Annotated in this window: 44 protein-coding genes; 16 read left to right on the top strand and 28 right to left on the bottom strand. The window is 65.4% G+C overall.

Features of this window, described 5'->3' with window-relative positions:
* The 3 genes from kdpA to VH499_RS10795 all read right to left on the bottom strand — a co-directional run.
* A partial coding sequence (gene kdpA, locus VH499_RS10805; protein WP_332052735.1) for a potassium-transporting ATPase subunit KdpA occupies window positions 1–1148 on the bottom strand: 1148 nt, incomplete at its 3' end.
* Between the two features lie 12 nt (window positions 1149–1160).
* Window positions 1161–1250 carry a K(+)-transporting ATPase subunit F gene (locus VH499_RS10800; RefSeq protein WP_332052734.1) on the bottom strand — a complete coding sequence of 30 codons (90 nt, stop codon included), beginning with the start codon at window positions 1248–1250 and terminating at the stop codon, window positions 1161–1163.
* A 246-nt stretch (window positions 1251–1496) separates the two neighbouring features.
* The gene (locus VH499_RS10795; RefSeq protein ID WP_332052733.1) at window positions 1497–1700 is read right to left on the bottom strand and encodes a hypothetical protein; all 204 of its coding nucleotides are present in this window, start codon (window positions 1698–1700) and stop codon (window positions 1497–1499) included.
* A 227-nt stretch (window positions 1701–1927) separates the two neighbouring features.
* Between VH499_RS10795 and VH499_RS10790 the strand changes: the two genes are divergently transcribed.
* The 7 genes from VH499_RS10790 to VH499_RS10760 all read left to right on the top strand — a co-directional run bounded on the left by VH499_RS10790 (window position 1928) and on the right by VH499_RS10760 (window position 14894).
* Window positions 1928–3199: an outer membrane beta-barrel protein gene (locus VH499_RS10790; protein ID WP_332052732.1), complete on the top strand. Its 1272-nt coding sequence runs from the start codon at window positions 1928–1930 to the stop codon at window positions 3197–3199.
* A 165-nt stretch (window positions 3200–3364) separates the two neighbouring features.
* On the top strand, window positions 3365–5257 hold the full coding sequence (locus tag VH499_RS10785; protein ID WP_414709773.1) for a potassium transporter Kup: 1893 nt from the start codon (window positions 3365–3367) through the stop codon (window positions 5255–5257).
* A gap of 157 nt (window positions 5258–5414) precedes the next feature.
* Window positions 5415–6650, top strand: coding sequence for a hypothetical protein (locus VH499_RS10780; protein ID WP_332052730.1), 1236 nt, complete (start codon window positions 5415–5417; stop codon window positions 6648–6650).
* 12 nt (window positions 6651–6662) lie between these two features.
* Window positions 6663–8081, top strand: coding sequence for an SrfA family protein (locus VH499_RS10775; RefSeq protein WP_332052729.1), 1419 nt, complete (start codon window positions 6663–6665; stop codon window positions 8079–8081).
* Between the two features lie 52 nt (window positions 8082–8133).
* Window positions 8134–11100 carry a virulence factor SrfB gene (locus VH499_RS10770; protein ID WP_332052728.1) on the top strand — a complete coding sequence of 989 codons (2967 nt, stop codon included), beginning with the start codon at window positions 8134–8136 and terminating at the stop codon, window positions 11098–11100.
* A gap of 4 nt (window positions 11101–11104) precedes the next feature.
* Window positions 11105–13771 carry a virulence factor SrfC family protein gene (locus VH499_RS10765; protein ID WP_332052727.1) on the top strand — a complete coding sequence of 889 codons (2667 nt, stop codon included), beginning with the start codon at window positions 11105–11107 and terminating at the stop codon, window positions 13769–13771.
* Window positions 13772–13778: 7 nt separating this feature from the next.
* Window positions 13779–14894 (top strand): tetratricopeptide repeat protein, encoded by a 1116-nt coding sequence (locus VH499_RS10760; RefSeq protein WP_332052726.1) that lies wholly within the window; start codon window positions 13779–13781, stop codon window positions 14892–14894.
* 104 nt (window positions 14895–14998) lie between these two features.
* Here the strand turns inward: VH499_RS10760 and VH499_RS10755 are convergent, their stop codons facing one another.
* Window positions 14999–15391, bottom strand: a complete 393-nt coding sequence (locus tag VH499_RS10755) for a hypothetical protein (protein WP_332052725.1) — start codon at window positions 15389–15391, stop codon at window positions 14999–15001.
* 176 nt (window positions 15392–15567) lie between these two features.
* Between VH499_RS10755 and VH499_RS10750 the strand changes: the two genes are divergently transcribed.
* Both VH499_RS10750 and VH499_RS10745 read left to right on the top strand, forming a co-directional pair.
* Window positions 15568–16737, top strand: coding sequence for an acetyl-CoA acetyltransferase (locus VH499_RS10750; protein ID WP_332052724.1), 1170 nt, complete (start codon window positions 15568–15570; stop codon window positions 16735–16737).
* Window positions 16738–17118: 381 nt separating this feature from the next.
* A complete protein-coding gene (locus VH499_RS10745) occupies window positions 17119–18117 on the top strand; it encodes a tetratricopeptide repeat protein (RefSeq protein WP_332052723.1) in 999 nt (332 codons plus the stop codon).
* A 433-nt stretch (window positions 18118–18550) separates the two neighbouring features.
* Here VH499_RS10745 and VH499_RS10740 read toward each other — a convergent pair whose 3' ends face one another.
* The 3 genes from VH499_RS10740 to VH499_RS10730 all read right to left on the bottom strand — a co-directional run bounded on the left by VH499_RS10740 (window position 18551) and on the right by VH499_RS10730 (window position 21453).
* On the bottom strand, window positions 18551–18934 hold the full coding sequence (locus VH499_RS10740) for a DUF4168 domain-containing protein (protein ID WP_332052722.1): 384 nt from the start codon (window positions 18932–18934) through the stop codon (window positions 18551–18553).
* 194 nt (window positions 18935–19128) lie between these two features.
* Window positions 19129–19425, bottom strand: a complete 297-nt coding sequence (locus VH499_RS10735) for a hypothetical protein (RefSeq protein WP_332052721.1) — start codon at window positions 19423–19425, stop codon at window positions 19129–19131.
* A 186-nt stretch (window positions 19426–19611) separates the two neighbouring features.
* Complete coding sequence (locus tag VH499_RS10730; RefSeq protein ID WP_332052720.1) at window positions 19612–21453, bottom strand: NAD(P)/FAD-dependent oxidoreductase; 1842 nt, start codon at window positions 21451–21453, stop codon at window positions 19612–19614.
* 106 nt (window positions 21454–21559) lie between these two features.
* On the opposite strand from VH499_RS10730, the gene VH499_RS10725 reads away from it, so the two are divergent.
* The gene (locus VH499_RS10725) at window positions 21560–22504 is read left to right on the top strand and encodes a hypothetical protein (protein ID WP_332052719.1); all 945 of its coding nucleotides are present in this window, start codon (window positions 21560–21562) and stop codon (window positions 22502–22504) included.
* 9 nt (window positions 22505–22513) lie between these two features.
* Here the strand turns inward: VH499_RS10725 and VH499_RS10720 are convergent, their stop codons facing one another.
* Genes VH499_RS10720 through xdhA form a run of 3 tightly spaced genes read right to left on the bottom strand, consistent with a single transcriptional unit; the run spans window position 22514 to window position 26994 of the window.
* A complete protein-coding gene (locus tag VH499_RS10720) occupies window positions 22514–23311 on the bottom strand; it encodes an SDR family oxidoreductase (RefSeq protein ID WP_332052718.1) in 798 nt (265 codons plus the stop codon).
* Window positions 23312–23323: 12 nt separating this feature from the next.
* Entirely contained in the window at window positions 23324–25615 is a 2292-nt protein-coding gene (gene xdhB, locus VH499_RS10715) for a xanthine dehydrogenase molybdopterin binding subunit (RefSeq protein ID WP_332052717.1), read from the bottom strand.
* Window positions 25612–26994 (bottom strand): xanthine dehydrogenase small subunit, encoded by a 1383-nt coding sequence (xdhA, locus tag VH499_RS10710; protein WP_332052716.1) that lies wholly within the window; start codon window positions 26992–26994, stop codon window positions 25612–25614. The genes xdhB and xdhA overlap by 4 nt, the downstream gene beginning before the upstream one ends.
* 119 nt (window positions 26995–27113) lie before the next feature.
* On the opposite strand from xdhA, the gene VH499_RS10705 reads away from it, so the two are divergent.
* Both VH499_RS10705 and VH499_RS10700 read left to right on the top strand, forming a co-directional pair.
* Window positions 27114–28013, top strand: a complete 900-nt coding sequence (locus tag VH499_RS10705) for a polysaccharide deacetylase family protein (RefSeq protein WP_332052715.1) — start codon at window positions 27114–27116, stop codon at window positions 28011–28013.
* Between the two features lies 1 nt (window position 28014).
* Window positions 28015–28938 carry a polysaccharide deacetylase family protein gene (locus VH499_RS10700; protein WP_332052714.1) on the top strand — a complete coding sequence of 308 codons (924 nt, stop codon included), beginning with the start codon at window positions 28015–28017 and terminating at the stop codon, window positions 28936–28938.
* Between the two features lie 6 nt (window positions 28939–28944).
* Here the strand turns inward: VH499_RS10700 and VH499_RS10695 are convergent, their stop codons facing one another.
* The 5 genes from VH499_RS10695 to VH499_RS10675 form a co-directional block, all read right to left on the bottom strand.
* Window positions 28945–30564, bottom strand: coding sequence for a M14 family metallocarboxypeptidase (locus VH499_RS10695; protein WP_332052713.1), 1620 nt, complete (start codon window positions 30562–30564; stop codon window positions 28945–28947).
* Window positions 30565–30583: 19 nt separating this feature from the next.
* The gene (locus VH499_RS10690) at window positions 30584–31735 is read right to left on the bottom strand and encodes an NAD(P)/FAD-dependent oxidoreductase (protein ID WP_332052712.1); all 1152 of its coding nucleotides are present in this window, start codon (window positions 31733–31735) and stop codon (window positions 30584–30586) included.
* Window positions 31736–31790: 55 nt separating this feature from the next.
* The gene (locus VH499_RS10685; protein WP_332052711.1) at window positions 31791–32543 is read right to left on the bottom strand and encodes an SDR family NAD(P)-dependent oxidoreductase; all 753 of its coding nucleotides are present in this window, start codon (window positions 32541–32543) and stop codon (window positions 31791–31793) included.
* A gap of 62 nt (window positions 32544–32605) precedes the next feature.
* Window positions 32606–33469, bottom strand: coding sequence for a YihY/virulence factor BrkB family protein (locus VH499_RS10680; protein ID WP_332052710.1), 864 nt, complete (start codon window positions 33467–33469; stop codon window positions 32606–32608).
* 149 nt (window positions 33470–33618) lie between these two features.
* The gene (locus VH499_RS10675) at window positions 33619–34047 is read right to left on the bottom strand and encodes a CBS domain-containing protein (RefSeq protein WP_332052709.1); all 429 of its coding nucleotides are present in this window, start codon (window positions 34045–34047) and stop codon (window positions 33619–33621) included.
* Between the two features lie 80 nt (window positions 34048–34127).
* On the opposite strand from VH499_RS10675, the gene queC reads away from it, so the two are divergent.
* Window positions 34128–34835, top strand: coding sequence for a 7-cyano-7-deazaguanine synthase QueC (gene queC / locus VH499_RS10670; protein WP_332052708.1), 708 nt, complete (start codon window positions 34128–34130; stop codon window positions 34833–34835).
* Between the two features lie 143 nt (window positions 34836–34978).
* Window positions 34979–35809, top strand: coding sequence for a universal stress protein (locus VH499_RS10665; RefSeq protein WP_332052707.1), 831 nt, complete (start codon window positions 34979–34981; stop codon window positions 35807–35809).
* Window positions 35810–35882: 73 nt separating this feature from the next.
* Here the strand turns inward: VH499_RS10665 and VH499_RS10660 are convergent, their stop codons facing one another.
* From VH499_RS10660 to VH499_RS10650, 3 genes are all read right to left on the bottom strand, one after another.
* Window positions 35883–37208: a hypothetical protein gene (locus VH499_RS10660; protein ID WP_332052706.1), complete on the bottom strand. Its 1326-nt coding sequence runs from the start codon at window positions 37206–37208 to the stop codon at window positions 35883–35885.
* Window positions 37209–37519: 311 nt separating this feature from the next.
* On the bottom strand, window positions 37520–38059 hold the full coding sequence (locus VH499_RS10655) for a VOC family protein (protein WP_332052705.1): 540 nt from the start codon (window positions 38057–38059) through the stop codon (window positions 37520–37522).
* Window positions 38056–38664: a 2-hydroxychromene-2-carboxylate isomerase gene (locus tag VH499_RS10650; RefSeq protein WP_332052704.1), complete on the bottom strand. Its 609-nt coding sequence runs from the start codon at window positions 38662–38664 to the stop codon at window positions 38056–38058. The genes VH499_RS10655 and VH499_RS10650 overlap by 4 nt, the downstream gene beginning before the upstream one ends.
* A 111-nt stretch (window positions 38665–38775) precedes the next feature.
* On the opposite strand from VH499_RS10650, the gene VH499_RS10645 reads away from it, so the two are divergent.
* Both VH499_RS10645 and VH499_RS10640 read left to right on the top strand, forming a co-directional pair.
* Window positions 38776–40002, top strand: coding sequence for an amidase (locus tag VH499_RS10645; protein WP_332052703.1), 1227 nt, complete (start codon window positions 38776–38778; stop codon window positions 40000–40002).
* On the top strand, window positions 39999–40775 hold the full coding sequence (locus VH499_RS10640; protein ID WP_332052702.1) for an aspartate dehydrogenase: 777 nt from the start codon (window positions 39999–40001) through the stop codon (window positions 40773–40775). Before VH499_RS10645 ends, VH499_RS10640 begins: the two co-directional genes overlap by 4 nt.
* Before the next feature lie 11 nt (window positions 40776–40786).
* Here VH499_RS10640 and VH499_RS10635 read toward each other — a convergent pair whose 3' ends face one another.
* From VH499_RS10635 to VH499_RS10590, 10 genes are all read right to left on the bottom strand, one after another.
* Window positions 40787–42832 (bottom strand): hydantoinase/oxoprolinase family protein, encoded by a 2046-nt coding sequence (locus VH499_RS10635; RefSeq protein WP_332052701.1) that lies wholly within the window; start codon window positions 42830–42832, stop codon window positions 40787–40789.
* 5 nt (window positions 42833–42837) lie between these two features.
* Complete coding sequence (locus VH499_RS10630) at window positions 42838–43542, bottom strand: ABC transporter ATP-binding protein (RefSeq protein WP_332052700.1); 705 nt, start codon at window positions 43540–43542, stop codon at window positions 42838–42840.
* Window positions 43539–44288, bottom strand: coding sequence for an ABC transporter ATP-binding protein (locus VH499_RS10625; RefSeq protein WP_332052699.1), 750 nt, complete (start codon window positions 44286–44288; stop codon window positions 43539–43541). Before VH499_RS10625 ends, VH499_RS10630 begins: the two co-directional genes overlap by 4 nt.
* Entirely contained in the window at window positions 44285–46162 is a 1878-nt protein-coding gene (locus VH499_RS10620) for an ABC transporter permease (protein WP_332052698.1), read from the bottom strand. Before VH499_RS10620 ends, VH499_RS10625 begins: the two co-directional genes overlap by 4 nt.
* Window positions 46163–46238: 76 nt before the next feature.
* Window positions 46239–47444 carry an ABC transporter substrate-binding protein gene (locus tag VH499_RS10615; RefSeq protein WP_332052697.1) on the bottom strand — a complete coding sequence of 402 codons (1206 nt, stop codon included), beginning with the start codon at window positions 47442–47444 and terminating at the stop codon, window positions 46239–46241.
* Between the two features lie 126 nt (window positions 47445–47570).
* Window positions 47571–48416 (bottom strand): UPF0280 family protein, encoded by an 846-nt coding sequence (locus VH499_RS10610; protein ID WP_332052696.1) that lies wholly within the window; start codon window positions 48414–48416, stop codon window positions 47571–47573.
* Window positions 48413–49867: a 6-hydroxynicotinate reductase gene (locus tag VH499_RS10605; RefSeq protein ID WP_332052695.1), complete on the bottom strand. Its 1455-nt coding sequence runs from the start codon at window positions 49865–49867 to the stop codon at window positions 48413–48415. The genes VH499_RS10610 and VH499_RS10605 overlap by 4 nt, the downstream gene beginning before the upstream one ends.
* Window positions 49864–52572: a molybdopterin-dependent oxidoreductase gene (locus VH499_RS10600; protein WP_332052694.1), complete on the bottom strand. Its 2709-nt coding sequence runs from the start codon at window positions 52570–52572 to the stop codon at window positions 49864–49866. The genes VH499_RS10605 and VH499_RS10600 overlap by 4 nt, the downstream gene beginning before the upstream one ends.
* On the bottom strand, window positions 52569–53399 hold the full coding sequence (locus tag VH499_RS10595) for a xanthine dehydrogenase family protein subunit M (RefSeq protein WP_332052693.1): 831 nt from the start codon (window positions 53397–53399) through the stop codon (window positions 52569–52571). Before VH499_RS10595 ends, VH499_RS10600 begins: the two co-directional genes overlap by 4 nt.
* Window positions 53400–53457: 58 nt before the next feature.
* Window positions 53458–53907: MarR family winged helix-turn-helix transcriptional regulator (locus VH499_RS10590; RefSeq protein WP_332052692.1), on the bottom strand; the 450-nt coding region annotated here is incomplete at its 5' end.

Here is a 53907-nt window from a genome sequence, read left to right as displayed (position 1 = left end):
ATGATCTCGCCAAGCTGCATGTTGAACATCGGCACCAGACCGCCGAGCGGCGTGAAGCTGTCGTGCATGGCGTTGACGGCGCCGCACGAGGCGTCGGTCGTCACCGCGGTGAACAGGGCGGAGTTGGCAATGCCGAACCGGGTCTCCTTGCCCTCCATGTTGCCGCCTGCCTGCATCGGCGAGGCATGCGTATCGACACCCAGCGCGGCAATCTCGGGATTACCGGCAGATTCCGCGCAGTAGGCCATGACCACGCCGCCGAGGAACAGAAGGCCCATGACGGCGAAGACCGCCCAGCCCTGGCGCTGATCGCCCACCATGCGACCGAAGACGTTGGTAAGGCCCGCCCCGATCGAGAAGATCAGGATCATCTCGATGAAGTTGGTGATCGCGTTCGGGTTCTCGAATGGATGGGCGGAGTTGGCATTGAAGAAGCCGCCGCCGTTTGTGCCCAGCATCTTGATGACTTCCTGCGACGCCACCGGGCCCTGGGCGATCACCTGCCTGGCGCCTTCGAGCGTTGTCGCCTCGGTATAGGCCGAGAGGTTCTGCGGCATGCCCTGCCAGACGAAGAACAGCCCGACGACGATCGAGATCGGCAGCAGGATGTAGAGGGTGCAGCGCGTGAGATCGATCCAGAAGTTGCCGATACCTGCGGCCGAGCGGCGCGCGAAGCCGCGGATGAGCGCAACTGCCAGCGCCATGCCGGTCGCGGCCGACACGAAATTGTGGACCGTGAGCCCGGCCATCTGAACCAGGTAGCTCATGGTCGTCTCGGGCACGTAGGACTGCCAGTTGGTGTTGGTGTCGAAGCTCATCGCCGTGTTGAAGGCGAGCCCCTCCTCGACCGCCGACTGACCAACCGGATTGAACGGCAACAGCGCCTGGAAGCGCTGCAGCGCATAGAGCGTCAGGAATCCCGCGAGGCTGAACAGCAACATCGCCACCGCATAGGTGACCCAGTTCTGGTCAGCGCGCTCCTCGACCCCGCTCAGCCGATAGAAGGCACGCTCGACCGGACCCAGCACCGGCGACAGGAACGTGCGCTGGCCGGCGAAGACACGGGTCATGTAGCCGCCGAACGGCTTCACGAGCAGAATGACGACCACACTGAAGAGCGCGATCTGGAACCAGCCGTTGAAGGTCATGGAAGTATGTCCTCAGAAGCGCTCGGGGCGCAGCAGGGCGTAGGTCAAGTAGACGAGCAGCCCGAGCGTCACGGCACCGCCGAGGACATAATCGATCGGCATAGTGGCCTCCTTACAGCCGGTCGCAGGCGTAGGCGTAGGCGATGCCCAGGAAGAACAGGCCGCAGCCGACAGCGATCAGGATGACGTCCAACATGGCTTGCTCTCAGTCGCAAGGCGGGGTTGTCGCGCCTGAAGGCATAGGGAATCGAGAGGACAGCGGACACCTGCCCATAGGATTTTCATAAAGAAGTGCTGTTAGACCCTAGGGCATGGTGGAAAGATCAGTTGATCCGCATCAGCCCACCGTCAGCGAATACCCCACCGATCCAGAACGAAGGCGATGATCGTCACCACGGTCATGTGGGCGGCGAGCATCAGGGCGATCTCCAGCAGCAGTTCACCCGCGCGCGGCGTCTCTTCCTCGCAAAACCAACTGTCTTGCATGCGCGACGACGCGGCGGCGGGCGCGCCGCGGCAGGCTTCCTTGGTTGCGATGGCGCCACTGCTCATGGCTTCTCCTCGAAGCGATCGCACCCCTTGCGATCGACATCGGATGTGGGCGCACAAGCTATAGGAAATCGAGAGCACTTCGCCCGCTGGCGCATATAGATCGCGCGTTATTTCGCATGGATTTCCGTACGGATTTCCTAGGGAAATCCTATGAGGCTACGTGATCTAGACCATGGATTTCTTAAGCAGAAGGCGTGTCCTTTCCCCGCGTTTCCGAGGGGCCACGAATGAAGAGAACCGCGCTCCGCGCCGTTGCCGGTATCGTCGCTTTCACTGCTCTCGCGTCTGCGGGACATGCTCAGGACAAGCCAACTGCCAAACCTTCGTCGTGGTGGGATGCGTTCTCGATCAGCGGCCATGTCGAAGGTGGCGCCACCTACAACACCTATCCCCAGCCCAACGGTCTCAACTTCGGCCAACTCCTCACCGACAAGACCAACACGCCCCTGCTCAACCAGGCGCTGGTCACCCTGCAACGGCCGCTCGACCCCAAGGCTACCGGCTACGACTTCGGCTTCAAGTTTCAGGCGTACTATGGCACCGACGCCCGCTACACCCACTTCCTCGGCGAGTTCGATGAATCGATGGATGGCATCGGCCAGCTCGACATCGTCGAGGCCAACCTCCAGTTCCACCTGCCCTGGCTGACCAAGGGCGGCATCGACGTCAAGATCGGCGAGTATGTGACGCTCGAAGGCATCGAGGTCATCTCCGCTCCCGACAACCCGCTTTATTCCCACTCCTACATCTTCAACTTCGGCACGCCCTTCAAGCATACCGGCGTGCTCACCACGGCCCACGTCGACGACTGGCTGGATATCTATGCCGGCTTCGATACTGGCTTGAGCACCACTTTCGGCTGCTGCGGCCTCTACACCGGCGATAACAATTATGGCGTCGCCTTGCAGGGCGGCTTCGGCTTCAACCTGCTCGACGGCGCCCTTACCATCCTCGCCACCACACACATCGGTGCCGAGAACGCCAACACGCCAGCCATCCAGGCCGCCTGCAACTGCGACCCCAACACGGCCCTGCGCTATCTCAACGACATCGCCATCACGTGGAAAGCGAGCGACAAGCTCACCTTCATGGCCGACCTCAACTACATCCGCGACGACGGCTTCAAGGCCGACGGGTACGGCACCGCCCTCTACGGCATGTACCAGATCAACGATCTCTTCAAAGTCGTCGGTCGCGCCGAGATCTGGCGCGACAACTCCGGCTTCTTCGTCGCCGCCTTCCCCGGCAACCTCGACTTCGTCAAGGCCGAGCACGGCGATCCCAGCGCCACGATCATTGCCGGCACGCCGACCACCTATGCCGCGTTCACGCTCGGCCTCAACGTCACACCCGGGATCCCGGCCAATCCGGTCGTCAAGGCGCTGATCTTCCGCCCCGAAATCCGCTTCGATACCTCGCTGAACGGAACCACGCCCTTCGCCGGCGGTACCAACTCTTCCCAGTTCACCATCGCCTCCGATGTCATCATCAAGTTCTGAGCGAGGTTCTCCTGCTGTTCCCGGCTCCTTGCAGGCCGGCAGATTCAAGCTGACATGGGACGGGCATAAGAATCCGATTGACCGGCCCGCGTAGCGGAGCAATACCCGCCCGCCGTGCCCGGCGCCTTTTCTGCCGGACGGCAAAGGAAGGCCCCTCCCAGTCAGATGCCCAGGAATGGAACGTCCGCTTCGGTGAGTCGCAGGCGCCTGGCGGGCCTCAGCCTCGCCGCGCTCGGCGTCGTGTTCGGGGATATCGGCACCAGTCCTCTTTACACGATGAAGGAATGCTTCAGCGAATTCACCGGGCTGAAGCCGACGCACGAGGACGTGCTGGGCATCCTGTCGCTGATCACCTGGACGCTCATTATCGTGGTCACGCTGAAATACGTGACCGTCGTCATGCGTGCCGACAACCGGGGCGAAGGCGGCGTTCTGGCCCTGATGGCACTGATTGCGCGCCGTGCCGGACTTCCAGCCGGCCGCCGAAATTTCTACGTCATGCTGGGGATGGCTGGCGCCGCCTTGTTCTACGGCGACAGTCTGCTGACACCGGCGGTCACCGTGCTGAGTTCGATCGAAGGGCTCAACGTTGCCACCCCTGCCTTCCAGCCCTTGGTCGTGCCGATCGCACTCGGCGTGTTGGTTGCTCTTTTTTCCGTCCAGCGGTTCGGAACCGGCGGTGTCGGTCGCCTGTTCGGCCCGATAACCCTGCTGTGGTTCTCGACCCTCCTGCTCCTCGGGCTCTGGCAAATCGTCCAGACGCCTCAGGTCCTGGCGGCGCTCTGGCCGCTGTACGCCGTCGACTTCGCGATCCGTCACCGATTCGTCGCCTTCGTCGCTCTCGGCGCCGTAACGCTGGCCGTGACCGGAGCGGAGGCGCTCTATACGGACATGGGTCATTTCGGCCGCAAGCCCATCCGGCTTGCATGGTTCGGCGTCGTCCTGCCCGCACTACTCGCCAACTACTACGGACAAGGCGGGCTGTTGCTGGCGGATGCAACGGCGCTCGAAAATCCATTCTTCAGGCTGGCGCCGCAATGGGCGCTCTATCCCATGGTGGTATTGGCGACCGCCGCCGCCGTGATCGCCTCGCAGGCCACCATTTCAGGCGCGTTCTCGATGGCCCAGCAGGCGGCCTTGCTGGGCCTCAGCCCCCGCGTCCGCATCCAGCACACCTCGGCCAGCGAATTCGGCCAGATCTACGTGCCGGCGATCAACTGGATACAAATGTTCGGCGTCGCCATCCTCGTTCTGTCGTTCAAGTCGTCGTCCAATCTTGCCGCTGCCTATGGCATCGCCGTCACCGGCACCATGCTGGTGGATTCCATCCTCGTCTCCGCGCTGGCACTGCGTGTCTGGAAGTGGGGATGGCCGCTGACGATCCTGGTCTTCGGCGGCTTCATGACCGTCGATGCAACCCTGATGTCGGCGAACATGCTGAAATTCCTCGAAGGCGGCTGGGTGCCGCTGGCGATGGCGATCACGATCTTCGCTGCCATGTGGACCTGGATGAAGGGTCGGATGGCGGTTGCCGCTCGCGAGCAGGAAGGCTCGCTACCGATGGAGACGCTGCTCAGCAGCATCAATCCCAGCCGGGTGCATCGTCCTCAGGGCACCGCGGTCTATCTCACCGCCTTCTCCGGCAACGCGCCCAACTGTCTTCTGCACAACCTCAAGCACAACGAGGTCCTGCATGAACAGGTTGTCCTGCTGACGGTCGAGGTGCCCGACGAACCCTACGTTCCGCCCAATGCTCGCGCCCACGTCGCGCATCTCGGCAAGGGCGTGCATCACGTAGTACTGCGCTACGGCTTCATGGAGCAGCCCGACGTGCCGCGTGACCTCGCGCCCTTGGCTGAGCGTGGCGTGCCGGTCGATCCCATGCGCACGTCCTACTTCGTCGGCCGCAACAGCTTCGTGCCGGCCACCAAGCCGCTTCTGCCGCGATGGCAGGAAAAGCTGTTCCTGGTGCTCGCCCGCCTAGCCTCGAGCGCCGGCGACTTCTTCGGCCTGCCGGCAAATCGCGTGGTCGAGCTCGGCAGTCGCATCGAAATCTAGAATCTCTGGTCGCGATTGCGACGCATTTTCAACAAGATTTTCGGACGCGCCGTCAGGAGGTTCGACGCTCCGAGCTCCCCGGGTGCCAAAGCGCACCATAAACAAGTCCGATTCGCCGCTGATATGCTGGCGCTCTACTGAACGGCGTATGGGAAGAATGGGCGAAGGCCCGACTCTTATCCTCACGACACGACTGGGCGTTCGACCGTTGGGCGTGCGCGGCGAGCCGTTGCATGCCGCGGCCGGCCAGCTGCTGTCGGTTGTCCGACGCCGTCTGGGCGATGGGCCGGCCGATCTGCTCGCCGAACCGCAATTGCGCGAGTCGGGTGATGGCATCGACTGGTATGCCGCGCGGTCAGGCACTGTCCGCCGATTTGCGGCACTCACCGAGGGCGAGCGCCGCGATGCGTTGCGCACCGTCGACGGGCATCTCGAGGCCATTCGCGCACTTGGTTCGCAGCTCTCGGCCTCCGACTCGAGCGACGAGGCGCGTCTCGTCGGGCGGTCGCTGCACCTCGCCACGACCCGGCCGTCCAACGACTTCATCTTTTTGGTCGACGGGCAGCCCGTCATCGCGGCCTGGGGTTACGAGGCCGACGCTGCCGCGAGCCTGCAAGGAATCTCACCGCCATCGCTGCCTCCGGTCGCCATGCCATCAGCCACGCTGGCCAGTGCGCCGGCACTGCCCCGGGAGGCACGATGGGGCATGGCGCCGTGGCTCGGGGCGCTGCTGTTCGGGCTGCTGCTGCTGCTTGCGCTGCTGATCGCTTCGTGGCTGCTGCGCGCCTGTGCGCCGGTCGATCCGGCGACGAACGTCGCTACCCTGGAGACTCCGCCGCCACCTGCGCCACCACCGCCGCCCGACCCTACGCCGGTACTGAAAGCCTCGCTGAATGACGCGCAGACCGACGAGAAGAGCCTGAGAGCGCAGCTTGCCGCCCTCGAGACCGACCTCAAGCACAAGGTCGAGCAATGCAAGCCGGTCGAGCCGCCCAAGCCTCCGCCGCCGCCGGTTGCCAAGGCGCCACCGCCGGCGCCGCCGCAGCAGCACGCCACGGCGCCGCCCGTCACCCAGCCGCCGCCGGGCATGCTGCCCTGCAACTGGTCCGGCGATTCCGGTGGCGAAGGCGTCACGCGCAATCGGCACTACCTTGGCGACAAACCCGGATTCGTAGCGATCAACTACAACCTCTATGTGAAGCCGGACGACATCAAGGTGATCTATCGCGGCCAGGTGCTCGCCGGCACCGGCGGCCCGCGCAGCGGCCGCGGCGGCTTCGGCTTCGACTGGAATCCCGTTGCAGGGGATTATTCGGTGGACGTCATCGTAACAGGAGAGATGTGGGGCACGCGATGGACGTACGCCATGTCCTGTCCGCGCGGCGGACGCTAAGGGGAGGCTGATATGGCCGGACCTCTTCTCAGCAGTGAGCCGCTTCAGCGCTATCGCGCGCTCGGGCTCGCCGGCGATCCGGTATGGCGCGCGGCCGGCCAGTTGCGCGCCGCCATCGCGCAGCGACTGTCCCGCGAGCATGCCGATTTGCTGGCTGTTCCCGAGGTCGATCCCTCGGGCCGTCGCATCGACTGGTATGCGCCGTTCGATGGCGACGCGCGGCAACTCGCCGACCTTGGCGAAGCCGAGCGCAGCGCGGTTCTCGACAAGGTTCGCCGCCTGCATGCCGATCTCGCCCGCCTCGCCGAACGGATGGAAGCGCCTGAACGGTCTGGCGCCGAGCGCAATTTTGCCAAGCTTCTACGTCACGCGCTGACTGCGCCGGGCGAGGAAACGCTGCACGTGGTGAGCGGCAAGCCGGTCATGACCTTCTGGGGTTTCTCGGCCGACGCAGCGCTGCCCGGCGTCTTCCTCGCCAGCCCGCCGAAACCGCCGATGCCGGCCAGCTCGGTGCCCGATGCGGTCGTTGCTTCCGCTCCCGCCGCGGTACTCAGTCCGGCAATGCGCTCCTCGTGGTGGCAGTGGTTGGTCCTGGCTGCCGTCCTGTTGCTGCTGCTCGCCCTACTCGCCTGGATCGTGCGGCCCTATCTGCCGCACATCGAGCCGCAACTCGAGGCGGAGGCGCGCGATCGCGCTCTCGCCATGTCGGTGCGCCAGCCGCTGGAGCTGCAACAGGCGCGGATCGGGACGCTGATCAAGGACAACGAGAACCTGCGGCTGGAGCTGGCGCGTCTTACGGACGAAGTGGCGCAGCGCGGCGGCAATTGTTCGACCGGCGTGATCGGCCCGGGCGGCGTGATCGTCGGCAGCATGAACGACTCACCGATCGAGCGCCGGGCGGAAGCCGATGCCAGGAACGGCCCCGACGCAAACGTTGCCGACAAGAACAAGGCCAAGGGTCCCGACGACAAGGGCATCGGCGACAAGGGTGCTCCCGACAAGACGACGAACGGGGCCGACAAGGACAAGCAGTCGGCAGGCAGGAAGGATGAACCCAAGCCGATGGTGGTGCCGCCGGACGCCAAGCAGAAGCACGATCTCGCCTTCCTGAAAGGCGACTGGCGGTCGCGCACCAGCCTGGCCACTCCCCAAGGGGAGAAGAATCTCCATCCGTCCTACACGCTTGACGACAAGGGCAAGGGCAAGGTGAGCTTCGTGCAGCAGGACGGATCGACCTGCGAGGCGCCGGCGGAAGCGCGTTGGGACAGTGGCAAGCTGGTGATCGAGGAGAAATCCAATCCCAAATGCACCGATGGCCGGACCTACGCCCGAAACATCGTCAATTGCGAGATCGGGCAGGATGGCGTGGCCCAATGCAATGGCAGCCAGCCCGGCGACAAGCGCAGCTACAGCGTGCAGATCGGCCGTTGATTTCCTACACTTCACACCCCAGTTGCACAGGCTTCCCCGCATATAGGCATCTATGAGCGACCTTGCCCGCCTGCCGAGCTATCCCAGCCCGACGACGCTGATCGCCCGTTCCGGCATTCAGTTTCTCGACTTCGGTTTCGACCCGGTGCGCCTGCGCGTGCGCGAATGGGGCTTCCACGACAGCGCTGCGGCCAAGGCGATCGACGATCTGGTGCAACTCGACTTCGACGAGGTCCGCGGCCAGTACGAGGTGGTGGAGGCGGGACGCCGACGGCCGGCCGAACCCAACCTTGTGGTGACCGCCAAGGACGCCCTTGCACCTTTTCTCGATAAATGGGTGCCCGTACCGTTCCTGCAGGTGCGGCCCAACAACCAGTTCCGCGAAGGTCCCGCCGACTGGGCGCGTATCCGCGTGATCGACCTCGAGGCGCGCTTCGGCGCAGGGTTTCGCGACGAGCAAGGCCATCGCTACCGTGCCGTGCTCGCCCTCGACACCGGCCTGATCGCCGAGACCGAGGGTCGCGCCTATCTCGCTCCCTCGTCCAAGGACGTGACGTCAGGCGCCTTGTTCGCGCTCGCCCCCCAGCAGCGCGCCAACCATTGGCTCTTGCGCCAGAGCTGGCTGAACCAGTGGCTCGAGGAGCTGTTCCGCGAGCTTCATCCGCGGGCGACCCTCGAGGAGATCGAGGGCGACATCAAGCAGAAGCGGCAGGAAGCCAGCGCACGTTATCTCGCCTTTCTCGGCCTGCTGGCCGAAGCGATTCCGTTTCCGCCGATCAAGCTCGTGGGCGACGCCGAGCGCCCCGGCCGCGGCGCGATCGAGGTCGACCTCGTGCTCGATGTCGGGAACTCGCGGACCTGCGGCCTCCTGATCGAGGCGGCGGGCGAACTTGGCGTCAATCTCAACGATTCCTACGAACTTGCGCTGCGCGACCTCTCGCACCCCGAGAGCGTGCATATGAAACCGTTCGAATCGCGCGTGGAATTCGCCCAGGCCTGGTTTGGCAAGAACCATCTGTCACGGCAGGGTGGCAGGGCGGACGCCTTCGTATGGCCGACGATGACCCGTGTCGGCCCGGAAGCGACGCGGCTCGCCGCCCGTCGACGCGGCACCGAGGGCAATACCGGCATGTCCAGTCCCAAGCGCTACCTGTGGGACGAGGATCCGCAGGCGCGCGAATGGCGTTTCAACATCGCCTACGCGCAGGACCAGACCGCAATGCCAGCGGCCGCCGGTCCCATGGCGCAGCTCATCAACCAGAAGGGTGAGTCGCTGCATCTCGTCGAACCGGAGGCGGACAGCGCCGATCAGCTGCCGGTGTTCGAGCCGCTCTATTCGCGCTCCTCGATCATGACCTTCGCGCTGTCGGAGATCCTCTTGCAGGCGCTGACGCTGATGAACTCGCCACAGCAGCGCGGCCGGCGCGCCCATGCCGAGACACCGCGACGGCTGCGCCGCATCGTGCTGACGCTGCCTACCGGCATGCCGCTCGCCGAACGGTTGATCTTCCGCAAGCGTGCGGAGGCCGCCCGCGACCTCGTCTGGATGATGATGGGCTGGAAGCTCGACGACGCCGACGCGCCGCCTCCGCGTGTGCTCACCGACTGGGACGAGGCAAGCTGCACGCAACTCGTCTATCTCTATACCGAAGTGGCACGCAATTTCGGCGGCGACGCCCGGCGCTTCTTCGAGATCGCAGGCAAGCCGCGCGGCAAGCCGGCGGACGGCACGCTCAGCATCGCCAGCATCGATGTCGGCGGCGGCACGACCGATCTCATCGTGAACAACTATCGTCTCGAGGGCGCAGGCACCTCGGTTACGCTGTTTCCCGAGCAGAAGTTCCGCGAGGGGTTCAATGTCGCCGGCGACGACATACTGCTGCGCGTCGTACAGAGCCATGTGCTGCCGCCCGTCGAGTCGGCCATGCGCGCTGCCGGCATCGCCAATCCGGCCGATCTGTTGGCGGAGCTGGTGGGCGGCGATCGCGGCGGCGAGGATGTCATTCAGCGAAACCTTCGCCAGCAGTTCGCGCTTCAGATCGCCCATCCAATTGCGCTCGAGCTCCTGAACGCTGCAGAGACCTACAACCCGACGTCGGGCGTGCTGGCCGCCGAGCCGCGGCCGTACGACTCGTTCTTTCCCGGAGGCGCCAAGCCATCCGAGGAGGTCGTCGGCTTCGTCAACGAGGCCGCGCGCAAGCGCGGGGCCAAGGACTTCGATCTCAGGGCGACCGTGTTTCCGGTCGATCTGCCCGGTCTCGACAAGACGGTGCGGGCCGAGATGGCGCGTGTGCTCGCGCCGCTCGCCGAGATCGTCCATGCCTACGATTGCGACATCCTGCTGCTGTCGGGTCGGCCGTCACGCCTTCCCGGCATCCGCGCGCTCCTGATGGAACTCCTGCCGTTGCCACCTGAGCGGGTGATCGCACTGCACGAGTATCGGGTCGGCGCCTGGTATCCGTTCCGTGACGCGCGGCTCCGGGTCGAGGACCCCAAGACCACAGTGGCGGTCGGCGCGATGATCGCCGCGCTCGCTCAGTCGCAGCTCCCGGACTTTTCCTTCCGCTCCGACCTGCTGCGATCGAAGAGCATCGCGCGCTTCATCGGCAAGCTCGATGGCGGCGGGCGGCTGCAAAAGGAGGATCTCGTCTATCGCGACGTCGACCTCGACAATCGCGAGTACGAACTGCCCGAGGTCACCTTCGACTTCCGCGGGCCGATGTGGCTCGGTGCCCGCCAGCTCGACCTCGCGCGTTGGCCGGCGGCGCGACTCTATGCCCTCGAGTTCGCCAGGCCCGAGTACGCGGAGCGCCATGCGCGCGAGACCCCGTTCAAGATCGCGCTCGCACGGGTCAAGCCCAGGGACAAGGACTCGACCGATGTGGAGCGTTTCCGTCTCCGTCAGGTCGTCAATCGCGACGGCCGCGCCGTGGCGCTCGACCGTCTGACGCTGCGCCTGCAAACGCTGCCGCGTCGTGAGGGCTACTGGCTCGACACGGGCATGCTCAAGACCGGGTAAAGGTATGGATACTGTCGATCTCAAGCTGGCCCAGGACTGCGAGGCGCTGGCCGTCGCCGCCAGCGAGGGCGTGGCCTGGCTGAAAGGCGCCGCCGTCCAATCGCCGACGGTGGCCCAGCAGGCGCCATCGCTGATCAGCGAACTGCAGAAGGTTCGCAACCAGAGCCGCAAGCTCGCGCGCGCCGCGCGCCGGCGGATGTGCGTCGGTGTGTTCGGGCCGAGCCAGGCCGGCAAGTCCTATCTCGTGTCGATCCTGGCCAGCCGTGACGGCCATCCGCTGCAGGCGCGCTTCGCCGACAAGACCTACGACTTTCTGCGCGCCATCAATCCGCCCGGCAATCGCGAGTCGACAGGACTGGTCACGCGCTTCGGCCTGGGACTGAGCGACGGCGCGTCCGACTTTCCGGTGCGTGTGCGGCTTCTGACCCAGACCGACATCGTCAAGATCCTGGGCAATTCCTTTCTACTCGACTTCGATCATCAGAAGGCCGCTTTCGAACGACCCGACGGCGGCGCGATCCGCAAACGGCTCACCGAGTTGCGTTCCAAGGTGATGCCGACGATGCCGGGCGATCTCGACTCCGACGATGTTCTCGACCTGATCGAGTACTTCGACACGTTCTTCGCCGGCGTCACGGCGGAACTGCGCACCGAGTACTGGCGCGAGGCGATCGATCTGGCGCCGCGTCTCTCGGGCCGCGACCGCGCCAAGCTCTGGTCGGTGTTGTGGTACGACTTCCAGCCCTTCACCGATCTCTATCTCACCCTCTACGAGGGACTGGAGAAGCTTGCCTTCGCGCCGGAAGCCCTGCTTGGCATGGATGCGCTGATCCCCCGCGAGAAGAGCATCATCGATGTGCTGACCCTCGATCGCCTCGGTGCGGATGCGGGCGACACCCTGCTGGTCCGGCCCAAGCAAGCAGACCGCATGGCCTCGGCGGACGCCCGCCTGCCGCGCTCGCTCGTCTGCGCGCTGACCGCCGAGCTCAACGTCGCAATCAACGAGAAACCGTGGGATTTCTTCGATCACACCGACCTGCTCGATTTCCCCGGCGCGCGATCGCGGCTGAAGCTTGCCAGTTTGCAGGACGTCGCCAAAGCCAAGGGCGTGGCGGAAGGCGCCAACCCGCTGCGCGAGCTGCTGCTGCGCGGCAAGGTCGCCTATCTGTTCCAGCGCTACTCGGCCGAGCGCGAGCTGTCGGCAATGCTGCTCTGCATTCCCGACGGCAATCAGGAAGTCCGCGATCTTTCGGACATGATGGCGGCATGGATCGATCAGACGATCGGGGCCACTCCGGCCGAACGTACCAAGCAGAAGAACGCATTGTTCCTGGTGCTGACCAAGATGGACCGCGAGTTCGAGCAGAAGGCCGGCGAGACCGAGGAATCCCGCCGGCTGCGCTGGAGCGCGCGGCTCAACAACTCGCTGGTGAACAATTTCCGCGGCGAATGGCCCACCAACTGGAACGGCCGGCCATTCGACAACACCTTCTGGCTGCGCAATCCGACGGTCATCGACGAGCGGCTGATGGATTATCGGGACGGCCGGGAGCTGGGCGTCGCCGAGGCCTTCGCCCAGCGCGCCATCGAGCTGCGCGGTCACTTCGTGGAGAATTTCGACGTTCAGCGCCATTTCGTGGATCCGGCACGGGCCTGGGATGAAGCCTTCAAGGCCAATGACGGCGGCGTCTCCTACCTGGTGAAGAACCTGATCCCGGTCTGCGATCCGGCGATCAAGCGCTCGCAGGTGCGCGGCCAGCTCGAGGTACAGGTGCGCCGCCTCGTCCACCGGCTCGCCGGCTTTCACAGCGCCGCGGATGGCGATGCGCGCGCCAAGAAACGCGAGCTGGTTCACACCGTGCTGCGCGGGCTCGCGACCTGCATCCAGCAGCAGCTCTTCGGCGAACTGGTCGCGGCCCTGCAGGTGGCCGACAGCGCCCTGCGTGACATCTACTTCCGAATCTCGACAGCGAGATCGGCCGAGCAATCCGACAACCGCAACGGCCGCGCGCCTGGCCAGGTGACGCAGTCGACCGGCGCCACGGTCGACCTCAGTGCCATTTTCGCCGACGTCTTCGGGGAAGAAGAGGGCCGCGCGGCGCCACCGGCAGGCGTGCTGGAAGATCGCGCCGAACGGTTCGCGCACGAGGCGGCGGAGTATTGGCTCGAGAACATGCGGCGCATCGGCGCCGACGACAAGGCTCTGTCGCATTTCGGTGTCGATCGGCAGCATCTCGGCTGGCTGATCGACGAGTTGGTGGTGGGTGCCCATCGCCTGAAGCTCATCGACCAGCTCTCGCTCGATGTACGGACGCTCGAGAACGCCGCCAACGCCAAATGGGAGGATATCGCCGAGCGCCAGGTACGCACCGCCGCTTCCGCGCTGAACGGCTATGTGAGTGCGCTCGGCTTCGATCGTCTGCCGCTCGATCAGCGTCCTGGCCTGCCGCCGCACTCCCCGACCCGCCGCGTCTTCCAGAATCCGCCGGTGCCCGTGGACGGACCGGTCCTCAGTGAGGATCCGGCGGCGATCTACGCCGACTATTGCAAGGACTGGATGCGCGCCTTCCTCCAGCTCGCGATGGACAATGTGGGTTACGAAGGTGGCCGCGAGATCACTGCCGAACAGAACGAGCGGTTGGGCGCGATCCTGCGCGCCGTACCGGCATAGGGCGTCGATGCCTGTTCGAGCCTCCGTCCTGCAGCAGCCGGCGCCAGGCCACGCCATCCTGCGCGTGACCGACCTCGACGCGCCGGCGGAAGGGCTGACACTCTCGATCCAGCGCCAGCAGGCCCCCGATTCGCATCTCGCCGAGGATGGCTGGCGACGCACCGAGGCATGGCTGCGGCCGGACCAGGCAGTGCGGGTCAGGGGCGTCCTCGACTTCCATCTCGGACCGGAGATCTGCGACCGACTGGCCGGCATTGCCACCGTCCGGCTGCGCATCAGAGAGCCCGAGATCGGGGTGGTTGCCTCGACCGTCGTCGCCTGGCCGGCCATGCTGACGTCCGGCGCCGTCGACACGACACAGCGCCCGCCAGCCGAAGAATCACCATTCCGCTTCCGGCGCCCTCCGCCGCCACCGGTCGAACCCCCGGCCCCGCCGTTCGAGCCGCAGCCCGCGGAGCCGCCGTGGCCAATCCCTGAACTGCGGGCCGCGCGCGATCAGGCGCCGGAGCCATCCCGGTCAAGCATCGCGAGCTGGGCAATGACGGCGCTCGCGCTGATCATCGTCGCTGCGGGCGGTTACTATGTCTACGCCGCTTATTTCGAGAAGAAGGACGGCACCCAGGTGGCCACGGCCGGGCCTCCACCCAGGACCGACGCCCAGCCTCCGACAGCCCCTGCCGCGACGTCTCCCGAAGCGCCGAACAAATCCATCCGCGACACCGTGGCAGACTACCTCGCCACCAAGCCCACCGCCGAGGCGATCCTGGCGAAGGGCCGTGAATACGCCCAGGCCGGCAATTTCGCCGGCGCGTTCCTGCTCTGGCGTCAGGCCGCCGAGGCGGGCAATCCAGAGGCAGAGGTCGAGATCGCCGGCTTCTACGACCCGTTGGCGCCTCGGCCCAAAACAGGATTCACGCCGGATGGAGCCCGGGCCGCCGACTGGTACGAGCGGGCCGCACTCGCCGGCAATGCCGAGGCGCAGCGCAAACTTGGCCTCTTGTTCGCCATGGGCGCCGCCGGCGTGGCGGCCGACTCGGCCAAGGCGAAAAACTGGCTGCAACAGGCTGCCGCCCAGAACGACGTCGAAGCCAAGAAGGCGCTCGAGCAACTTTCGAAGAAGTAGCGCCAACGTCTATCCCGAACGCGTTGTCATCCCGAGCAAGGGCACGGGGCTCTTGTGGCGGCGCGAAGGATCCTCGCTCACGCTCGGGCTGACACTGATTGGATTTACGTCTTGTGTCCGGGAGCTGTTTCCTCCGGCGGTGGCGCGGCGTTCGGCGCCGACTTGCCGAGCGGGTCCTTGATCGTGCAGACATCGGCCTTCAGCCGCTCCTTCAGGACGGCGATCTGCTCCTCGATCTGCTTGTTGGCGGCCTTCTGCTTGTCGATTTGATCTTGCAGCGCCTTCACTTCCTTTTCGTCCGGGCCGGGCGGCGCGGGTGGCGGCGGGGGCGCGGGCAATTGCACGGCGACATTCACGATCGGCCGGTAGAAGAGATACCAGCCGAGCGCCAGCCCGGCGCCGACCAGAAGGGCTCCGCCCACCAGCCCGCCCAGGATGAGCGGCCAACGCGGACGGGAGCGTTCGGCTGACTCGGCAGGCGGCGGGGTTTCGGCCATGGGCGCAGTTGGGCTCCTGTTGAGGCTGCAGTCAACACTTGCGGGGCGGCGGAATTGGGGCGGCCAAGTGCGCGCCACGAGGGCCACGATGAGCAAATCTCCTGCACCCGGACTTGCCCGACCGCCAGCCCTATACCCTATATAAGGGTACTGAATACCCGAAAGAGGAGAGCGCCATGACCGCCTGCATCGTCGGTTGGTCCCACGGCAAGTTCGGCAAGCTCGACGGCGAGACCAGCGAGTCACTGATCGCCAAGGCCGCCAGTGAAGCGATCGCCCATGCCGGCATCGAGCCGAAAGATGTCGACGTGATCTATGTCGGCAACATGAACGGCGGCTTCGTGCGCCAGGAATTCCATTCTTCCCTGGCCTTGCAGGCTCATCCGGACCTTCGCTTCAAGCCATCGACGCGTGTCGAGAATGCCTGCGCCACCGGATCGGCGGCGATTCATATGGGGCTCAATACGCTTGCAGCCAGGAAGGCGCGCTTCGTGCTGGTGGTCGGCGTCGAGAAAATGACCGAGCTCAACTCGGCGCAGGCGGGCGACGTGTTGATCAAGGCTTCCTATGTCGCCGAAGAAGCGAACATCGAGGCGGGCTTCGCCGGCATCTTCGGCAAGATCACCTCTGCCTATTTCCAATGCTACGGCGACAAGTCCGATGCCCTCGCCAGGATCGCGGTCAAGGCCCACAGGAACGGCGCCAGGAATCCCTACGCGCACTTCCAGAGGGAGTTCGCCTACGAGTTCTGCCGCAATCCCTCCGACAAGAACCCGTTCGTCGCCGGGCCTCTCAAGCGTACCGACTGTTCGCCGGTGACCGACGGTGCCGCCGCGGTCGTCCTGGCCGATGTCTCGACGGCACTCGGCATGAAGCAGGCGATCGCGTTTCGCGCCGCCGAGCACGTCAACGACTTCCTGCCGATGAGCCGGCGAGACATCATCAAGTTCGAGGGACCACAGCTTGCCTGGCAGCGCGCCCTCGCTGCCGCCAAGCTCGACCTGCTCGACCTCTCCTTCGTCGAAAGCCACGACTGCTTCACCTCGGCGGAGCTGATCGAATACGAAGCCATGGGCCTCACTGCGCCGGGAGAAGGCGAGCGCGCGATCCACGAAGGTTGGGTCGAGCGCGAGGGCAAGTTGCCTGTCAACGTGTCGGGCGGTCTCAAGGCCAAAGGCCATCCGGTCGGTGCCACTGGCGTTTCCATGCATGTGATGAGCGCCATGCAGCTCGCCGGCTCGGCGCCGGAAGGTCTGCAGCTTCCCCGGGCGAAGCTCGGCGGCGTGTTCAACATGGGCGGCGCCGCCGTTGCCAACTACGTGAGCATCCTCGAGCCGCTGCGTTGAGACGACACTCCCGCATGTGAGCCTGTGTTGGCGCGACCGCGTTGACCGACACGCCTGACGGCCGTCGATAGCGACGCTGTGCCAATTCAAACACAACTTTCGCCCCAAGGCGTCACACCGCCCACCGGCCGAACATCCTAGATTTCGTCTGCGCGCGAGCGGGAAGCTCCCGACATCGCGACGCCCGGTTCGACGGGTTGGATCGTGCGATCTGTCGTTCAGGCCGGTCGGCCGGATTGGTGTGTGGGAATCGTCGCGTCGAGAAGGCGGGCTGGTGGCCCGACAGTCTCGTTTCGCATCCTGGTCGCTTTTGGGGAAAGCAAGCCTGGATGCCCTCGAACTGTTCTTCCCGCTGCGGCGTCAGTTTGGGGAAGGATGGTCATGTTCGATTCTGTTTCGGATTGGCGCAACGCAGTGCGTCGAGTGCCCAACCATGGCGCTGTCGTCCGTAGCTGGGTGCGACGGGTCGAGGTCCTGCCCATCCTCGGCGTGCTGGTGGCCGGTACATTGGTGGCCGCCGCCTCGCCGGTGTCCGACTCGTTTGTCGGTCGCGGCAAAGCCTACAACGACAAGGGCCAGTGGGATCAGGCCATCAAGGAGCTCGACGAGGCCATCAGGTTCGATCCCTCTTCCGCCAACGCCTTTCTCAATCGCGGCAACGCCCATCGTGGCAAAGGCGAGCTGGATCAGGCCATCCAGGACTACGACCAGGCCATCAAGCTCAACCCGCTCGGCGCCCTCGCCTACCTCCATCGCGGCAAGGTCTACAACGACAAGGGCGAGTACGATCGCGCCATCGTCGATTTCGACTCGGCGATCAGGCTCGACGTGACAGATGCCAATGCCTTTTTGAACCGGGGCAATTCGCATCGTGCCCGAGGCGAGGAGGACCTCGCCCTCCAGGATTACGACCAGGCCATCAAGCGCAATCCGAACGATGCCGTGACGTACATCAATCGCGGCAAGGTCTACAACGACAAGGGTCAGTACGGTCGCGCTATCGAGGACTTCGACCGCGCCGTGCAGCTCAACCCGAAGGATGCGAATGCCTTCCTGAATCGTGGCAATGCCTACCACGGCAAAGGCAATTCGGCTCGCGCCATTCAGGACTACGACCAGGCCCTCAGGCTCAACCCGAACGACGCCGTGACCTACATCAACCGCGGCAAGGCCTACACGGACAAGAGCCAATACGATCGCGCCATCGCGGACTTCGACCACGCCATCGAGCTCAATCCGAATGATGCCAACGCCTTCCTCAACCGCGGCAATGCTTACCATGCCAAGGGAGAGCAGGATCGCGCCCTGCGGGACTACGATCAGGCCAGAAACCTGAAGCCGAACGATGCCGTTGCCTTGAATAGCAGCGATCGACGGTAGACGAACCCGCTCGGAGGCCGAATCACGACGCCGAACGCTCCACGGTATTCGACATCGGATCCGGACTCGCACCGGCGTCGATCAGGATCGACTGGCAATGCGCCGGCCTGCCGGCCCACTTCGATCATCGGGTTCGGCGCACAACACATTCGATGAGAGGCAATGCGATCAGGCCTCTGCTGTTGACGTTCCTTGAGCCCGCAAATGAGCGACTTGGTCCCGCCAGCGGCACGCCCTCTGCGTCGAACCGCTCGGTGTGTACCTGGTCGATGGACGACCCGCTGACCGGCAGTACGTTGAGCTGAGCTCCTCGCGTCCGTGTCGACGACGAGCAACACATCGCGGGGCGGAGCGGAAAGGCAACTACGGCGCCTGCCGGTATCTGTCCCAACGGCTGCAAGGCGAATAGCGACCGGCGCCGTGCCCGGTCGCTTCATTGCAGCCGCTTGAGCAGCTTGTCGCGGACGGCGGGATCGCTCTGGGCCACATTGACGATCGAGGTATATTCCTCGACCGACAGGCCCTGGTCGGTGACCGCCTTCTTCATGGCGTCGTTGGCCTCGCCGATGAGACGTTCCTTGTCGGCCGCGGGCGCCTTGGCGATCCTGTCCTTGTAGCTGTTGCTGACGGCGGACACTTTTTTGACGGCTGCCGCCGCGGCGTCGAGCTTCTTGTCGGGAATACTGGCAGGCGACGTCGTGCCCGGCGTCTTTGTCGACGGCGAGGAAGGTTGGTTCTGTGCGGTTGCGGCGGGAGCGGACAGAGAGCCCGCAGCAGCGAACATCAGTGCGGCGCAAAGCCCGGTGGTCAATCTCATAGGGTCTCCTTGTTGGATGTCCTCTTCGTTGGGTGTCCTCTTCGGGAAAGCCGCGCGCGGCGCGACATCCAGGGTTCATTCGGCAGAAACCAGCAGTGGCCGGCGGCGGGCGACCGGCAGCCGGCACAAGGTCGTCGCCGTTGCGCCGGCGATTCGAACGGATCCTAACGGATCCGCTCACACCCGCGATACGGTCAGTGTCGGAGATCGGTCTCGAGATCGACCACCAGTTCGGTCGGCTCAGGTTCGTGCGGCTGCAGGCTCGCCGCGCTGTCATCGGTCCAACTGGCCAGGTTCACTATCACGCCAAAGCGATTGTCGGCCTGCTCCGCTTCGACCGGCTCGACGATATTGAGGCCGTTGTTGTCGAGAAAGTACGTATGGTCGCCAAACAGCCGTTCCAGTTTCGGTATCGCGGGATGTTCCGCTGGAATGGCCTGAGCGTCGAATTGATGCAATGTCCGCTCGATCTGCGAGGAGTTCAGCTTCATCGCATACCCTTCCGATTGGGGGTTTCCGTTCGCGTATCGGGTTCTGCGGAGGCCTCCCACTTGAAGTGGTGATCGGGAAGTAACGACTATTGATTCGTTCGGCCCGTCCGCTCGTTCAATCTAGACCCAACACTCACGCGGTCAACCCGCCTGTGGAATAATTTGCGCCCGCATTCTCACCACATTTCAACTTCCGGCAGACGACAAGTCCGCAGGCTCGCTGCGGCCTGCGCGCCGTTCTTCCGCGCCGGCGGCAATCGGCAGGCCCTGACGCAGCAGGCCCAGCTCGCAGGCCTTGATCTGGAGCGCGAGGTATTTCGAGTAGATGCGGCACTGGGCGAGGCTGCCGGCGATGAACCAAAGTCCCGGCTGCGCCGTGGCAGCGAACATGTTGCGCAGTTCCTGACCTTCGCCGAAGCCCCAGATCGGACCGACGCGGGCGGCCACCTCGTCGCCGAACAGCTTGCGCACGAGATGTTCCTGACCTTTGTATCCGGTTGCCAGCACGATCAGGTCGGCGGCGAGCATGTCGCCTGAGCACATTCGCGCACCTTCGGCGACGAACCGGCTGATATCGGAGAACTGCCTCAACCCGATCTTGCCCTCGACCAGAAGATCGGAGCAGCCGACGTTAAAGTAGTAGCCGCCGCCGCGGGTGAGATATTTGAACTGCCAGCCCGTGCCGTCCTCGCCGAAATCGAGCCGGAAGCCGATGCGCTCCAGTCCGTCGAGGAGTTTCCTGTCCATGTTCCTGGCCCGTTCGGTGAACAGGACGTGACTCTTCTTCGCCAGCGCCAGCGGCGTCGCGACCGTGACGAGATCACAGTCCTCGAGCGAAGGCCCCTCGTCGTACAGCGCATAGGGTAGCTGTGCACTCGGTTCGACGTTCACGATCAAGGTCGGGCTGCGCTGCACGATCGTCACTTTCGCGCCGCTCGAATGGAGATCCTGAGCGATGTCGTGGCCGCTGTTGCCGGTGCCGATGACCAGGGCGTTCTTGCCCTTCCACGCCTCGCCGTCATCGTACTGGCTGGAATGCAGCACCTTGCCGCGAAAGTCCGGCAGCGTGGCGATATCGGGCATGTTGGGAATGCCGCTCACGCCGGTTGCCATGACGACATGGCGTGGTCGCATCTCGCGGCGCATGCCATCGGCGCGGCGCAGCGTGACGATCCACTGACGTGCCCGTTCGTCGTAGAGCCCGCCCTCGAACTCGGTGTCCGGCCAGTAGTTGAGCTCCAGACTCTCGACATAAGCTTCGAACCAGCCGGCGAGCTTGTCCTTGGGAATATAGGTCGGCCAGTTTGGCGGGAACGGCATGTAGGGCAGGTGATTGACCTGCACCTGGTTGTGCAGGGTGAGCGCATGGTAGCGCTGGCGCCAGTTGTCGCCGATGCGCGGCATACGGTCGACGATCAGCGTGTCGACCTGGAGCTGGGCCAGCCGCGCGGCAATCGACAAGCCGGCCTGCCCGCCGCCCACGACGAGCACGGCGGGATCGCGGTCGGCATAGGCGACGGCAGCCTTCCGGAGATCGAACCAGTTGGGCCCGCGAAAGTCGCGTGAATAGGAGTCACCATGCGGCCGCGCCCGGCCGATCTGCTCCTTCTGACCTTTCAACTCCTCCAGCGCTGTGAGCAAAGTCCATGCCTTCAACGTGCCGCCGTCGCCACCATCCGGCGTAAGCCGCAGGACGCCGCTGCCCTGGCCGTGCGCCGTCTCGAATCTGAAGATCGCCTCGATGGCTTCGCAGCCCGCGCGCATCACCCGACGAGGCGCGGTGCGCTCGGGGTCGATGGTGAAGTTTGCCGGTCGAGCCCGGACCGCGCAGGCCTTCATCGCCTTCACGATGGCGTCGCGGCCGCTGACGGTTTCGATTTGCCAGGTGAGCGCCAGGACGTCGCGCCAATGGCTGTCGACGTGAAACAGGGCCTTGAGCGGAGCCTCGTCAGCCTGTGAAAGGGCGTCCTCGAATTGCGCGAACCATTGCGCGACAAGCGCTTCGATCTCCTTTGTTCCGCCCGGCATACGGTTCCTCCAACAATCGGTCGCCGCGAGCAGGGCGGCGGCTTTGGGTCGTCATCGATTCGATCCTATAGTCATTTCCGGCCGATGTCGGGCAAAGAGGTCGCGGATGCGTCAGATCGATCAGATCCAGAGCGATGCCATTCTTGCCGCGATGCGGCAGGTGGCATTGGCCGGCGGGCCGCTCACCGACGCCGACAAGGCCAGCATCCTGGCCGCGGGACGCTATCTGCTGCGTCGGACAGGAATGAAGGACTGCGAGACCTTGCCAAGGGTCGCGCCTCCCGATCTCGCTGCAACGCTCAAGGAAACCGCCGTGAGGACCGAAGCGGTAAAGTATCTCACGGTCATGACCATGGTCGACGGCAGCCTCGACAAGATGAAGGTGGCGCGGGTGCTGGATTATTCGCGCGCTCTCGATGTCGAGGAGAGCTACCTCACCGAGATTGTCGAAGCCGCTTCAGGCCATATCGCCTGGTCGCTGGCCGACATGACACGACAGAACATGGAAAGCATCACCGGCAAGCCTTGGGGCGACAGGGATCCGATGCCGTGGTTCCTGCCCTATGTAGGCGACAAGGCCGATCCGCGGCTCGCCGAGCGCTACGAAGCGCTCGGACATCTGCCCGACGCCACATTCGGCAGGACGCTCTGGGCCTTCTACAAGAAGAACGGCTATGCCTTCCCCGGCGATCCGGCGGCTCTCAACGAACGCTTCGGCACGCCGCACGACTCGACGCATGTGATCTCGGGCTACGACACGAGCGCACGCGGTGAAATCCTGGTCTCGACCTTCACCGCGGCCATGCATCCGGTCAACCCGATGGCCGGTCACATCCTGCCGGTCATCTTCAGCTGGCATCTCGACATCAAGATCAACGACGTCGCCAAGTCGACCGCCGGCGGCCTCGATCCCGACGAATTCTGGCACGCCTGGGCGCGCGGCCGCGAAATCAAGACCGACATCTTCGGCGCCGATTGGCAGGTCTGGAACTGGGTCGAGCGCGACCTCGAGGAACTTCGCCGGGCACTGAACGTGACGGCTGCAGGGTGAGCGCGGTCCCTAGACCACTGGACTCATGCCGCCATCGACATTGATCGCGACGCCGGTCACATAGGAGCCGGCATCGGAGCAAAGAAAACAGGCCATGCGGGCGAATTCCTCCGCCTTGCCCATGCGGCCGAGCGGGATGCGGCCCTTGGCCATGCCGTCGAGGAACTGCTGGTAGGTCTTGCCTTCGCCGGCCGTGGTCTTGTGGCGGCGCACCCACTGGTCGCTGTCGATCAAACCCACCAGCATCGCGTTCACGAGCACATTGTGCGCGGCGTTCTCCTGGGAGAGCGCCTTGGTGAGCGCAAGCCCCGCGGCGCGGCTCACGCTGGTCGGCGTCGAATTGGCGTTCGGTGCCTTGGCACCGATATTCAGTACATTGAGGATGCGGCCCCATTTGCGTTCGCGCATGCCGGGCAGCGCGAGCCGGATCGTTCGGATCGCGGCAAAGAGCTTGAGATCGAGATCGCCCTGCCAATCCGCATCGGTCACGGTGTCAAACGGCTTGGCGTGGCTGACGCCGGCATTGTTCACCACGATGTCGACCTTGCCGAAGTCGGCCACGATCTTCTTCCATGTGTCCGCGATCGGCCCGGCCTTGGCGACGTCGCAGGAATAGGACTCGATCTTGCCATTGGTCTTCCCGGCTGCCTTCTGCACTTCCGTTCTGGCCGTGGCGAGCGCATCCGCTTTCCGCGCCAGCATCGCCACCGAACCTCCCGAGGCGGCGAATTCCCTGGCCATGGCAAGCCCCAGCCCCGCGCTCGCGCCCGTGATCACGGCGACGCGGCCGTCCATGCGTACGTCCATCGATTCCTCCAGTCAGGCGTTGAGCTTAGCGATTGCCGCCAGGATGCGCTCGGGCGTCGCCGGCGCATCCAATCGCACTGCGGTCTGGCCCTGACCGGCAGAGGCGATCGCGTCCTTGAGTGCGTTCCACACCGCCGTTGCCAGCATCAGCGGCGGCTCGCCCACGGCCTTGGAGCGGAAGATGGTAGCTTCGATCGCCGGCGCACTGTCCAGCATCCTTACGTTGAAGATCGCCGGTACGTCGCGGCTACCGGGAATCTTGTAGGTCGAGGGCCCGACCGTGCGCAGTCGGCCCTCGTCGTCCCACCAGAGCTCCTCGCAGATGAACCAGCCCTGCCCCTGCACGAACGCGCCCTCGATCTGGCCCAGATCGATCGCCGGATTGAGTGAGGCGCCGCAATCCTGGACGAGATCGGCGCGCAAGACGCGGCTTTCGCCCGTGAGTGTGTCGATCGCGACTTCTGCGGCTGCAGCGCCGAACGAGTAGTAGAAGAACGGCCGACCGCGCATCGTCACGGGATCCCAGTGGATCTTGGGCGTCCTGTAGAAGCCCGTCGAAGAGAGCGACACGCGGCCGAGATGGCAAAGTCGCGCCAGCTCGCCGAAGCTCAGCACCTGGTTGCTGCCGGGTTTGGCGATACGCACGTTGCCGTCCGCGAACTCGATCTCGCCCGGGGCCGCACCAAAATGCTCGGCGGCGAAGGCGATCATGCGCTGCCTGATGGTGTTGGCTGCTTCGAAGGCCGCCCAGCCGTTCAAGTCAGAGCCGGTCGAAGCGGCGGTAGGCGAGGTGTTGGGCACCTCGGCCGTCGAGGTCGCAGACGGCCTCACGCGATCGAGTTCGACCTTGAAGACCTCGGCTACGACCTGCGCCACCTTGACGAACAGGCCCTGCCCCATCTCGGTGCCGCCATGGTTCAGACGGATCGAGCCGTCGGTGTAGACATGGACCAGCGCGCCCGCCTGGTTCATGTGCGGCAGGTTGAAGGAGATGCCGAACTTCAGGGGGAACAGGCCAAGCCCGCGCTTCAGCACGGAGCTGGTCCGATTGAAGGCCGCGATCTCCGCTCGCCGCCGCTCGACCTCCGCGTCGCGGTGAAGCTCAGCCCAGACGCGCGGCAGATGATTCTGCTCGACCTTCTGGCCATACGGGGTCTCGTCCCTCCCCTCGCCGTAGAAGTTGAGTGCGCGCACTTGATCGGGATCGCAGCCGAGATGGCGGGCGATGCGGTCGAGCGCATCCTCCATCACCACGACGCCTTGCGGGCCGCCGAAGCCTCGGAATGCCGTGTTGGACTGCTTGTTGGTCCGGCAGGCGTAACCGACGGCGCGGAAATGCGGGATCCAATAGGCGTTGTCGGTATGGGTCAGCGCGCGTGCCACGACGCCCGGCGTGAGATCGAGACTCCAGCCGGCATCGGCCGCGAGCATCGCATCCAGCGCCAGCACCCGGCCCTCGCCATCGAAGCCCACCGTGTAGCGGCAGAGGAACGGGTGGCGCTTCCCGGTGGTGATCATGTCCACTTCGCGCGGAAGGCGCAGCTTCACCGGGCGTCCGGTGCGATGCGCCGCCAGCGCCGCCGCACCAGCGACCCAGGAGGCGTTGCTCTCCTTGCCACCGAAGCCGCCGCCCAGCCGCCGCACAACAGCGGTCACGCGATTGTAGTCGCAGCCCAGCAGGCGGGCGCAGATATGCTGGACCTCGGTCGGATGCTGGGTCGAGGAATGCACGACGATATCGCCATCCTCGCCCGGCAGCGCGAAAGCGACCTGGCCTTCGAGATAGAAATGCTCCTGCCCACCGACACGGAACTCGGCGCTCAGCCGGTAGGGTGCCGATTTCAGAGCTGAGTCGACATCGCCGCGCTGCAAGGTCGAGGGCGCCTGCACGAAGTCTTTCCTCGCCAGCGCCGTCTCGATATCGAGAATCGCGTCCGCCGATTCGATGTCGATGATCGCCCGGTCGGCTGCCAAGCGAGCTGCGTCGAGAGTGCGCGCCACCACCAGCGCCAGTGGCTGGCCCGCATAGGAAACCTGATCGCTCGCAAACAGCGGCTCATTCTGGCCCACGGGCGCCACGTCGTTCTTGCCCGGAATGTCACCCGGACCGAGCACAGTGACGACATCGGACGCAGCCGCGACAGCGGACAGATCGAGCTTGCGCAGGCGGCCGGCGGCAACCGGACTGAGAATCAGCGCCGCCTGCAGCGTGCCCGGCGGCTCAGGCAGGTCATCGATATAGAGTGCCTGTCCGGTCGCATGCTTCAGTGCGCTGTCATGCCGGTGGGGACGATGGACGGTCATAACGCCTCGACTTCGACCGGACGATCCGGCTCGGCCAGCCGCACTTCCAACCGGCGCAACAGGTTCATCGCGACCTGCAGGCGGTAGACAGCCGAGCCACGCCAATCGTCGATCGGTTGGAAATCCTTCGGCAAGGCGGTCGCTGCCGCTGCGAAACCGTCCTTCAGCAGGGCCGCCTCGGCGTGGCTTGCCCGTTTGGGCGTGGCCGCCATGCCGCCGAAGGCCAGCCGCACCTGTTCGATCCGTCCCTCCTTGATCCGCACGCGGTAGGAACCGGCGACGGTCGAGATGTCCTGATCGCGCCGCTTGCTCACCTTGTCGCAGAAAAAATGCTCACCCGGAGAGAGCCGCGGCAGAGTGAAGCTCTGGATCACCTCGTCGGGGGCCAGCGCCGTCCGGCGATAGCCGAGAAAGAAATCGTCCAGCGACAGATCGCGAACGCCGCGCTTCGAGACGAGCTTGAGGCGCGTTTCCAGCGCCAGCAGCACCGGCGGCATGTCGCCGATGGGGGAGGCTGTGCCGAGATTGCCGCCGATCGTGCCCATTGTCCGGATCTGCCGCGAGCCCAGGCGGGACAGGTAAGGTCTCAGTGCAGGAAAGGCTCCGATCAGCGCCGGCATCGCCTGCGTGTAAGAAACGGCGGCGCCGATCGTGATCTCATCCTTGCCCTCCTCGATGACGGTCAACTCCGGCACCTGCGCGACATGGATGACCGATCGCGGTGGCTTGCGCGCTCGGCTCGCCAGCAGGCCGAGATCGGTGCCACCCGCTAGTAACGGGGCATCGGGATAGTCTGCACGCGCCTTGAGAAGATCGCCAAGGCTGCGCGGTGCGAAGAAACGACCGTCGAAGACTGCCGAGCCGTCGCGCTTCGGCGGCAGCACCGCCGGCTCCGCTGCGATGCCGGCCACTTGCTTCATCGCGGCGACGATCGGGCGGTAGCCGGTGCATCGGCAAAGATTTCCGGCGAGCGCATCGTGGATGGTTTCAAGGTCGGCCGACTCACCGCCGCACGCGAAGGCGTAGGCGGTCATCACGAAGCCCGGGGTGCAGAAGCCGCACTGAGTCGCATCGGCCTCGGCCAGCGCGCGCTGCACCGGATGCACGCCGCCATCCTTGTCGCGCAACCCTTCGACAGTGCGCACTGACTGGCCGTCGATCTGGCCGAGGAGCGCGATGCAGGCGTTCATCGCCTCGTGCCCGCCGTGGGCGCGCTCCAGCACCACCGTGCACGCGCCGCAATCGCCTTCGGCACAGCCCTCCTTGGTGCCCTTGAGACCACGCTGCTCGCGCAGCCAGTCGAGCAGAGTCGTCATCGGTGAGGTGTCCGACAGCTCGACCGGCAGACCGTTCAGCGCAAAGCGTATGCAGTCCGCCATGCGGACGAGGATGAGCGGGCAGAGACAATCCTGCAAGCCTTACACTGACTTGCCCCGAACGCGTGTTGCACATGCCTGGCCTCCATGGTGCACTTTGCGCACCACAAGGAAGGGATCACATGGATCCGTATCGGTTCGGCTATTCACCCGTCGTCGAGCGACCAAAGCTTTCCTGGCCCGACGGCGCGCGCGTCGCGGTCTGGGTTTGCCCCAATATCGAGCACTACGAATACATTCCCGCCGAGGTGCGCGTGCGCAACCCCTGGCCCCGCATGCCCCATCCCGACGTGCTGGGCTATGGCGGCCGGGACTACGGCAATCGTGTCGGCCTGTGGCGCATGTTCGAGGTGCTCGACAGGCATAGCATCCGCTGCACCGTCTCACTCTCCATGTCGGTGATGGAGATGTATCCCCAGATCCTCGAAGCCATGGAAGCGCGGCGCTGGGAATATATGAGCCACGGCTATTTCAACACGCGCTACCATTGGGGCTACAGCGAGCAGGAAGAGCGCGAGGTCATCGAACACAGCAAGACGACGCACCTGCGCCTCACCGGCCGCAAGCTGCGCGGCTGGTTCTCGCCCGCCGTCTCCAACACTCTCAACACGCCGGATCTCGTGAAAGAGGCAGGGCTCGAGTATTTCTGCGACTTCTACCACGACGATCAGCCGACGCCGGTCGCGACGAGACATGGTCCCCTGATCCACGTGCCCTATTCGATGGATCTCAACGACGCGATGATCTACCGCCAGCCGGTCGAAGCGGAGGAATTCGCGCAGATGATCGTCGACCATTTCGACACCGTCTACCGCGAGGGCGGCGAGAACGGCCGCGTGATGTGTCTTGCGCTTCATCCCTACATGATGGGCGCGCCGCACCGGCTGAAATATCTCGATCGGGCCCTTGGCTACATCCGCCAGCACAAGGATGTCTGGATCTGTACCGCCGAGGAGATCCTCGACTGGTATATGGCGAACGGGCTTGCCGCCTACCAGAAGCATCTCGGCAAGGAAGCGTGAGATGAGCGGTCCCTCCGTTTCCAAGAACCCGCCGCCTCTCAAGCCAGGCATCGACAACGCCTGGTACGACTACTCGCCGTATCCGGTCCGGCGGCCCCTCGAATGGCCGCACAAAGCGCGTGTCGCCTTCTGCGTCGTGCTGCATCTCGAATACTACGAGCTGTTGCCGGCGGAGGGCAGCGTGAAGGACGGACGCTTCGTCGGGGAATTCGGCAATTTCCATCCCGACTACCGCACCTGGACGCAGCGCGAATACGGCAACCGCACCGGAATCTTCCGCGTGCTCGACGTGCTCGACCGCTACCGGATTCGGGCGGGCGCGGCCGTGAATGCGATGGCGGCCGAACGCTACCCGTACCTGATCTCCCAGTTTAAGAAACGCAAATACGAGTTCATCGCCCACGGCGTTTCGGCCAATCGGATGATCTCCTCCAGGATGAGCGAAACCGAGGAGAAGGCCGAGATCGCCTCCGCCAAGACCGCTCTCGAGAAGGCCGCAGGCGTGACGCCCAAGGGCTGGCTCGGCCAGGAGTATGGCGAGAGCCAGCGCACACCGAAGCTGCTGGCAGAGTCGGGCTTCGACTATGTGTTGGACTGGCCGAACGACGACCAACCGTATCCCATGAAGGGCGGCAGGAAATTTATCTCCATGCCGAACCAGCCCGAATGGGACGACGTGCAGCAGCTATGGCTGCGCCGCATCAATACCACGCGCTATCCCGATCTGGTGGCTGACGCCTTCGAACTTCTGCATCGCGAGGGCGGCCAGGTGTTCAGTCTTTCCATCCATCCGTGGCTGATGGGCATGGCGCATCGGATCCGGTATCTCGACGAAGCGCTGCGCCGCATCGAGCGTTTCGGCAACGTCTGGCATGCCACACCCGGCGAGATCGCCGCCCACTACGCGGAGACGATGATGGAATGAGCGGGTCTAGCGACAGCCGATCGTGGGCGCCGAGCCTGGCATCACTCGATAGACTGGCGCCTCGGTCACGCCGGCTGTCATGGGAATGACGCCCGCTCCGATATAGCTGCCGGGCGAATCGGGTTCGAGCGCCGAGGCGACGATGCCCGCCGCGGGCTGTGAGATGGGCACGAACAAAGCGCCTGCCGGCACGTCGATCATCTTGGTGCTCACGCGTACCCGCACCGATTGTTCAGGATTGATCGCCTCGCGCTTGGTATTCGCCCCGTTCGGCGCCACGTCGTAGGCCTCGACGGCGACGGACTTGGTGGCGGCCGTTGCGCAGGAATGCACTTCGTTCAAGGAAAGCCGGTCGGCAAGTCCACCGGCGTCGTGCAGTACCAGGTAGCCGCGAGGCCGGGTGCGGACATCGATGGGATGGATGTCGCGGCTGTCGACCAATTCGACCCTGGTCGGCCGCGACGCACCAGTTTGTGGATCGATCAACGGCAACGCGATCCGGCGCTCGCCCTCCTCGTGTGACACCACGAGGGCCCTGCGATCGCTCGCCGCCGCCTGCCGCGCCTCGGCAAGACGCCGGAGCAGGGTCCGGGGATCGGCCGCCGTCGTCCGCAGCACCGCTCGGGCCAGCAGATAGTGGGTGGCGACGCGGCGCTGATAGCTTTGCAGGCCTATGCCCACGCCTCGCGTTTCGATCAGGTAGGAGACACTGCCACGCAAGCCGAACGTGTTGCGCGCGATGCCGGGCGCGGTGCCGCCCAGAGACACGCGTTTGTCCTCTGGATCGGCGCTCGTCGTGAGGTAGTCATGCTGGACAAGGCCATTCTCACCGATAGCGGCTTCCAGAGCTGGCCGGTACAGGCCACGCTCGATCTCGGTGAGCGCCTTCGGGATCAAGGGATTGGTCGCCTCCAGGATCATGACGTCGGGCTGCTGCAGACCGCCGAACTTGTCGAGCCAGCGCCAGGCGACACTGAATTCGTGATGGTCGAAGACCACGTCGGGCGGCAGGGCCTGCATCGCGCGATGCAGGGCGCGGATCTCGGGCTGGCCGAGCAGCAGGTGGTCGCGATTAGGATCGGCGCCGCTTGCCAGCACGCGGCGGTCGGCGGCCGCCCCATCGACGTTGACGCGTGGCACGATCACCACGGTCACCTTCGACAGGAGCGGCGCCAGCTCGCCTTCGGCCAGCGCCGAGGCAAGAGCAAGCATCGCCTCGCCGCCCGCCGGTTCGTTGCCGTGCTGCTGACCGATCAGCCATACCACGGGACGGCCGAGCCGCCCGATCGCCGCGATATCCTCGAGCCCTTCGGCGGTGAAATAGAGAATCGGGATGTCTCGGCCCTGGCGCGACTGGCCGATGCTGCCGAGACGTACGCGACTCGGATCGCGAACCAGCGCCCTCAGGAAATCGAGCATCGCCGACTGGCTGGTAAGTGCCGGTTCGGACGCGCGGAAGGCCGGACTGTCGAGGCGCACACCCGGCACCCTGGGATAGTGTGCAAGCACCGCCGCGCTCTCGCGATAATCCGACGGCGCTCGCGGTCTTTCGGCCGGTTGGGCGGCAGCGGTACCGGGCAGCGCGAGGGCAGCCAGCACGAGTACCGAGACAGGAAAGTTCCGCATCGCCGTAGCTCCGTCGCCGCTACACCGTCTCGCCCGCGGCCCAGCCGGACGACCAGGCCCATTGGAAATTGTAGCCGCCCAACCACCCTGTGACGTCGACGGCTTCGCCGATGACGTAAAGGCCCGGCACCTTGCGCGCCTCCAGGGTGCGTGACGCCAATTCGGCGGTGTCGACCCCACCCAGGGTCACCTCGGCCTTCGCGTAACCCTCGGTGCCGGTCGGGACGAGGCGCCAGTCCTTAAGACGCTCGGCGACCGCCTCCAGCTCCTTGTCGCGATGCTCGCCGATCGCGCCGACGAACGCGAGGTGCTGGGCGAAACGTTGCGGCATCAATTCGGCCAAGATGGTACGCAACTCGGCCTTGGGCCGCACACGCTTGCGCTCCTTCAGGAGCGCAGCCGCATCGATTCCAGGCAAAAGGTCGATGCTGATCTCTTGTCCTTCGCGCCAGTAGGAAGAGATCTGCAGGATCGCAGGCCCCGACAGGCCGCGGTGCGTGAATAGCATGGCCTCGCGGAAAGTCGCCCGGCCGCAGCGTGCCATCACGTCCAACGACACGCCGCTCAATCCGGGCACGTCGACCGTCAGCGGAACCAGCGCCGGCCGCATCTCGGCGATGGCAAGGCCGAAGCGACGGGCGACGTCATGCGTGAAGCCGGTGGCGCCCATCTTGGGAATGGAGAGTCCACCGGTTGCTAGCACGACCGACGACGCCTCAAAATCACCCTTGTCGGTCCGCACCGAGAAGCGGTCCGATCTTTCGATGCTCCCGATGCGGTGCAAGACGCGTATATCGACGCCGCCGGCGGAACATTCCGAAAGCAGCATGGCCACGATTTGCCGCGCCGACCCATCGCAAAACAACTGACCGAGGGTCTTCTCGTGCCAGGCGATGCGATGCTTGTCGACCAAAGCGATGAAGTCGTGATGCGTATAGCGCGCCAGCGCCGACTTGCAGAAATGCGGATTGGCCGAGAGGAAGGCCTCGGGCCGGCTGTCGGCATTGGTGAAATTGCAGCGGCCGCCACCCGAGATCAGGATCTTCTTGCCGACCTTTTCGGCGTGCTCCAGCACGAGAACACGCCGGCCACGTTGGCCCGCACGCAGTGCGCACATGAGCCCGGCCGCGCCAGCGCCAACGACGATCACATCGAACAAGCAACGATTCACGCCCGCGCCTGACGGCATTCTATCTGCACGTCCGGAACGTCCGTGATCAGTTGCCTCACGTCAGGAACTCGCCGCCATTCACGTGGATCGTCTGACCGGTGATGAAAGTGCCTTCCGGCCCAACCAGCAACCGCACCATGGCAGCGATCTCATCCACGGTGCCGAAGCGCTTGAGGGGAATTGGCCGATTGAGCCTGCCTACGGGTGCGGGGCCCGCGGAGGCGCCGCGTGTCGTGTCGATGGCCCCGGGCGAGAGGGCGTTGCAGGTAATGCGATGCGGGGCGAGCTCGACGGCAAGTGCGCGCATCAGCCCTTCGAGACCGGCCTTTGAGGCCGAGACATGGCAGCGGTTGGGCGTCCCGACATGGGTCGAAATTCCCGACAGGGCGACAAAGGCACCGCCCCTGCCCTTGGCGACCATCTGCGGAACCAGGGCCCTGCCCAGCAGGAAAGCACCGTCGAGGGCGACCGCCAGGATCTCGCGCCACTCCTCGAACGACATGTCGAGAAACGATGTCTGCCGGCGGAGCCCGGCATTGCTCACCAGGATATCGGCGCCGCCCACCTTCTCCGCTTCGGCCGCGAGGCGTGGCGGCACATCGCGATCCGAGACGTCGCCCATCGCCGCCACAGCCTTGCCGCCAGCGCGCGAGATCTCGTCCACCACAGCGTCGACCGCTGCCTTGTCTCTGCGGCCGTTCACCAGGACGGTCGCACCGTCGCGGGCGAGGGCGAGCGCAATGGCGCGGCCGATATTCCTGCCGGCGCCGGTTACCAGCGCCACTCTGCCTTCCAAGGGAAGTGACATACGATCTCCTGTTCGAGACGCGCGACCCTAGCGGAGATCGACCGGCAAGACCAAGAACATGCTCATCTATCGGCGGGCCGCGCATGGCTGCCGTAGCGACGGGCGAAGGCGCGCGTGAATTCCGCGCCGAAGAGGAAGATCTGGGCGGAGTAGTAGATCCAGATCAGGAGGACGATCAGCGCGCCTGCCGCTCCATAGGACGAGCCGACGTTGCTTTGCCCAACATAGAAGGCGATGGCGTACTTTCCGCCTTCGAAGAGGACCGTCGAGACCAGAGCACCGACGCCCACGTCGCGCCAGGCGATCTCCGTGTCTGGCAGCACCTTGAACATCGCCGCGAACAGACCCGCGATCAGAAGGCCGGACATGAGGATGTCGGTTGTCTTCAGCACGGTCTCTGCGGCCGGAAACACCGCGCGCAGGTAGGCCGAAAGGCCGGCGAGCGCGGCACTGGCGGCCAGCGATACCATCAGGAGAAAGCCGGCCGTAACCACGAGGCCGAGACTGACGAGGCGGGCGCGCACCAGCCGAGAGAGAGTCGAATGGTGGCCTGGCGCTGCCTTCCAGATCCGGTTCATCGCCGCCTGGACTTCGCCGAACACGCCGGTCGTCGCGACAATCAGCACCACGATGCCGACCGCCGACGCGATCACACCCTCGCGCGGCCGGGCGGCGCTCTCGATCATCGTCTGCAGCGTCTCGGCCGTATCCCGGCCCATCAGGCCGCTGAGTTGCGCCACGATGGCGCCTTCGGCCGCCTGTCGACCGAATGCGAGGCCCGCGATCGCCACGACGACCAGCAGCACGGGCGCGATCGAAAAGAGCGTGAAATAGGCGATCGACGCCCCACGGCTCAGCGCATCGTCGGCAATGAAGCCGTCGACGGCGTCCCTAAGCAGCAGCCACCCGACGCGGATACGCCTCACGTCGCATCCACACCGGATGGCGGCGAGGAAGTCCGCCCATCCATGTCGACTCAACACGCAATGCGAAGAGTCGTTGCGGAGGCAGGGCTATCGGCATTGCACGCATGGATGCTGACACGGATATGCGACAGCCTCGGCGGGCCCGAACGTCAACTGGCGACGATGTACGCCTTGAGCGCCTCGGCCTCGACTTGCGTCTCGGTCAGGCGGGCCTTGACGACGTCGCCGATCGAGACCAGCCCCAACAATTCGCCATGCCGGATCACCGGGAGGTGCCGGAACCGGCCGCGCGTCATGATTGCCATGACCTGCTCGATCGTATCATCGGGGTCGCAACTCACGACATCGGTCGTCATGATCTCGCGCGCCTCCATCTCCAGCGCCGCGGCGCCGTGTTGCGCCATCCCGCGCACCAGATCCCGCTCCGAAACGATACCGACCACTTCATTCTCCCGAAGCACCAGCACCGAGCCGACGCGGCGGGTGCTGAGCTGCTCGGCTACCTGTGCGGCTGTCGTGCGCGGCGTCACGCTGAAGACGATGCCGCCCTTCTCGGCAAGAATGTCGGAGACGAACATGGCTTTCCCCTTTCCCATACCATCACGGGCAAAACGCAAACGCTATGGCGCCACGAGAGGCGGCGGGTCATAAACGCCTTATGGAGGATTCCCGCTCGGCTCTGGTGCTCTTCTCGGGCGGTCAGGATTCTACGACCTGCCTCGCCTGGGCGCTAGAACGCTTTCAGCATGTCGAGACGGTCGCGTTCGACTACCGGCAGAGGCATCGGGTCGAGCTCGACCAACGCCTTGTGGTGCTGCACGAGCTGCGGCGGCGGTTCCCGCAATGGGCCGGCCGCCTGGGCGAGGATCATATGGTCGACATGGCCGTCCTGGGGCAAATCAGCGAGACCTCGCTCACGCGCGATGTCGCCTTCGCGATGGAAAAGAGCGGGCTTCCCAATACCTTCGTGCCCGGGCGCAACCTCCTTTTCTTCACCTTTGCCGCGGCGATCGCATGGCGGCACAACCTCCGCAACCTGATCGGCGGCATGTGCGAGACCGACTATTCGGGCTATCCCGATTGCCGGGACAATACGGTGAAGGCCCTGCAGGTCGCCCTCAACCTCGGCATGGACGGAAACTTCGTGCTGCATACGCCGCTGATGTGGCTCGACAAGGCACAGACATGGGCGCTGGCTCATAGGCTTGGCGGCGACCCGCTGGTCGAGATTATACTCGACCATACGCACACCTGCTATCGCAGCGAGCGTGGGCCGCGTCATCCTTGGGGTCATGGCTGTGGCGAATGCCCCGCCTGCAGCCTCCGCAAGCGCGGCTACGAAACATGGGTGAAGGAGGCGGCCTAGACCAGCAGGCGCGCTGCCGAGCACTTACGCCGTCAGCCGATGCAACTCTTGCGTGAGGACCCTGCGCCGAGCGGGACTTGCACCGTTCCTGATATGCCGTCTTAATCCCGGAGCCGCCTCTTCTGGCGGCAGGGGAGAATCCGTTGATCAAATCGATTCTGGCGGTGTCCGAAGGCGGCCCCGACGCTACCATGTCCTTTCGTTTGGCAAGTCGGGTGGCAAGCATATTCGACGGTGCCGTCGATGCGCTGCACTTGGCGGTGGGTCTGGCCGGGGGTGTGGCGGGCGGCCTGGCGATGAGCGGCGAGGCGATGCCGCTGGTCATGAATCTCGATGACGAGCGGATGGCCGAACGCAAGAAGGAGAGCGAGCGGGCCTATCAGGAAGTCGTCGCCTCCATCAAGGGCGCGACCTTCACGGCGGCCGAGACGGCCACGCTCGACGCCATGGTCGCGATGGGCCGCTGCTCGGACGTCGTCGTCATCGGCCGTCCCGGCACGGATCCCGAGAATGTGGCGCCAGCGACGGTCGAGGCCGCCCTCTACGAGTGTGCGCGCCCCATCATGGTCGCGCCACCCGAGCCCGGCAACGGCGCCTTCGGTTCCGTCGTCGTGGCCTGGAATGCAAGCTTCCAGGCCGCCCGCGCCCTGCAGTACGCCCAACCCTTCCTCCATAAGGCGGTCAAGGTCACGCTGCTGGTCGTCGGCAGCAAGCCGGACGACGTTGGTGCGTCCTACCTTGCGCGCAACCTTGGGCGGCGGGGCATCGACGCGGCGATCGACGCCATCGATCCCGGCGCCGTGTCAGCGCGGGCGCGTGGCCGCAATCTCCTCAACTACACGCACGAAAAAGGAGCCGACCTTCTGGTGATGGGCGCGTATGGGCGCGGCCAGATGTTGACGTTCCTGGGACTGGGCGGCGCCACCGGCAAGGTGATCTCTTCCTGCCGGGTGCCGCTCCTGATGGCCCGCTAGGTGGCGCCGCGCCTCGCTGGCGGCCGCAGGCGAGATGCTGTGCGTCAGCGGGGCGGGTCATGTCGCGCTGCGTTCAGGGACAGGCGCCGGCTGCCTGGGTCACCACTTCCGAATCGGCGCAGGCGGTGCACGCGTTCCCATAGGTCTTGCGACTGCCGTCGCGGCGCACGCCGCATGCCGGACGATAGTCGCGAGTACACATTTGCGGCCGTGGATCGGCACAGGCGCCGCCGGCGACCGGCATCGACTCTTCGGCGAGCTCCGCCCTGGTCAGGAAGAACAGGAAGGGTTTGGGGCGATAGTCGCTGAGCGCGCCAATGATGGAGATCGTCGAGCCGACCGCCGGCAATGGACGCAACGGGTGCTCGAGCGCGATCTCGAGATCGACGGCATTGCGAGCCTGGTTCTCTTCCGACAAGGCCGCCTCGATGCGCTCGGACGCCGCCTTGATCACCTTGACCGGCAGCTTGAGGCGGGCGCCGTCCTGCTGCTTCTCGGTAATGGCTTTCCAGACCTTGTCGGCTGCCGCCTGGTTGTCCGGCGAGTCGCCGCGATGGGATAGGATGAACTCCCAGTCGTCGAACGAAAGAGAGCCGACATCGGTTTTTGCCGCCATGTAAACGGCGGTCTCGGCCGGCGACATCGCACGCGAGATCGAGTCGGCGAAGTCGTCGGGCGGCTTCTGCTCGCTCGCGACCCGTACCACCAGCTTGTCCCAGCCCTTGTCGCTGCCATGATAGTGGCTGTAGCGGGCGCGCGCATACTTCTCGATCTCGCCCGCCGCCGCCTCGTTCTTCGTCGAGCGGGCGATCGCGATCGCACGTGCTGCATACCAGAAGCCGAGCGCCTCGGTCGGTTTGCCCTCCAGCAGCGCGACGGCAAGCTGATAGGTATCGGGAAGGTTCGCAGCATCGACGTTGACCGCCTCGAGGAAGTGGCTGCGCGCCTTGTCGTAGTCCTTTTCCTGCAGCGCGGCGAAGCCCAGCGTGCCGTCGAAGACCGCAACGATCTGCATCTTCAGTCGCGTGAAGTCCGGCTCGGTCATCGCTGCCGGCTTCCGCCACTTCGGCAGCGCCGCCATGCCGTGGCGCGCCGCCTCCACTGCCGGCGCCAGCGCCTTGTCGTCCCCGGCCATCGCCTGGGTGCGGCCCGAGTAAGCGCGATTGGCAAGCGCACGCACGTTGTCGGGATCGAGCTGCAGCAGGCGGACCGCAATGGTGTCCGCCTTCGCGGGATTGTTGGCCGCCTGCCACGCGGCCATCGTCTGTTCGAAGGCCTCTACGCGCAGCACGCTGTACGGATACCAGGCCAGAAAGATTTCCAGCGCCTGCGCCCGCTTGGCGGGATCCTGGGTGTTCAGGGCGGCCAGGTAGTTCTTGTACTCCGCCGGATTCGTCATGCCCGGCGGCAGCGCCGACGTCTGTGAAGATGAAGACGGCGTGGTCGAGGAGGCAGGCGCCGACGGTTGCGCAAATGCCCCTGAGCCGATGCAAACAAGCGCCAGCGCCGCGGCAAGTGCCAGAAATCGGCTCGAGACCTGTCGTCCGACGTGGTTTGGGAGGGGAATGCGATCGCGAATTCTCATTGAGTCGGCATTACCGGGACCGTTGTCGAAAATAAGGCGGCGTCGACTCCCGTCGAGGACGCGGCCTCCGGCAATAGCGAGATATGCGCCCTTGCACCATCTCATAGTTGGCGTACCTGCTTCGTTCACGATTGCTCAACCTGCGACCGCAGCGCCGCATCATGGAGGGTCGTATCCTGACCCGGCGGCGGATGGCGTACGGCCTCTTCCAGGGTCGACGTCTGCTGCCATTCCCTGGAAGGGCGCGATTTGCCATCGGAGCCGATCTGGTCGACGCCCCAGTAGAGTTCGAGATGATGGCCATCCGGATCGAGGAACTCGACGGCGATCTGGCAGCCGGCGCGGCGCCGGCCTTCATAGACGATCTTCGTGCCGTGCGCCTTCAGATGATCGCGAGCCCTGAACACTTCCTCGAGTGTGGCGAGCTCGAAGGCAAGGTGATGCAGGCTCCTGTCCTTGGCGCCATCCTTGCCGCCCACGAGCGCCATACAATGATGGTCGCCGTTGCAGCGCAGGAATACCATGCCGCCCGGCATCATCGACCCCGGATAGATGTCGGACACCTTGAAGCCGAGCACGTCGGTGTAGAAGCGTCGCGAGCGCTCGAGGTCGGAAACGAAGACGACGGCATGTCCGATTTTGCGGACGGCGAATGGCGGGATCATGATACGAGCCTCCCGTGACGGAACCAGGACAGAGCGTCGTCCAGCCGATCGTCACCCCAGAACAGCTCTCGGCCGACAGCGAACGTCGGAGATCCGAAAATGCCGAGCTCGCGCGCCTCGTCTGTCGCCGCCTCGTACAACTCGACCACGTCGTCGCCGTTGGCCCGTTCGACACACCGTGCCGGATCCTGCCCGAGCTCGCGCAGGCTCGCCGACAGATTGGGCTCGCAGCCCGGTTCCTGGCCGTCGGCCAGCCAGCGGCGATAGCTCGCCATGGCATAGGCCTTTCCCCAGCCCTCCGCGAGGCCCAGCACGACAAGCCGATTGGCGAGATCGAATTCTTTCAACGGATATGGAGCCGGCACCTTGATCGGGAGGTGGTACATTGCAGCGCGTCGTTCGAGGTCGCGCCACATGTACGCGCTTTTCACCGGCTTGCCAGCAAAGGGAATGTTGTTCTGCTCGCGCATGATCGCCCGCACGCTGAAGGGCCGCCAGTCGAAGCGCACCCCTTCGGTCGACGCGACATGCTCGATCCGCGAGACGGACAGATAAGTGTAGGTACTGCCGGTCGAGAACCAGAAGTGGATCGCATCGTCCGCCATGGGCTACCTTTTCGCCAATTCGTCGGCCATCATGCCGTCAATCGAGCACAAGGGGGAAGATGGATGGCGGCCGCGCCCAACAGATTCACAGCCAGCACAGCCGTCAAACGCATGGCCGACAAGCGGCTCAAGGCCCGCGATCTGGTCGAGGCCTGCCTCGATCGCATCGAGGCACGCGAGGGCGAGGTCCATGCCTGGGAGGCCCTCGATCCCGAGGGGGCCCGCAAGCGGGCCGACCAGCTCGACAGGCGCAGCCGGCCGATCGGGCCGCTGCATGGTCTGCCGCTCGCGGTGAAGGACATCATCGCCACCAGGACGTTGCCCACCACCTGCGGCTCGCCGATCTATCGCGATCACGTCGTGGGCCAGGATGCCGCCTGCGTGACCCAGCTCGTGAAAGCGGGCGCCATCGTGCTCGGCAAGTCGGTGACCACCGAGTTTGCCGGCGCCCATGCCGGCAAGACCCACAACCCGCACAATCTGCGGCACACGCCGGCCGGCTCATCGTCGGGCTCGGCCGCGGCCGTCGCCGATTTCATGGCGCCGGTAGGATACGGCACGCAGACCGCCGGATCGGTGATCCGGCCCGGCGCATTCAACGGTGTCGTCGCCTATAAAGGCACATACGGCTGGGCCGACCTCTCGGGCGTCAAGCCTTACGCCAAGAGCCTCGATACGCTGGGCTTCTTCGTGCGCGAGGCCAACGACCTCGCGCTCATCCGCGCGGCCTACGGCCATGCTCCCGCCGACCCGCCGAGACGGGCGCCGCGCATCGGTCTTTGCCGCACGCTGTGGTGGGAGCAGGCCGACCGAGACAACAGGAAAAACATCGAGACGGCCGCGCGTTCCCTGCGCGCCGCGGGCGCTCGGGTTCGCGAATGGGAGATGCCGGAGAGCTGGCAGGCGCTGATGACGGCGCAGAACCGGATCATGACGAAGGAAGCGACCCAATCATACGGCGTCGAGCGGGCGCGCTTTCCGCATCTCCTGTCACCCAGCCTGACGCAATCCCTTGAGGTCGGCGATTCGGTCACGCGCGCGCAGCTTGCCGATGCAAAGAAGCGCAAGCGGCGTGCCCTCAAAGACCTCGCCGAAACCTGGGAGCGCTTCGACTTCCTGCTGACGCCGGCCGCCAAAGGCGAGGCGCCGGCGGGTCTCGGCAGCACCGGCGACCCGATGTTCAATCGCATCTGGACGCTGCTGGGCACGCCGTGCATCGCGCTGCCTTTCAATACCGGCGCGTTTGGCCTGCCGCTGTCGCTGCAGCTCGTCGGGCCGCTGCGCGGCGACGATCGGCTCATCGCCGGCGCACGGTGGGTGGAGCAGCACTTGTCGTGACGGTGAGGCTCGGCCTGATCGGCTACGGCGCCATCGGCAAGCATGTCGAGGCTGCTCGCCTCGACGATGTCGAACTGGTGTCCGTGCTGGTGAAACAGCCGCGCAACGACGGCCGGCTCACGCATGAGCCCGACCGGTTTTTCGCCAACCGCTTCGACGCCGTGGCCGAGTGCGCGGGCCACGAAGCTGTGCGGGCGCATGGGCAACGCGTGCTGGAAAGCGGCGCCGACCTGCTGGTTACCTCGGTCGGCGCCTTCACCGACAGCACCCTGCTCGATCGCCTCCTGGCCACTGCCAAAGCGAACGCCTGCCGACTGATCTTGCCGTCGGCCGGCATCGGCGCGCTCGACATCCTGAGCAGCGCCGCCGTGGGCGGCCTGGAGAGTGTCAGCGTCACGGTGCGCAAGGATCCTTCGGCCTTGAAGGGGACTATCGCCGAAAAGCTGATCGACCTCGACGCGTTCGAGAAGCCACATATCGTGTTCGACGGCCCGGTCCGCGAGGGCGCGCGGCTCTATCCGCAGAACGTGAACATTTCGGCAGCCGCCGCGATCGCGGGGCTCGGCCTCGACAGGACTCGGCTGGTGATCGTGGCCGATCCCACGATCGATACGCACATCGTCGAGCTCGAGGCCCATGGCTCGTTCGGCCGCTTCACCTTTCGGGAGGAGGTCGCCGTCAGCGAGGAGAACCGCAAGACCGGCAAACTGGTCGCGATGGCAATGGTGAAGTCCATCCGCCAGCTCGCCTCGCCGCTCGTCGTAGCGGCATGATGTGGTCTCGGTCAGCGCACTGTGATCAGGAGGTTGCCCAGCTCGTCCTGCCGCAACTTGTCCCCGGGTTCGACGACGGTGGTGCAATCGAGCTGTTCGAGGATCGCCGGCCCCTCGAATGAAGCGTCGAGCGGCAGCTTGTCGCGGGCATAGATCGGCGTCTGCCGCCAGCCGTCATTGAACCAAGCGCGCCGCTCACCGACTTGCGCCGCCTTCAAAGTTGGCGCGCGCTCCGACGCAGCCAGCAGGCCAAGGTCGATGTGCGGCCGCACACCGATCACCGCGGTGTGAAGGTTAACCAGCACCGGCGGGATCTCGCTGAGCTCGATGCCGAAGCGGCGCCAGTAGGCGGCGGCGAAAGCCTTGTGCAGTCCCTCGACGCCGAGATCGGACCGGTCGACGGCGACCGAGAGGATGTGGCTCTGCCCCTGAAACTGCATGTCGGCGCTATGAATCGCGCGCACCTCGCTGACCGGCACGCCCTCGCGCCCGATGGTCGCCTCGCCCTCCTGCCGCTGCTCGGCATAGATGCCGGCGATGGTGGCACTATCGATCGCCGACAGGGGCTTGTTCACCGTGCGCACGAAGTCGTGGCGCAGGTCGGCCACGACGCAACCCAGCGCGTTGGTGATGCCGGGCCGTGCCGGCACCAGCACTGTGGGGATGGCGAGCTCGCGGGCAAGTGCGCTCGCGTGCAAGGGCCCCGCCCCGCCGAAGGCAAAGAGCGCGAAATCGCGTGGATCGTGGCCGCGCGACAGCGAGACGAGGCGAATGGCGCCGGCCATGCGATCGTTGGCAATGCGGAGGATCGCGGCGGCTGCCGCCTCGGCGTCGAGGCCGAGCCGCTGACCCACCTTCTGTTCGGTCACCCGCCGCACGTGGTCGAGCGTCACCGGCTGGTCGACGCCTAGCAGATGATCCGGATTGAGCCGGCCCAGGATCAGGTTGGCATCGGTGATGGTTGGCTCGTCGCCGCCGCGGCCGTAGCAGATCGGCCCCGGCCGGGCACCGGCGCTTTCCGGCCCGACCCGCAACATGCCGGCGGCGTCCACCGAGGCGATCGAGCCGCCACCCGCGCCGATCGTATGCACGTCGACCATGGGCACATGGATGGGCATCGCATATTCGAGCTCGAGTTCGCCGGACACCTGAGGCACGGCATCCTCGATCAACCCGACATCCGTCGAGGTGCCGCCCATATCGTAGGTGATGAGGTTGGGCTGGCCCGAGACGCGACCGGTATAGGCGGCCGCCATCACACCCGAAGCCGGACCCGACATGACCGTGTTCACGGCCGCCCTGGCGATGAGCTGCGAGGAGATCGTGCCGCCATTGCCCTGCATGACCAGAATGTCGTGGTCGAAACCCTTGGCTGCGAGTTCGGTGCGCAGGCGCGAAAGGTAGCGATCGAGAATCGGCTGCACCGCGGCGTTCACCGCCGCCGTCACGCCACGCTCGAACTCACGGTACTCCGACAGGATCGCATGGCCGGCGGTGACATAGGCATTGGGCCACAGGCCGCGTACGATCTCCGCGGCACGCCGTTCATGCGCGGGATTGATGTAGCTGTGCAGGAAGTGGATCACCACGGCTTCGCAGTCTGCGGCCAGGAGCTTCTTCACCGCTTCGGCCACTGCCGCCTCGTCGAGCGACACCAGCACCTTTCCGTCGGCGTCCATGCGCTCGGGCACTTCGAGACGCAGCTCGCGCTCGATCACAGGATGGAACGTGCCCTTGAGTCCATAAGACTGTGGCCGGGTGCGACGGCCGAGTTCCAGCACGTCGCGGAAGCCCCTGGTCGTGATGAGCCCGACCCGGGCGATCTTGCGCTCGAGCAGGGCGTTGGTGGTGGTGGTCGTGCCATGCACGACCGCCTGCAGGCTGGCCGGATCGGTTCCGGCCGACTGCAGGGCCGCCATGAAGCCGATCGCCTGATTGTCGGTGGTCGATACCTTGGCAAGCCGTACCGCACCCGAAGTAGAATCGACGGCAAGAAGATCGGTGAACGTGCCACCGACATCGATGCCGACGGTGAAGGAACTCCTGGATAAGGACATGGTGATCAAACCGAAAGATACTGTTCGCGAAGGGCCGCGTCTGCCGCCAGTTCGGCCATCGTCCCGCCGAATCGGATTTGTCCTTTCTCGATGATGTAGGCGCGGTCGGCGACGGCTTGGCAAAAGTGGAGATTCTGCTCGGAAAGCAGCACCGACAATCCCTCGCTCTTCAGGGCGAGGATCGATTGCGCCATCTGCTCGACGATGATGGGCGCCAGGCCTTCTGACGGTTCATCGAGCATCACGCATCTGGGATTGCCCATCAGCGTACGGGCGATGGTAAGCATCTGCTGCTCGCCGCCTGACATGCTCCCGCCCGACCGAGCGCGCATGCGACCGAGGTTCGGGAACAGCGCGAAAAGCTTGTCCTCGGACCAGATCGGTGCGCCGTTGCGCGCCGGCTGACGGCCAACCGAGAGATTCTCCATCACCGTAAGCCCAGTGAAGATGCGGCGCTCCTCCGGCACGTAGCCCAGCCCCAGCCGGGCGATGCGGTAGGATGGCAAGCGGTCGATACGCTTGCCGGCAAAGCTCACCTCGCCCTTCGCCGGCGGCACCAGCCCCATGATCGTCTTCATCGCCGTCGACTTGCCCGCGCCGTTGCGACCGAGCAGTGCCACGACTTCGCCCGCCCCGGCGTCGAGCGACACGCCGTGCAGGATGTGCGCGCGTCCGTAGTAGGCATGCAGGTTCCTCGCGGAGAGCATCAATGCATGCCCCCGAGGTAGACGGCACGCACGTCCGCGTTGCGGCGCACCTCTTCCGGCCGGCCGCCGGCGATCAGGCGGCCGCGATCGAGCACGATGATGCGGTCGGCTTGACCAAACACCACGTCCATGTCGTGCTCCGTGAACAACACGGCAATCTTCTGCGCGCGCGCCAGCTTTGCCGCGAGCTCCATCAAGGCCACGCGTTCCCTGGGGGCCATGCCGGCGGTCGGCTCGTCCATCAGCAGGAGTCTCGGGCCATTGGCGAGCGCCATGGCAAGTTCGACGCGCTTCAAATCGCCATAGGCGAGCACCCCGCACGGCCGGTCGGCCTGGTCGAGCATCCCGACCTGCCCCAGAAGCGCGTCGGCTTCTGCCTTGAGCACCGTGCCGAACCGGGCCAGCAAGGCTCTGAGCTTGCCGGCATGCGAATAGAGTGCCATCTGCACATTCTCGCGAACGCTGAGCGAGGCAAACGTGGCCGTGATCTGGAAGGTGCGGCCGACACCCAGCCGCCAGATCGCGCGCGGGCTCAGGCCCACGACGTCACGACCACCGAGACGCACAAGGCCGCTGTCGGGCGCGAGCTGGCCGTTCAGCATGTTGAAACAGGTGCTCTTGCCCGCACCATTGGGACCGATCAGTGCCAGGAGTTCGCCGGCGGACACGGCAAACGACACGTCCTCCACCGCCTGCACGCCGCCGAACGCCTTGTGCAGTCCCTCGGCCTGAAGCACGGCCTCGTTCATGCGCTGCGTTCCTGCCAGCGACCGAGGAGAGCCTTCAGGCCGCCCACCAACCCTTGCGGGAACAGCACGACGATCAGCAGGATGACGAGACCGAAGACCGCGCGCCAGTAGTCCGTCTCGCGCGCCAGCAGATCGCGCAGCCACGTGAAGAGGCCGGCGCCCACGACCGGACCGGTCAGCGTCTCGACGCCGCCCAACAGCACCATCACCAGCCCGTCCGTCGATTGCGAGATCGAGGCGGCCGACGGCGAGATGCTGCCCTTGGAGAAGGCGAGCGCGACACCAGCCAGTCCAGCCATCCCGCCTGCCAGCACGAACGCGGCCCACTGGAAGCCACGCACATCGATGCCGATTGCCTCGGCGCGCAGAGGCGAATCGCGGGCCGCGCGCAGTGTATAGCCGAAGGGCGAGAACAAGACGCGCCACAGGAAGGCGACGCCGAGCCCGCAGAAAGCCATCGTCAGGTAGTAGTACGCGGTCTTGCCCGAGAGCCAGACGGCCGGCCAGATGCCGACCATGCCGTTGCTGCCTGCGGTGAGCGAATCCCACTGGAACACGATCGACCAGGTGATTTGAGCAAACGCAAGCGTCAGCATCGCAAGATAGACTCCGCTCAAGCGCACGCAGAACCAGCCGTAAAGAATGGCAAACCCCGCGGCGACGAACGGGGCCGAAACGAAGGCCACTTCCATCGGGAGGCCGGCGCGCTTCAACAGCACGGCGCCGGCATAGGCTCCGAGCCCGAAATAGGCGGCATGACCGAACGAGATCATGCCGGCCGGACCCATGATGAAATGAAGACTGACGGCGAACAGCGCAAAGCAGGCAATGTCGATGAGCAGTGCGGCGACGTAGTCGTCGCTCAGCAACGGCATGGCCAGAAGAAGCGCGATCCACGCCAGCGCCGTCGGCCAGCGCGGAGGCCCGAGCGGAGGCGGCACCGTGGCGGCAGCACGCACGACCACCGGCGGTTTGCCAAGCAGGCCGTAGGGCCGAAGCACCAAAACGACGCCCATAATGACGAACTCGACGACCAGCACGAGCCGAGAAAAATCGACGTCCAACGCGAAGAGCGAAACCGTGCCGATACCGATGCAGAGTGCCTTGGCCACGCCGATCAGGACAGCCGCGAGCAGAGCGCCCGGCAGGCTACCGAGGCCGCCGACCACGGTGACGACGAAAGCGTCGGCGATTACCGAGAGATCGAGATCGAGATTGGCGGGCTCGCGCGGGATCTGCAGCGCGCCACCGAACCCGGCCAGCGCCGCGCCGACGAAGAAGACGGAAGTGAAGAGCTTGGCCTGATCGACACCCAGCGCGCCCACCATCTCGCGATCCTGGGTCGCGGCGCGCACAAGCGCGCCCCAGCGCGTCCGTGCCAGCAGCAGCCACAAAAGGCCCAGCATGAGGGGACCGACTGCGATCAACAGCAGGTCGTAAGCTGGAATGCGCTTGCCCAGGATATCCACGGCCATGGTGAGCCCGGGCGCCCGCGGGCCAACGAGGTCTTCCGATCCCCAGGCATAGAGGGCCGCGTCCTTGACGATGAGCACGATGGCAAAGGTCGCAAGCAACTGGAAAAGCTCGGGTGCATGGTAGATGCGGCGCAGCACCAGCACTTCGATGACCACGCCGATCACGCCGACCGCCAGCGTCGCCAGGATGACGCCAGCCCAGAAGCCGAGCGGCGTGTGGCCCAGCGCCTGGATCAGGCTGTAAGCCGCGTAAAGGCCCAACATGTAGAGCGAACCATGCGCGAAATTGACGATGCGCGTGACGCCGAAGATCAGGGACAGGCCGGCCGACACCAGGAACAGCGACGAGGCGTCGGTCAGCCCGTTCAGGAACTGGATGAGGAGCGAGGGGAAAGTCACGTCGCGTTATGAGTACCGCCCGCATCCTGCGCGCCCGGGATGATGAGCGCGAAGGATGCGCGCGGTCCGGAAGACACTAGTTTGCCGGCCTCATCTTGGCGACCTCGGCGTCACCGGGCAGGACGTCCTTGCCGTCGACGAAGTGCCAGTCGGTCATGTAGCCCCTGCCGTCGCGGACGCCGATGCGCCCGACGAAGGCACCCATGGTCGATTGATGATCGATCGCACGGAACGTCACCGAACCAAATGGCGTGCCGACCTGAAGCCCGGTCATGGCGGCCACCAGCTTGTCCTGGTCGAGCGCGCCGGCTTTCCTGATCGCCGCCACCGCCGACATCACGACCGAATAACCGACGACCGAGCCGAGTCGCGGATAATCGTTGAACTTCGCCTTGTAGGCGTTGAAGAACTTCGTGTGCTCAGGCGTCTTGAGATCCTGCCAGGGATAACCCGTCACGTACCAGCCGACCGGCGCCTCATCCTTCAGCGGATCGAGGTATTCCGGCTCTCCGCCCAGCAGGTCGAACACGGCCACGTTCTTGAACAGGCTGCGCTCGCTGCCGGCACGCACGAACTTGGCGAGGTCGGCGCCGAACAGCGAGGAGAAGATCGCGTCAGGCTTGGCATCCGCCAATGCCTGCACAACTGCCCCCGCATCGATCTTGCCGAGGGGCGTCGCCTGCTCGGCGACGAATTCGACATCGGGCTGCTTCTCCTTCAGGAGCTTCTTGAAGGCGGCGGTGGCTGACTGGCCGTACTCGTAGTTCGGATAGACGATCGCCCATCGCTTCTTCTGGACCTTGACCGCGTCGGGAATGAGCATTGCGGTCTGCATATAGGTCGAAGGGCGCAGCCGGAACGTGTAGGCATTGCCCTGATCCCACACGATCTTGTCGGTGAGCGGCTCGCCGGCGATGAACAGCGTCTTCTTCTGCTTGGCGAAGTCAGCGACCGCCAGCCCGACATTGGAGGGAAAAGTGCCGATCAGAAAGGCGACCTTCTCGCGGCTCAGAAGCTCCTCGGCGGCGCGCACGGCGTCGGCCGGATTGCCGTTGTCGTCACGGCTCACGACCTCGATCTTGCGACCGAGCACGCCGCCTGCAGCATTGACCTCGTCGACCGCCAGCTCCATGCCTCTTTTGTAGGGATCGAGGAACGCAGCAAAGACCTTGTAGCTGTTGATCTCCCCCAGCTTGATCGGCTCCAGCGCAAAGGCGGGCGCAATGAACGACAAGGCGGCGAGCGCTGAGGCGCCAGCCAGCAGACGGTTACGAGTCAGCATGAAATCCCCTTCCTCACGCAAAGCTTCGCGACGCGAGCCTAGCGAGGTGGACCCGCAGACGACAAGCGGCCCGCCATGGTCGTGCGTCTCCGCGATGGTACTTCCCAAGCTTCACCACGTCGCTGCTCATTGCACGGCCTTTTTGCCGCCCCGACAGGGAGCTTCGATGCGCCAACGTCCCTGCAAGGACAGGGCTGCGCTGTCGATCAAGCCACAAAACCTGAGTCGCCGCGCCTCGGCGACGCCTCGCGCCAGGGCCTGGTCGAGCAACGGCGGGGGCAGTCTCCCGACCGCGACCGTCACCGGCAAGTCGAGCAAGTCGCTATCGGGGTCGAGCTCGCGCGCCGGCCGTCGGGCGACCGCCGGGTGATCGACGTTGATCGCGTTGGCGATCACCGTCGCGGCCGCGTCGGCAGCAGCCGCTGTCGATGCAAGGATCGTGGCGCTGTCGGCGATGCCGAGGGAGAAGGAACGGCCCCTCCAGCCCGAGGTGGCGATCCCCCGCACCGGCTGGTCGTGCGTAAGCTCGACGGCGCCGTCGAGGGCGCGGGCGAAGATGCCCGCCCGAAGGCTGTGCGGCGAACTCAGGTGGATGGCGATATCGCCGCCGTTGTTGACATAGGCCTTGTCGAGCGACCGCCCGGCGCACAAAGCCTGTATGACCTCGTCGGCTACCGCCCCAGCGACGGCAGCCATCGGCGTGATGAAGACTTCGCGATACGGCCACACCGCCTCGACCATGCGCCGCGCGACCGGCCCCCGTGGCAGCGGACAGGCGTCGCCCACGGGGCGCCGCAGCAGGGCGAGCTCGCCGACCAAGGTAGGGAGAACATCGCTGAAACGTTCGATGGCCTGACGATAGGCGGGCTCCACCTGGTCCGGCGCGCCGAAAGCCTCGATGATCAGGTCGATCGGCCCGTGCTGCAAATGCAGCCGCCCGTCGGGCAGACGCGCGGCGACGGCGCCGTTCAACTGCTGTCTCCGATGCGCACGCGCTGGCCGCGCAGCACGTCCTCGAGCGTCACGGCGCGCGAGGCGTAGCCGCCCAATGCGGCATAGTCGTCGGCTCGCAGGGTGAACTCGATCGGCGCCACCAGCGCCGGCGTGGGAACGTAGCCGAAGGACTTCTCGGGCATGCCGGCGACGTCGACCATCAGTGTGATGCCACCGCCCGGCCAGACGTAGGCCGGAACGCCGCCCAGCGTCACCTTGGTGAGCGTTTGACGCACCGAACGCGTCAGTCGCACCGGATTCTCCGTGACGCCGGCGCGCAGCGAGCCGCCGGCGCCGGCCATGAAGAGCACCGTGCAAAGTGCGGGCTCGCAGTTCTCGGCGATGCGCTCGACGACCAGCCGCACCGCCAGCGGCATCTCACGGGGCTGCGGCTTCAGTTCCCGGTCGAGCTCGAACCAGGCGGAATGCTCGCCGGTCGTCGAGACCATCAGCAGCCGCAGGCCGGCCCATGCCTGCCTGGGATCGATCTTCTCGATGATCTCCAACGGATTGCTGATGTGGGTGCCGCCCCAGCCCAGGCCTGGCTCGGCCACCTGGAAATAACGGCCCGGAGTGGATTTGCGGCCGCGCACGCGAATGCCGGCAGGCTTCATGTCGAGGAAGCGGCCTCCCTGATGCTCGGTCAGCACGCCGGTGATGTGATCGTCGACCACGATCACCTCGTCGACATGGTCCTTCCATTGCGGCGCGAACATGCCGATGGCGGCCGAGCCGCAGCCTACCCGCATGCGCTGCTCGCGCTGGCCGTTCACGACCGGCGGCTGGCCCGACTGGACTACGACGGTCGAGCCACCATCGATCGCCAGCTCAACGGCCTCGCGATTGCAGAGCGCCAGCAGCGCATCGCAGGTGACGACGCCCTCCTTCTTGCTGCCTCCGGTCAGGTGATGCACGCCGCCCAGCGACAGCATCTGCGAGCCGTATTCGGCCGTCGTCACGTGGCCCACCGCTTCGCCCTTGACCCGCACCGGGGCCTGTTCCGGACCGATATAGCGGTCGGTGTCGATTTTCACCTTCACGCCGCAATAGCTGAAGATGCCCTCGGTCACGACCGTGACCATGTCAACGCCCTCGTGCCTGGACGAGACGATGAACGGCGCCGGCTTGTAGTCAGGATAGGTCGTGGTGGCGCCAATGCCCGTCACGAAGGCGCCCTCGCCCCTTCCAAGGACGTTGGGCCCGAGCTCGCCGGGCCAGCTACTGCTGCCCTCGACGAACGCGACCCGGGCAAGATCGGGCTTGGCCAGCAGCACCAGCGGGTCGAGCCGCACCAGCTTGCCACCCTCGTTGGCATAGCGGTCGCAGGCGCCCGCGCGACCGGGCCGGATGCGGCACAGCACCGGGCAGGCATCGCACCGGATGATGCCGGCAGTTTGCTCAGCCTCGGTGAGCGCAAGCTCGTCGCTCATGCCCTGCTTCCCTTCGCTGCGACGATCGCCTCGCGCAAGCGGTGCGGCAACAAGGGCACGCGGTGCGCCCGTACACCGGTCGCATGGTGCACGGCGCCCAGTATCGCCGGCGCGGTCGGCACCAGGCCAGGCTCGCCCACCCCCTTGGCGCCCGACGGCCCCAGCGGCTCGCGATCCTCGATCAGGAGACACTCGATCTCCGGCATGTCGCCCACGGTCGGGATGAGATAGTCGTGCAGGTTCTCGGTGCGGCCGGGCACATACTCTTCCATCAGCGCGAGCCCCAATCCCTGCGCGATGCCGCCTTCGATCTGGCCTTCGACCAGCGTCGGATTGATCGCCTTGCCGACATCGTGCGCTGCCACGATGCGCAGGACCTTCACGGTCCCCAGATCGATATCGACTTCGACCATCGCCATCTGTGCGGCGAAGGCATAGGTGGCGTAGGGGACCCCCTGACCATCGGCATCGAGCAGCGTGGTCGGGGGATCAAACGATCCCTCACCCATCAGGGGACCGATCTTCGCAAGATCGAGGGCATGGACTTCCGCCCCGTCGCGTACCGTCAGGGTCGTGCCGTCGAGCGAAAGTCGGGCGTCGCCGCCGGCATTGGCCAGTCGCAGGATCTGCTGTCGAAGATCCCGCGCCGCCGCTTCAACCGCTCGGCCCGAAACGAAGGTCTGGCGCGAGGCCGAGGTCTTGCCGGCGTCGGCGGTGAGATCGGTGTCCCCGGATATCAGTGCGAACTGGGCTGCGGGCAGGCCCAGCGCATCGGCCGCGATCTGGGTCATGACGGTGTTGCTGCCCTGGCCGATATCGAGCGCGCCGTTGAAGAGCGTCAGCGTGCCATCGGCCGCCAGCCCTATCCTCATGCGCGAGGGATTCGACATCGAGGTGTTGCCGATGCCGTACCACATGCAGCCGATACCGACGCCGCGACGCCTCGGCCCGCCCGCAGCATTGAAAGCCGTGACCTCCTCAAGCGCGCTCCGCCAACGCGGGCGCAGCGCCTCCAGGCACTGCACCAGACCCGCCGAGTGTTCGAGTTTTTGCCCGGTCGCAGTGGTATCGCCCGCGCGCAGGGCGTTTCGATGCCGGAATTCCAGCCGATCGATGCCGAGCTGGTCCGCCAGCTCGTCCATCATCGCCTCGTGGGCGATCGCCGCCTGTGGCACGCCGAAACCGCGAAAGGCTCCCGCCGGCGGACCGTTGGTGAAAAACGCCTCGCCCCACGTGCGCACATTGGGCACCGCATAGGGACCCATGGCATGGACGGGCACGCGATTGGCCACGGTTGGCCCCCAGGATGCATAGGCACCGGTATCGAAGGTCGCCGTCACATCGCAGGCGACGAGCTTGCCGGTGGTGTCGCACCCGAATTTGGCCTTCACGCGCGCCGGATGGCGTTTGGTCGTGGCCGCCATGCTCTCCGGCCGGGTGTAAACCAGCGCCACCGGCCGCCCGAGCTTCCAGGCGGCGATGGCGATCAAGGGCTGGACCGAGAGATCGAGCTTGCCGCCAAAGCCGCCGCCACAGGCGGTCGGCACGATCCGCACGGCCTCGGCCGGCAGCCGCATGATGCTCGCGATTTCGTCGCGATCCATATAGGGCGTCTGGGTAGTGGCATGGATTTCAATCCGATCACCGACCCGCCGCGCCCAGCCGGCCTCCGGTTCGATATAGGCATGCTCGACGAACGAGGTCTCGAACATGCCTTCCGCCACAGCCGCACAGCACGAAAAAGCTGAAGCTGCGTCACCCCGCCTCACACCGCCTTCGAGCAGCAGGTTTCTGGGTTTGTCCGCCTGAACCAGGGGCGCATCGGGGGCGGTCGCGGCCTCGATTCCGACCAGCGGCGGTTCCGGCATCCAGGTGACGGGGACGTCCTCGTCCCGCAGGGCGAGGACCTCCGTACGGTCTCCGACCAAGGCCACCACAGCCTCGCCTCGATACCGAACCCTGCCATCGGCCAGAACGGGCTGATCCTTTATGTCAGGATAGATGCCGTAGCCGTTGAACGGGATGTCCACAGACGTCAGGACTGCGACAAGACGGGATCGCAGGGTGCCAAGATCTCCAAGCTTGAAGCAGGCGCGGGCATGGGGTGAGCGAACCACCCTGATCCACAGGGCGTCGGCGGGAATGGCATCCGCCCCGAACAGATCCCGGCCGGTGACCTTGGGCACGCCGTCGACGCGGGGGATCCGTGTTCCTACCGCCGCGCCAGCCGGCGGAGCCGCGATCGGAGTCGAGGCTTCCACCGCCAGCACCGCCTCGACGATCTTGCCGTAGCCGGTGCAGCGGCAAAGTACCCCGCCCAAGGCCTCCTCGACCTCGGCCCGGTTGGGTCGCGGTCGACGGCCCAGCAGATCGTGCGCCGCCATCAACATGCCGGGCGTGCAGATGCCGCACTGCGCAGCGCCCTGCGCCAGAAACGACTCTTGCAGCGCAGCGAGCGTCCCGCCCTCGGCGATCAGACCTTCGACCGTCTCGACAGTACGGCCGTCCATCTGGCCCATCGCGATAAGACAGGAGCATACCTGCCGACCGTCGAGCCGCACCGTGCAGGCACCGCAGTCGCCGGCGTCGCAGCCGATCTTGGTGCCGGTCCGCCCAAGGTCGTCGCGCAAGGCCACCGCAAGCCGTGTTGCCGGCAAGCCACACCAATCGACCTTTCGACCGTTCAGGGTGAAAGCAAGCCTCACGACGCGACCCCGGCCAGAAGTCGCCGCAACAATGTAACGGTGGCGTCGAGACGATAGGCGGCGCTGCCTCGCACATCGTCGATCGGCGCCAGCGGAGCAAGATGATCACTTTCAACCCTGTCGGCGAGACGCGCATCGAGTGGCACACCGGCGAGCGCGGCCTCGAGCATCGGCAAACGTTGCGCTACGGCCGAGCACGAGCCGACAGCGACACGCACCGTCCGCACACGATCCTCTGCGATCTCGAGTGTGATTGCGGCCATGACGATGGAGATCACGAGATAGCGTCGTGCGCCCAACTTCAAGAAGGAACTGCACGCTCTGGTTGCATGCTTGGGAACGTGGATCGCGATCAGAAGCTCGTCGGACTCCAACTGCGTGCGGCGATTGCCGACGATGAATTGGGAAAGCGGAAGCCGGCGCACCTTGCTGCGATTTGCCAACTCCACCTCCGCATCGAGCGCAAGCAAAGGCGGCACGCCATCCGCCGCGGGCGATGCGTTGCAAAGGTTGCCCGCGAGCGTGCCGGCATTCTGGATCTGGCGTCCGCCGACTTCGCGGGCGGCTTGTCTGAGGGCGTCGAACAGCGGTGGAAGATCGGCTTCGAGGAGTTCGCTCCAGGTCGTCGTGGCGCCCAGTCGCCATCCGGCGCCATCGCTGGAAATGCCGCGTAACGTCTTGATTCGACTGATATCCAGGATGTCCTCGTCGACCAACCGCCCGACCCGCGCCGGGTAAAAGTCGGTGCCGCCGGCCAGCACCGTACAGGGCCGGGCCAGAGCCTCTAACGCCTCCTCGAGGCAGGCAGGTTGGCGGTAGTCACCCATATCGTTCGTGTACGTACGATGACCACGGAGCTCGTGGGAGTCAAACGGTTCGGTGTCTTCAAACGATCCTGGAAAGAAGCTCGAGGAGCTGGCGCTGCTCGGTCACGTTCAGCGGCTTCAACGTCTCGCGCGACACCGCCGGGCCGTTCAGCAGCAACTTGTTAACGATGCGCTGACCTTCGGTGGTGAGGCTGAGCAGCGTGCGCCGCGCATCTCCGGGATCGGGGCGTGAGTCGACAAGCCCTCTCTCTTTCAACCGACGAACGACACCCTGCATCGTCGCCTTGTCCATGCCGACCAGTCGGCCGAGCAGATTCTGCGACAGCTCGGTGTACTCGTTCAGCTTCACCATGCTGGAGTACTGAGTCGGCGTGATGTTGGGATCGCCGATGGTCACCTGGAAGATGGCGCTGGCCCGCTGGTGCGCGCGCCTCAGCAGATATCCGATTTGATCTTCGATGCGGTAGGGTCTGGATGCCGGGCTCGTTGCCGGCTTCGGCTCTTGCTG

The organism is Reyranella sp., from assembly GCF_036558665.1.
GTDB lineage: Bacteria > Pseudomonadota > Alphaproteobacteria > Reyranellales > Reyranellaceae > Reyranella.
Note: the sequence above shows the minus strand (reverse complement) of the source record. Positions and strands in the feature narration are given on the sequence as shown.

Bases quoted from the DNA above. Each gene is read 5' to 3' on its own strand.
- VH499_RS10615 (WP_332052697.1), bottom strand. From the start codon at position 47,444: ATGCTGACTCGTAACCGTCTGCTGGCTGGCGCCTCAGCGCTCGCCGCC.
- VH499_RS10595 (WP_332052693.1), bottom strand. From the start codon at position 53,399: ATGGGTGACTACCGCCAACCTGCCTGCCTCGAGGAGGCGTTAGAGGCT.
- VH499_RS10700 (WP_332052714.1), top strand. From the start codon at position 28,015: ATGAGCGGTCCCTCCGTTTCCAAGAACCCGCCGCCTCTCAAGCCAGGC.
- xdhB (WP_332052717.1), bottom strand. From the start codon at position 25,615: ATGACCGTCCATCGTCCCCACCGGCATGACAGCGCACTGAAGCATGCG.
- VH499_RS10685 (WP_332052711.1), bottom strand. From the start codon at position 32,543: ATGTCACTTCCCTTGGAAGGCAGAGTGGCGCTGGTAACCGGCGCCGGC.
- VH499_RS10635 (WP_332052701.1), bottom strand. From the start codon at position 42,832: ATGTCCTTATCCAGGAGTTCCTTCACCGTCGGCATCGATGTCGGTGGC.
- VH499_RS10775 (WP_332052729.1), top strand. From the start codon at position 6,663: ATGGCCGGACCTCTTCTCAGCAGTGAGCCGCTTCAGCGCTATCGCGCG.
- VH499_RS10655 (WP_332052705.1), bottom strand. From the start codon at position 38,059: ATGATCCCGCCATTCGCCGTCCGCAAAATCGGACATGCCGTCGTCTTC.
- VH499_RS10625 (WP_332052699.1), bottom strand. From the start codon at position 44,288: ATGAACGAGGCCGTGCTTCAGGCCGAGGGACTGCACAAGGCGTTCGGC.
- VH499_RS10740 (WP_332052722.1), bottom strand. From the start codon at position 18,934: ATGAGATTGACCACCGGGCTTTGCGCCGCACTGATGTTCGCTGCTGCG.
- VH499_RS10675 (WP_332052709.1), bottom strand. From the start codon at position 34,047: ATGTTCGTCTCCGACATTCTTGCCGAGAAGGGCGGCATCGTCTTCAGC.
- VH499_RS10800 (WP_332052734.1), bottom strand. From the start codon at position 1,250: ATGCCGATCGATTATGTCCTCGGCGGTGCCGTGACGCTCGGGCTGCTC.
- VH499_RS10765 (WP_332052727.1), top strand. From the start codon at position 11,105: ATGGATACTGTCGATCTCAAGCTGGCCCAGGACTGCGAGGCGCTGGCC.
- VH499_RS10650 (WP_332052704.1), bottom strand. From the start codon at position 38,664: ATGGCGGACGATGCGATCCACTTCTGGTTCTCGACCGGCAGTACCTAC.
- VH499_RS10720 (WP_332052718.1), bottom strand. From the start codon at position 23,311: ATGGACGTACGCATGGACGGCCGCGTCGCCGTGATCACGGGCGCGAGC.
- VH499_RS10660 (WP_332052706.1), bottom strand. From the start codon at position 37,208: ATGACGAATCCGGCGGAGTACAAGAACTACCTGGCCGCCCTGAACACC.
- VH499_RS10725 (WP_332052719.1), top strand. From the start codon at position 21,560: ATGCGTCAGATCGATCAGATCCAGAGCGATGCCATTCTTGCCGCGATG.
- VH499_RS10730 (WP_332052720.1), bottom strand. From the start codon at position 21,453: ATGCCGGGCGGAACAAAGGAGATCGAAGCGCTTGTCGCGCAATGGTTC.
- VH499_RS10745 (WP_332052723.1), top strand. From the start codon at position 17,119: ATGTTCGATTCTGTTTCGGATTGGCGCAACGCAGTGCGTCGAGTGCCC.
- VH499_RS10780 (WP_332052730.1), top strand. From the start codon at position 5,415: ATGGGCGAAGGCCCGACTCTTATCCTCACGACACGACTGGGCGTTCGA.
- VH499_RS10735 (WP_332052721.1), bottom strand. From the start codon at position 19,425: ATGAAGCTGAACTCCTCGCAGATCGAGCGGACATTGCATCAATTCGAC.
- VH499_RS10760 (WP_332052726.1), top strand. From the start codon at position 13,779: ATGCCTGTTCGAGCCTCCGTCCTGCAGCAGCCGGCGCCAGGCCACGCC.
- VH499_RS10695 (WP_332052713.1), bottom strand. From the start codon at position 30,564: ATGCGGAACTTTCCTGTCTCGGTACTCGTGCTGGCTGCCCTCGCGCTG.
- VH499_RS10785 (WP_414709773.1), top strand. From the start codon at position 3,365: ATGCCCAGGAATGGAACGTCCGCTTCGGTGAGTCGCAGGCGCCTGGCG.
- VH499_RS10755 (WP_332052725.1), bottom strand. From the start codon at position 15,391: ATGGCCGAAACCCCGCCGCCTGCCGAGTCAGCCGAACGCTCCCGTCCG.
- queC (WP_332052708.1), top strand. From the start codon at position 34,128: ATGGAGGATTCCCGCTCGGCTCTGGTGCTCTTCTCGGGCGGTCAGGAT.
- VH499_RS10790 (WP_332052732.1), top strand. From the start codon at position 1,928: ATGAAGAGAACCGCGCTCCGCGCCGTTGCCGGTATCGTCGCTTTCACT.
- VH499_RS10705 (WP_332052715.1), top strand. From the start codon at position 27,114: ATGGATCCGTATCGGTTCGGCTATTCACCCGTCGTCGAGCGACCAAAG.
- VH499_RS10770 (WP_332052728.1), top strand. From the start codon at position 8,134: ATGAGCGACCTTGCCCGCCTGCCGAGCTATCCCAGCCCGACGACGCTG.
- VH499_RS10750 (WP_332052724.1), top strand. From the start codon at position 15,568: ATGACCGCCTGCATCGTCGGTTGGTCCCACGGCAAGTTCGGCAAGCTC.
- VH499_RS10795 (WP_332052733.1), bottom strand. From the start codon at position 1,700: ATGAGCAGTGGCGCCATCGCAACCAAGGAAGCCTGCCGCGGCGCGCCC.
- VH499_RS10645 (WP_332052703.1), top strand. From the start codon at position 38,776: ATGGCCGACAAGCGGCTCAAGGCCCGCGATCTGGTCGAGGCCTGCCTC.
- xdhA (WP_332052716.1), bottom strand. From the start codon at position 26,994: ATGGCGGACTGCATACGCTTTGCGCTGAACGGTCTGCCGGTCGAGCTG.
- VH499_RS10605 (WP_332052695.1), bottom strand. From the start codon at position 49,867: ATGAGCGACGAGCTTGCGCTCACCGAGGCTGAGCAAACTGCCGGCATC.